Here is a 57,671-nt window from a genome sequence, read left to right on the forward strand (position 1 = left end):
ACCGCGCTGGACGAGGTGTCGTTCGACGTGCGCCCCGGCGAGGTGGTCGCCCTGATCGGGCCCAACGGCGCCGGGAAGACGACGGTGTTCAATGCCGTCTGCGGACTGGTCCGGCGCAGGGGCGACGTGCACATCGACGGGCTGCCGGCACCGCGGCGCACCGCAGGGCTGACGGCGCGCGGCGTCTCGCGCACCCTGCAAGGACTGGGGCTGTTCGCAGGGCTCACGGCGCGCGAGAACGTGCTCCTTCCGGTCGCGGGCCGCCGCGACGCCGATGCCCGGGTCGCTGCGCAGCTCGACGCGCTCGACCTCGAAGCACTGGCGGACCGCCCGGTGACGGCCTTGTCGTACCCCGACCGCAAGCGGGTCGCGCTCGCCCGTGCGCTGGTGACCGACCCGCGCCTGCTGCTGCTCGACGAGCCTGCCGGCGGACTCGGCGCCGACGACATCGCCGCGCTCGGCGGGGTGATCGCACGGGTCGCCGCGTCCGGCTGCGCGGTGCTGCTCGTCGAGCATCACGTCGACTTCGTCATGGGCGTCGCCGACCGCATCGTGGTGCTCGACTTCGGCCGCGTCATCGCCCGCGGCACGCCCGACCAGGTGCGCACCGATCCCCGTGTCGAAGAGGCCTACCTCGGCGTGAAGGCCAGCGCATGAGCGCCGCCGCACAGCCGCACGCCGAGCCGTCGGCACAGGCCCCTTCCCCCGACCCGGCGCAGGCTCCCGCCCCCGACCCGGCGCAGGACCACACCCCGGAGCAGGACCACGCCTCGGCCCCGTCGCCGCGCACCGAATCCTCCGCGCACCGCGGCGCGCTCGAGATCCGCGACCTCACCGTCGGCTACGGCGGCGCCCCCGTGCTCCACGGCGTCGGGTTCGCGCTCGCCCCGGGCGAGGTCGTCGCGCTCCTCGGTGCGAACGGCGCCGGCAAGACGACGCTCCTGCGCACCCTCGCAGGACTCGTGGGCGCGGCATCCGGAACCCTCCTGCTCGACGGCGATGACCTCGGAGCCCTCCGCACCGAGCAGCGGGCACGGCGCGGCCTCGCGCTCGTGCCCGACGGGCAGAGCGTGGTCGCCGAGCTCACGGTCGATGAGAACCTCCGTCTCGGCGCCCTCTGGCGCCACCGCGGTGCGGCCCGCGACCGCGCGGTCGCCGGCGTCTACGAGCTCTTCGAGCCGCTCGCCCGTCGCCGCACGAGCGCCGGGCACCAGCTCTCGGGAGGCGAGCGCCAGATGCTCGCCGTCGGCCGCGCACTCGTCGCCGACCCGATGCTGCTCGCCCTCGATGAGCCGTCCCTCGGGCTCGCGCCGCTCGTCGTCGCGCAGCTGATGGGGACGCTCCGGGACGCCGCCGCGAGCCGCGGGCTGACCGTGCTGCTGGCCGAGCAGAACGTCACCAGCGCCCTGTCGATCGCCGATCGCGGGGTCGTTCTCGACCTCGGCCGGGTCGTGGCGGATGCCCCGGCCTCGACCCTCGCCGCCGACGAGACCCTCCGACACGCCTACCTGGGATTCTGATGGACCGACTGCTCTTCCTCCTCGCGACCGGCTTCGCGCGCGGCGCGATCTTCGCGCTGTTCGCCCTGTCGCTGGTGCTCATCTGGCGCGCCGCCCGCATCGTGAACTTCGCGCAGGGCGCGTTGGCGCTCGTCGCGACCTATGCGGCGTTCGCGGTGACCGGCCTGACCGGCTCGTACTGGGCGGGACTCGCCGCCGGGCTGATCGCCGGAGCCGCGCTCGGCCTCGGTGTAGAGCGGGGACTCATGCGCTTCGCCCCGCACAGCAGTCCGCTCTCGGGCGTGATCGTGGCGATCGGCTTGGTGATGGTGCTCCAGTCGCTGCTCGGCATCCTCTTCGGCGCCCAGTACCGGCCAATGCGCGCCCCGTTCGACGACAGCCCGATCATGGTCGGCGGCGTGCCGCTGCTGTCGCCGTACGACCTGTTCGTGCTCGCGGTCGCGCTGGCGGTGATGACCCTGCTGGCGCTGCTGTTCACCCGCACGTCGCTCGGACTGCAGCTGCGCGCCTCGGCCTTCGCGCCCGAGGTGTCGCGGGTGCTCGGGGTGAGGGTGGGCCGCATGGTGACGATCGGATGGATGCTGTCCTCCGCGGTCGCCGCGCTCGCCGCCATGCTGCTCGTGCCCACGGAGCTGGGACTCAACCCCCACGCCACCGACATGCTGTTCGTCTACGCCTTCGCGGTGGCCGTCGTCGGCGGCCTGGACTCTCCCGTCGGGGCGCTCGTCGGCGGGCTCGTCGTGGGGGTCGCGATGACCCTCGTGACCGGCTACCTGGGTGCGACCGTCGCGCCCATCGGCGTGCTCGTGCTGCTCGTCGGGGTGCTGCTCGTGCGACCCGGGGGCATCTTCTCCCTGCGGGAGGCGAGGAGCGCATGACCCGCCTGCTTCCCTCGTTGCGCGGCATCCCGCGCGTCGTCGTCTTCGGAGCCGTCCTCACCGTGCTGGCGATCGGCGGCACCTTCCTGCTCGATCCCTACCGCAACTTCCAGCTCGCCACGGTGGCGGCCTACTTCTGCGCGACCGCGGGCCTCACCCTCCTCATCGGGCAGAGCGGGCAGCTCTCGCTCGGCCAGGCGGCCCTCATGGCAGCGGGCGGCTACGGCTACGCGCTCACGGCGAATGCGATGACGGATGCCGGGGTCACCGGCATCCCGCGATTCCTGGCCGGCATGCTCACCGCCGTGGTGGTCTCCGCCGCACTCGGGTGGCTGCTGGGGCTGGCCGCCGCGCGCCTGCGCGGACCGTATCTCGCGGGCGTGACGCTGACACTCGTCATCGCGGTGCCTGCCATCGCCGCCGTCTTCTCGGGTGTGCTCCGCGGTGATCAGGGCCTGCAGATCGCCTACGACGGCGTGCCGCGGATGCTCGAGCGGCTCATCGCCGTCGAGCAGTGGCAGGCGTGGGTGGCGATCCTCGTCGCGGGCGTCGTCGTCACCGGGCTCGCCGCACTGACCGGCGGACGCCTCGGCCTGCGCATGCGCGCCGTCCGCGACGACGAGACCGCCGCGCGGCTGAACGGCGTGCGGACGGGCCGGGTCAAGGTCACCGCGTTCACCCTGAGCTCGGTCGCCGCCGGTGCCGGCGGCGCCGTGCTCTGCTTCGCCACCCAGTCGGTGAGTCCCGGCGCGTACACGCTCGCGTTCTCGCTGCTGCTCGTCGTGGCCGTCGTGCTCGGCGGTCTGGGCAGCATCGGCGGCGCGGCGGTGGGCTCCGCCCTCATCGTGCTGCTCCCGTGGGCGCTGGGGGCGGCGACCGCCGCCCTCCCGCTCCCCGTCGAGGTCGCGCAGCGACTGTCGGGCAACCTCTCGATCCTCGTCTTCGGGTTGCTCCTCATCGTCGTGATGCTGGTGTGGCCGGGCGGGCTCGCGAGCCTTCGCCGGCGCCGCCGCGCGTCCGCTCCGACCTCGGGCTCCGCGACGCGCGACGGGGGAGATCCCCGCACGCACGGCGTCCCGGAAGCCACCCTGTCGCGGGACGTCGCAGCGGACGCCTCCGCGGCCCGAGCCGACGATGCCGCGGACCCGGCCGACGAGCACGCACCCCCGACCGACGATGCCGCGGACCCGGCCGACGGCGCCGCGCCAGGGCATCCGGAACCCGTTCTTTCCTCTGCACCACCCACACCACACAGAAAGAGGTGACCATGTCACAGCACTCCACCGCGCGCCGCGTCGCGGCCCTGGTCGGCGCATCCGCCCTCCTCGTCGCGCTCGCCGGCTGCAGCACGCCCGCCGCCACCGGCGGCCCCGACGAAGACATCCCGGGCATCAGCGACGACACCGTGACGATCGGCACGCACACGCCCCTGACCGGGCCCGCCGCGGCGGGATACTCGTCGATCTCGGCCGCCGCCACGGCCTACTTCGCCTACCTCAACGAGAACGGCGGTGTGCACGGCCGCGAGATCGAGTACATCGTCAAGGACGACGGCTACAACCCGGCGAACACGCAGACGGTCGTGCGCGAACTCGTGCAGGAGGACGAGGTGTTCGCAATCCTGAACGGCCTCGGCACGCCGACCCACACCGCGGTGCTCGACTACCTGAACCAGAACGAGGTGCCCGACCTGTTCGTCGCATCGGGCTCGACGAGCTGGAACCAGCCCGAGAAGTACCCCTGGACGTTCGGGTTCAACGCCGACTACGTCGTCGAGGGCGCCGCGCTCGCGCAGTATGCCGCCGACGAGTATCCCGACAAGGTCGTGTGCCTGCTCGGGCAGGACGACGACTTCGGCGACGAGATGATCGAGGGCGCCGAACTCGCCCTCGGCGCCGACGGACTGGCGCAGGTCGAGCGGTACTCGGTCTCGAACCAGGACGTCGCGGCGCAGATCGGCGCGCTCAAGGCGGCCGGATGCGAGATCAACATCCTGGCGACCATCAACGGCTTCACGGCGCTCGCGCTCGGCACCGCCGCGCAGCTGGGGTGGTTCCCGATGTGGTTCTCGTCGTCATCGGGCGCGAGCTACGAGACGCTCGTCGAATACCTCGGCGCCGACGTTGGGCCCAAGCTGCTGCAGGGCCTCGTGGGCACGAACTACCTGCCGGCCGCGGGCGGCGGCTCGGAGTGGGTGTCGCTCTTCCGGCAGATCAACGACGAGTACAACGACGGCGCGCCGTTCGACGGCAACACCGTCTACGGCATGAGCGTCGCGTACCTGTTCGCCGAGGCGCTCGAGGCGGCGGGCGAGAACCCGACGCGCCAGTCGCTGATCGACGCCGTCAGCTCCGGCGACCTCGCGGGCAACGGCATCCTTCCGCTGTCGTTCGGCGAGGACAGCCACGCCGCCTACCTCGGCGCCGGCATCACCACCGTCGACCAGGGCGTGCAGGACTACATCGGCACGACCTACGCCGTCGACGGCGGGACCGTGACCACGGTCGAGCCGTCGCCCGTGGCGCTGTCGGGCGAGGGCGTGCCCGGCTCCTGAGTCCCCCCGCTCAGGCATCAGGCCCGGACCCTGCGGGGTCCGGGCCTTCGGTGTGCGCGGGCGTTTCGTCTCGCTCCGCTCGCTCAACGACCGGAATGGATCGGTCGTTGAGCGAGCGAGGAACGCGGTCGTTGAGCGAGCTTGCGAGTCGAAACGCAGAGACGAAACGCGCCTGACTGCGTCGGAGGGTTTGAGCGCGTTTCGTCTCGGTCGCTGGCGCTCCCTCGCTCAACGACCTGGGTGCATCGGTTGAGCGAGCGAGCGATGAGCGGGGCGTGGCTCAGGGCACGGGGGAGAACTGGGCGACCAGCTCGCGCTTCAGCACCTTGCCGCTGGAGCCCAGCGGCAGCGCGGGCACGACGTGGACGACGCGGGGGTACTTGTACGCGGCGATGCGGTCGCGCACGAACGCCACGACCTCGGCCGGGTCCAGGTCGACGCCGTCGTGCGGCACCACGGCGGCGTGCACCTCCTGCCCGCGCACGTCGTCGGCGACGCCGAACACCGCCGCCAGGGCGATCCCCGGATGCCGCGCCAGCACCGCCTCGACCTCGGTCGGGTAGACGTTGTAGCCCGACCGCACGATCATGTCCTTCTTGCGGTCCACGATCGTGAGGATGCCGTCGGTGTACATGCCCAGGTCGCCGGTGCGGAACCAGCCGTCGACGACGGCGGCGGCCGAGGCATCCTCTCGTCCGAGGTAGCCCTTGAACAGGTTGTGGCCGCGCACGACGATCTCGCCGAGCGCCTCCGGCTCGTCGAGCAGCACGACGGCGTCGTCGGTCTCGGGGTCGGCGACGGCGACGTCGACGCCCCACAGGGCGCGGCCGACGGTTCCGGGCCGGATCGGCTGGTGCAGCGGATTCGACGACACCGTCGGGGCGGTCTCGGTGAGCCCGTACCCCTCGTGCACGTCGGCGCCGAACGCGTCGCGGAAGCCCTCGAGCACCGCCACCGGCAGCGCCGCGCCGCCCGAGACGGCGTAGCGCAGCGGCGGTCGGGCGGGCGAGCGCCGGGCGGCCTCGAGCATCCCGACGTACATCGTGGGCACGGCGGTGAACGCCGTCGCACCGAGCGCGGTGGTGAGGGCGAGCGCTTCATCGGCGTCGAACCGGGGGAGGAGGATGACGGATGCCCCCACCCGCAGCGCGATGTTCATCACGGCGGTCTGCCCGAAGGTGTGGAAGAGCGGCAGCCCGCCGAACACGACGTCGTCGGGGCCGAGGTCGAAGGCGTCGATGAGCGTGGTGTGCACCTGCTCGACGATGGACAGGTGCGAGCCGACGGCGCCCTTGGGAGTGCCGGTGGTGCCGCTCGTGTACAGGATGGTGGCGGCATCCAGCGGCGAGACCGCCTCGTGGTGGACGATCGGCGCGGCCGTCGCGGCCTCGGCTTCGAGGCGCGGCAGGTCGACACCCGCGTCGGCGGGCAGCAGCACGGTCAGCAGGGGCACCCCGGTGGCCGTGGCCGCGGGAACGGCCTCGCCCAGCAGCGGCGCGGCGGCGACCAGCACGTCGGCCCCGGAGTCGCGCAGCACGAAGGCGATCTCGTCGGCCTTGAAGAGCAGATGCACCGGCACCACGATCGCGCCGAGCGACAGGGCTGCGTAGTAGACGCGGGCGAAATCAGGCACGTTGGGCACGAGCATCGCGACGCGGTCGCCCCGGCCGATGCCGCGCGCACGCAGCGCGCCGGCGTACGCGCGGGTCTGATCCCAGAGCTCCCGGTAGGTCGTCGTCGTGCCGGCGAAGTGGAACGCGGTGCGATCCGCGTGACGGACGGCGGACTCGGCGAGGATGCTCGCGACCGACAGCGTCGCGAAGCCGGGCCCGTCGATGGCGGGGTCGGGGCGGTGTGTGGTCATGATCGTCTCCTTCGACGCTCGAGCCGTGTGGTCGGGGGGTGGTCAGCCGCGCAGCTGCGCGCGACCGAGGCCGGCGAGGTGCACCTCGTCAGGACCGTCGGCGATGCGCAGCGACCGCACGCCGGCGTAGAGCTCGGCGAGCGGGGTGTCGGACGAGACGCCGGCGCCGCCGTGCAGCTGGATGGCGCGGTCGATGATCTGCTGCACCGCGCGGGGCACCGCGATCTTGATCGCCTGGATCTCGGTCATCGCGTGCTTGTTGCCCACGGTGTCCATGAGCCACGCGGTCTTGAGGACGAGCAGCCGCAGCGCCTCGAGCTGGATGCGGGCCTCGGCGATCCACTCGCGCACGACGCCCTGCTCGGAGAGCGAGCGCCCGAACGCGTGCCGGGACGACGCGCGCTCGATCATGAGCGCGAGCGCCCGCTCGCCCATGCCGAGGGCGCGCATGCAGTGGTGGATGCGTCCGGGGCCGAGCCGGGCCTGGGCGATCGCGAACCCGTCGCCCTCGCCGGCGATGAGATTCTCGGCCGGAACACGCACCTCCTCGAAGGCGATCTCGGCGTGACCGCCGTGGTCGCGGTCGTCGTAGCCGAACACGCTCAGCGGGCGCACGATGCGCACTCCCGCGGTGTCACGGGGAACCAGGATCATGGACTGCTGACGGTGGCGTGCGGCATCCGGATCCGTCTTTCCCATGACGATGAAGATCGCCGCATCGGGGTTCATCGCGCCGGTCGACCACCACTTGCGGCCGGTGACGACGTAGTGGTCGCCGTCGCGGCGGATCCGGGTGCCGATGTTCGTCGCGTCGGACGACGCCACCTCCGGCTCGGTCATGCAGAACGCCGAGCGGATGCGGGCGTCGAGGAGCGGCTCCAGCCAGCGCTCCTTCTGCGCCGGCGTGCCGAAGTCGTTGAGCACCTCCATGTTGCCGGTGTCGGGGGCGGCGCAGTTGAACGCGGCCGGTGCGAGGCGCGGGCTCCACCCGGTGACCTCGGCGACGGGGGCGTACTGGAGGTTGGTCAGCCCCGCCCCGCCGTTCGCGCCGCCGTGTTCGCCGCCGTGCTCGCCGCCGTGTCCGCCGGGGAGGAAGAGGTTCCACAGCCCCTGCGCGCGGGCCGTGGTCTGCAGCTCGCGCAACACCGGACGCACGGTCCAGTCGTCGGGGGTGGCGGCCAGCTGCTCGTCGAGCACCGGTTCGGCAGGCAGCACGTGCTCGTCGAGGAACGCGCGGGCGCGCTCCGTGAGTTCGAGCGTTCGTTCGTCGGGCGCGAAGTCCATCAGCGCACCTCCAGTCCCTTCTGTGCGAGCGGCTCGACGAGCGCGCCCATCCGGTCGAAGCCTTCGCCGACGGTGTCGCCGGCCTGATAGCGGTAGTGGATGCCCTCGAGGATGACGGCGAGCTTGTACGCCGCGAAGGCGCGATACCAGTGCAGATCCGGGATGCCGATCCCCGCGCGCTGCGCGTAGACCTCGACGAGCTCGTCGAACGTCGGGTAGCCGGCGGCGAGGTCGACCGCGCTGGGAACCGCTCCGGCGGAGCCTCCCGGAAGGTCGGCGATGTCCCAGTAGAGCGCGAAGATGCCGAGGTCGACGAACGGGTCGCCGAGCGTCGCCATCTCCCAGTCGAGGATCGCCGAGATGCGTGGCGCGTCGGCGTCCCCGACGACGAGCGCATTGTCGAGGCGGAAGTCGCCGTGGACGATCCCGGTGCGCGAGGAATGCGGCATCCCTTCGGCCAGGGATTCCTGGAGGGCGTCGAGCGCGGGGGTGTCGCGCGAACGGGACGCATCGAACTGACGGCGCCAGGTCGACAGCTGCCGCGCCAGGTAGCCGTCGGGGCGGCCGAAGTCGGCGAGCCCCACGTCGGCGGGGTCCACGGCGTGCAGGTCGGCGAGGCATCGCACCAGGTCGATGCTGAGGCTGCGCAGCCCTGCCGCGTTGTAGGCCGAGTTCTGGGACGGGCGGGCGAGCACGATCCCGGGGGAACGCTCCATCACGAAGAACACGGTGCCGGTGACACGGCCGGCCTCGGTGTCGTCGACGACGTCGACGGTGCGGGGCACCGGCACCGCGGTGCCGGTGAGGGCGGAGATCACCCGGTGCTCGCGCCGCATGTCGTGCGCGCTCGAGAGGACGTGCCCGAGCGGCGGGCGGCGGACGATGAGAGGCGTGCGGGTTCCGTCGACGGCGTACGTGAGGTTGCTCCGGCCGCCGGCGATGACGGATGCCTCCACCGGCCCGTCGACGAGCTCGGGGTGCGCCTCGGTCAGCCACGCGGTGAGCCCCGCGACATCGAGCCCGGGAACCTCGGTCATCGTCGACCCTCTCTCTGCCCCTTCGGGGCGCTGACGACAGCATACCGGATGGTCGGTTTGTCGACGCAACCGGCCCGAGGAGACCATACGCACCCGGCGTGCCGACGGGGCTCGAGGCGTTTCGTCTCGGTCGCTGGCGCTCCCTCGCTCAACGACCGGGGCTGTGGGTGGCCGTTCCAGGGTCCGGTCGTTGAGCGAGCGAGACGAAACGCGTCGCACCTGGCGTCTCAGCGGGGGTTCGGGGCGTTTCGTCTCGGTCGCTGGCGCTCCCTCGCTCAACGACCGGGGCTGTGGGTGGCGGTTCCAGGGTCCGGTCGTTGAGCGAGCGAGGAACGAGCGAGACGAAACGCGCCGCACCCGGCGTCTCAGCGGGGGTTCGGGGCGTTTCGTCTCGGTCGCTGGCGCTCCCTCGCTCAACGACCGGGGCTGTGGGTGGCGGTTCCAGGGTCCGGTCGTTGAGCGAGCGAGGAACGAGCGAGACGAAACGCGTCGCACCCGGCGTCTCAGCGGGGGTTCGAGGCGTTTCGTCTCGGTCGCTGGCGCTCCCTCGCTCAACGACCGGGGCTGTGGGTGGCGGTTCCAGGGTCCGGTCGTTGAGCGAGCGAGGAACGAGCGAGACGAAACGCGTCGCACCCGGCGTCTCAGCGGGCGTTCAGGGCGTTTCGTCTCGGTCGCTGGCGCTCCCTCGCTCAACGACCGGGGTGGGGCTGGTGCTCGCAAGGCCGGTGCTCCAATGACCGGTGGTGAGCAGGCGGCCTTCGATCGCCTCGCGGATGGATGCCGGCACCGGCGTCGGGCGGCGGGTCGCGGCATCCACGAAGACATGCACGAAGCGCCCGGTCGCGATCGGCTGGTCTTCGCCGGCTCGCAGGATGCCGAGCGCCCAGGTGACGCTCGTCGTACCGAGGCGTTCGACGCCGATGCCGACCTCGAGCGGCTCGGGGAAGCCCGCCGCGGCGTGGAACTCGCACGATGACGCCGCGCACAGCGCGATCGCCTCGCCGCCGACGGGCTCGAGGCCGCCCTCGCGGATCATGAAGGCGTTCACCGCGGTGTCCATCGCGGCGTAGTAGACGGTGTTGTTGAGGTGCCCGTACTGGTCGTTGTCGTTCCAGCGTGTCGCGAACGGCTCGCGCACCGGGTAGGCCGGCGCGCTCACTCGTCCACCCGCAGGGTCAGGCGGAACGCGACCCGTGCGCGGTCGGCACTCGGGGTGTCGCCCGAGATGAGGTCGGCGTAGGTGAACGATTCGGAGAGGCGCACCAGGATGTACGCGAGATCCGCGGGCGCGATGGCGCCGCCGAGCGGCGCGTCGCCGAGATCACGGCGCACGAGCCAGTCCGCCGTCGCGACGTAGCGGCGCTGGATCGGGCTCTCCTTCGTGGTGAGGAGCCGCAGCGCGCGGGCGGGCTCGCGGCGCAGGAACGACCGGAAGTACTCGGCGGTGATGAGGTCGTCCACGAAATGCGTGAGGATGCCGGCGATCCGGTCGCCGCCGGTGCGCGCGGCGTTGGCGTGCTCGGCCTGCACCAGTGTCGGTATCGCGAGCGACCAGAGCACCTCGCTCAGCAGCGCGTCGCGGTTTCCGACCCAGCGGAAGAGCGAGGTGCGGTCGACCCCGAGGCCTGCAGCGAGAGCCGTCATGTCGATGCGGCGTCCGGCGATGAGCGTGTCGCGCGCCGCCTCGAACGCCCGTCGCGCGTCGGGGTGCGCACCGCTCGCCAGGCGTTCCGACAACCAGGAGGGCGCGGCATCCGTCCCCACCGTCGCAATCGTGACAGGCGCAACCGTGGCGGGGGCGATCGTGATGGGCGCGGTGCCTGCCGGCGAGTTCGTCGGGGCGGTCGGGGTCATGCTCGAACTCTACCCGTCTGAGGGCCACATGCTGCAACGTTTCTGAGAGTGTTGTGCAACGTTCTAAAATATGATGCATACTCGAGCCGTACCGACGAAGGAGAGACGATGACGTTCACCTTGACCGAGCCGCAGGCCAGCCAGTCCGCCGAGGGAGCCCTCGCCGACGTGCTCGACGCCGATTTCTACGGGTTCCAGACGCTGCTCACGGATGTCGAGCAGCAGGCGCTGCGCGAGATCCGCGTGTTCCTCGAGACCGAGGTGCGGCCCTACGCCGACGACCACTGGGACCGCGCCGAGAGCCCTCGCCACCTCGTGCCCCGGATCGCGGAGCTCGGACTGTACGGCAACGCCTTCGCCGAGACGCGCGCGTTCGAGAACAGCAACGTGTTCCGGGGCTGGGTCGCGATGGAGATCTCCCGCGCCGATCCGTCGACCGCGACCTTCATCGGCGTGCACAGCGGGCTGGCGATGACCTCGATCGCCGTCGGCGGCTCCGACGAGCAGCGCGCGGAGTGGCTGCCGGTGCTCGCCCGCGGTGAGCAGATCGCGTGCTTCGGGCTCACCGAGCCCGGGCACGGATCCGACACCGCGAAGGGGCTCGAGACGACGGCCGAGCGCCGCGTCGGCCCGGACGGCACCGACGAGTGGGTGCTCAACGGCGCGAAGCGGTGGATCGGCAACGCCGCGTTCGCCGATGTCGTCGTGATCTGGGCACGGGACGTCGCCGACGACCAGGTCAAGGGGTTCCTGGTGCGCACGCCCTCGGTGGGCTTCGAGGCGACAAAGATCGAGCGAAAGCAGTCGCTGCGGACCGTCGAGAACGCCGACATCGTGCTGACCGACGTCGTCGTGCCCGAGCGCGACCGGCTGCAGCGCATCGACGGCTTCCGCGATCTCGCGGTCGTGCTGCGGCTCACCCGCGCCCAGGTGGCGTGGCAGGCGCTCGGCGTCGCCGTCGGCGCGTACGAGTGTGCGGTGGCCTACGCGAAGGCGCGCGTGCAGTTCGGCAAGCCGATCGCCTCGTTCCAGCTCGTGCAGCAGAAGCTCGCCGATGCGCTCGCGAACATCACCGCCTGCATCGGCATGTGCGTGCGGGTGTCGCAGCTGCAGGACGACGGCGAGCAGAAGGACCACCACTCCGCCATGGCCAAGGCGTTCGTCAGCGCGCGCGTCCGCGAGACGGTCGCCCTGTGCCGCGAGATCTGCGGCGGCAACGGCGTGCAGCTGGGCGGCCAGGAGCAGCTGGGCATCCCCGCGGGCTACGGCATCGCGCGGTACTTCGCCGACGCCGAGGCGGTCTACACCTTCGAGGGCACGTACGACATGAACTCCCTCATCGTGGGCCGCGCCATCACCGGCATCGCCGCGTTCGTCTGACCCGCGGCATCCGTACCCCGCATCGCCCTCGCCCCGCTGCGGCGCGGCACCTCGCCTGAAGGAGAAACATGACCGAGGCCTACATCGTGGCCACCGCACGCTCGCCGATCGGGCGTGCGCGCAAGGGATCGCTCGTCGACGTGCGACCCGACGACCTCGCGGCACGCATGGTCGGCGCGGCGCTCGAGAAGGTGCCCGGGCTCGATCCGGCGCGCATCGACGACCTGCTGCTGGGCTGCGGGCAGCCGGCCGGCGAGCAGGGCTTCAACCTCGCGCGCATCGTGGCGGTGCTGCTCGGATGGGATGCCGTATCCGGCGCGACCGTCAACCGCTACTGCTCGTCGTCCCTGCAGACGACGCGCATGGCGTTCCACGCGATCAGAGCCGGCGAGGGCGACGTGTTCGTATCGGCCGGTGTCGAGTCGGTGTCGCGGTACGGCGCGGGAGCTTCGGATCTTCCGGATGCTGTCAACCCGGCGTTCGCCCCGTCCCTCGAGCGCACCGCCACGAGGTCGGCGGCCGGTGCGGCGCCGTGGCGCGACCCGCGTGCCGACGGCGCGCTGCCCGACCCGTACATCGCGATGGGGCAGACGGCCGAGAACGTCGCACAGGTGCGGGGCGTGACCCGCGAGGAGCAGGACGAGTTCGCCGCCCGTTCGCAGCAGCGTGCGGAGGCCGCGATCGCCTCGGGCTTCTGGGCGCGCGACATCACGCCGGTGACCCTCGCCGACGGCACGGTCGTCGCCGCGGACGACGGCCCGCGAGCGGGAGTCACGGTCGAGGCGCTGGCTGGGCTCGATCCCGTCTTCCGGCCCGACGGCACCGTGACCGCGGGCAACTGCTGTCCGCTCAACGACGGCGCGGCGGCGGTCGTGGTCGTGTCGGACCGCGTCGTGTCGGAGTTGGGCCTCGAGCCCCTCGCGCGGATCGTGTCGACCGGCGTCTCGGGTCTCTCGCCCGAGGTGATGGGACTCGGCCCGGTGGAGGCATCCCGACGCGCCCTCGCGCTGGCCGGCCTCTCCATCGACGACATGGACCTTATCGAGATCAACGAGGCGTTCGCCGCGCAGGTGATCCCGTCGGCGCGCGAACTGGGCGTCGATCCCGAGCGCCTCAACGTGCACGGCGGCGCGATCGCCGTCGGCCATCCTTTCGGCATGACGGGCGCCCGCATCACCTCGACCCTGATCAACGGTCTCGCGGCGACCGGCGGCCGCTACGGCCTCGAGACGATGTGCGTCGGCGGCGGCCAGGGGATGGCAATGGTGCTCGAGCGCGTCTGACCTCCTCAGCGGCTGCCTGCGCCGCTGATCATTTCGCTCCCGGGCGGCGCCGGGCCATGACGATCGCGACGCCGATGAGCCCCAGGCCGACCAGCAGCACGATAGGCCCGATCGTCGCCCACAGGGTCGAGCCGCTCATCACGGACCCGCCCAGCACACCGAAGCCCTGCAGGGTCCAGATCGCCCCCACCGCGGTCAGCAGCACGCCGGGCACGAGATACGGCCAGATCCGCTTCACGCGACCACCCTAGTTCGCGCGGGCAGCCGTCGACAGAGAGCCCGTGTCGCCATCGATGATGCAGGTCCGGGATGCCGGTGGCGCGGGTCCATGCCGTGTCGGAGGCGATGCCTAGGGTAGGTGCGTGGCCACTCTCGACGATCTCCGCCGCACCGCGAACGGGCTTCCGGGCAGTGAGGAGCGCGCGACGACCGGCGGCGCCGCCTGGTTCGTGCGCGGCAAGCTCTACGCGTGGGAGTGCCATCCGTGGCCGAGCATCCCGGCCGACATGCGTGCGATCATCGCGGCCGAGCTCGTGGTCGGCGTGAAGATCGCCGACCCGATCGACGCCCTCGCCCTCCGAGAGATGGCGCCCGACGTGTTCCTGGGCGCCACGACGCCCTGGAGTGAGCCGAAGGTCGCGTTCCGCATGTCGGGAATCGATGACGCCCACCTCGCCGAGCTGGTGACCGAGGCGTGGCGCGTGCAGGCGCCGCGCTACCTGCTCCGCGAATGGGATGCCGCCGGCCCGACGTAGCCGCCGTGCCGTGACGCCCGGGGGTGCAGCTTCGAATCGATCCGTGATGGACTCGACATCACGCGCTCGCGTTCCCGCGTCTGCCTCAGCCGGTTGGAGATCCGACGATGACCATCCCCCTCACGCCCGAGGCACTTGACGCAGCGATCGAGGCCGAGTCGTTCAGCGGCGTGCTCACCATCGATGTCGGAGACCGCCGCACGCTGGAGCGCTGCGAGGGATTCGCGAACCGCGCCCTCCGGGTTCCGAATACCCCGAGCACGCGCATCTCGGCCGCCAGCGGCAACAAGGGCTTGACCGCGCTCGCGATCATGCGACTCGTCGAGGGCGGCCTGCTGGGCCTGCAGGACCCCGTGCGACCCATTCTGGGGGACGACCTGCCCCTGATCGACGACGCGGTGACGATCGAGCACCTGCTCACCCACACCTCGGGGATCGGCGACTACCTCGACGAGGAAGGCGACGGGGAGATCGACGACTACATCTTCTCGCTGCCGTTGCATGCGCTCGCCGAGACCGAGGCCTTCCTGCCCGCCCTCGACGGCTTCCCGCAGAAGTTCCCGCCCGGCGAGCGATTCTCGTACTGCAACGGCGGGTATGTGGTGCTCGCGCTCGTCGCCGAGCGTGTCAGCGGCCGCGGTTTCCATGAACTGGTCCAGACCGAAGTCTGCGAGCGGGCGGAACTCGCCGGCTCCGCATTCCTCCGCTCCGACGACCTCCCCGGGGATGCCGCCCTCGGCTACCTGGATGAGGAGGGCAACCGCACCAACGTGCTGCACCTCCCGGTGCGGGGCAACGGCGACGGCGGGATGTACTTCACCGCGGACGACCTGCACCGGTTCTGGAACGCCTTGCTGGATGGCCGCATCGTGTCGCCTGACACACTCGCCGAGATGATCCGTCCCCGCTTCGACGTGGCGGCCGAGCACAAGCGGTATGGGATGGGCTTCTGGCTGGGCCGCCGCAACTCGTCCCTGATGCTGGAGGGCTACGACGCCGGCGCATCGTTCCGGTCCACGCACATTCCGGAGACGCGCACCACGGTGACCGTACTGGGGAACAGCTCGGAGGGTGCCTGGCCGGTGATCTACGCCCTCGCGGATGCCATGGACGGAACCGTCCGGGGCAGGTTCCCGGACGAGAGCTAGGGGCGCAGTCGCGCGGTCCCGTCATTGAGCAGCTGCGGGGCCGCCGCATGGCACCCCGATTCGCTGCGCTTCGCGGATTCGCATACGCGGACGCAACATCCGGTGCCGTTCACTGGGATCACCCTCCTCGTCGAGAAGGGTCCCTCGACGGGCTTCCAGCCCCGATCAGATCCGGAGACCGGACGCCATGACGACCACCGCACTGCCGCCCGAGCGGGAGGCCGCTTCCGCAGACGCCGCCCCCTTCCGCCTGATCGCGGCGTTCGGGATGTACATGCTCCTGCTCGTGTGGATCGTGCTCTGGAAGCTCGAGCTTCCGTGGGTCGGCGGGGTGGATCGGGTGATCAAGCTCGTGCCGTTCGTCGCGACCGCCGAACAGGGCGCCAGCCGTCCGTCCGAGGTCATCGTCAACCTGCTGCTGTTCGTGCCGTTCGGCCTGTTTCTCGGCCTTCTCGCGCCGTGGTGGAGCTGGCGCCGCCTCGCCGGCGTCACTGCTGTGGTCAGCCTGGCGCTCGAGGCGACCCAGTTCGTGCTGGCCATCGGAAGCACCGACGTCACCGATGTGCTGGTGAACACCGCCGGCGCTCTGATCGGCTTCGGCCTCGTCGCCCTTGCACGACGCCGGCTCCCGGCCGGTGGCCGCGGCATCCTGATCCGGATCTGCGTCATCGGAACGCTCGCGGCGCTGCTCGCCGTGGCGCTCTTCGTCGCCTCACCCATCCACTTCCGCCCGCCACCCGGCTCGGGCATGGGCCACGAGCCGGGGAGCGCGCTGAGCCCGGGCGAGAGGCCCTGACTTTTCCCAGGAGCCTCCTTCAGGCCTCAGGGACGAACAGCGCGACCGTGTCGGCCACGAGCGCCGGGCGCTCCGAGCCCTCGAGCTCGACGGTCGTGCGCAGGCTCACCCGGTAGCCCTGGGGCGACGGATCGGCCGAGGCGACCTCGGTCACGGCCCGCACGCGGGAGTCGACGGTCACCGGCTGCAGGAACCGCACCCTGTCGAGCCCGTAGTTCACCACCATCGAGGTGCCGTCGACCGACAGCAGCCCCGCGGTCAGCCGCGGCAGCAGCGACAGCGTGAGGTACCCATGCGCGATGGTCGCGCCGAAGGGACCGGATGCCGCGCGGTCGGCGTCGAGGTGGATCCACTGCCAGTCCTCGGTCGCGTCGGCGAACGCCTGGATCCGCTGCTGGTCGATGGCGAACCAGTCGCCGGTGGCGGTGCTGCCGACGGCGTCGGCGAGCGCGGCGGGGGAGTCGACGACGATGCTCATGCGCGCGGACCTCCGGCGACGTACAGCACCTGGCCCGACACGAATCCGGCCTCTTCCGAGCAGAAGAACGACGCGGCCGCGGCGATGTCGTCGGGATAGCCGGCGCGCTGCACGGGGATCTCCTTCGCGTTGTGCGCGATGAAGTCCTCGAATCCGACGCCCAGCCGGTCGGCCGTGGATCGCGTCATGTCGGTGACGATGAACCCCGGTGCGATCGCGTTGGCGGTGACGCCGTACCGGCCGAGCTCGATGGCGAGGGTCTTGGTGAAGCCCTGCATGCCGGCCTTGGCGGCCGCGTAGTTCGCCTGCCCGCGGTTGCCCAGTGCCGATGTCGACGAGAGGTTCACGATGCGGCCCCAGTTCGCCTTCACCTGGTGCTCCTGCACCGCGCGGGACATCAGGAAGGCCCCGCGCAGGTGCACCGCCAGCACGGCGTCCCAGTCGTCCTCGGTCATCTTGAACAGCAGATTGTCGCGGATGATCCCGGCGTTGTTCACGAGGATGGTGGGCGCGCCGAGCTCCTCGGCGATGTGCGCGACCGCGCGCTCCACCGACGCCGCGTCGGCCACGTTGGCGCCGACGGCGAGCGCGCGGCCCCCGGCATCCGTGATCGCGCCGACGGTCTGGGCGCACTGCGCCTCGTCGAGGTCGAGCACGGCGACGGCGTGGCCGTCGGCGGCGAGGCGCTGGGCGGTGGCGGCGCCGATGCCGCGTGCGGCGCCGGTGACGATGGCGGTTCTGGTCATGCGTGATTCCCTTCGGAGGTTCTCTGCTGGTCGAACTGGATCAACTGGCGCAGCTCGCCTCCCGCGGCGAGCCGGTCCATCGCGGCGTCGAGGTCGTCGAGGCCGATGCGGGACGAGACGAGTCGCTCGAGCGGCAGGCGTCCCGCACGCCACAGCTCGACATAAAGGGGGATGTCGCGGCTGGGCACCGCGGATCCGAGGTAGCTGCCGACGATCGTGCGCGCCTCGGCCGTGAGCACGAGCGGCGACACGCTCGCGCGCGCGTCGGGTGCCGGCAGCCCCACCGTGACGGTGGTGCCGCCGGGTGCGGTGAGCGCGAGGGCCGTCTCGAAGGCGCGCGCGGCGCCCGCCGCCTCGATGACGACGGGAGCACGGATGCCGCGGTCCACAGCCTCCGCCGGAGTCAATGCCTCCACGGCTCCGCACGCGAGCGCGTGCGCGAGCTTGCCGGGCACGTTGTCGACGCCGATCACCTCGTGCCCGAGGGCGACGGCGACCAGGAGCGCCGCCATGCCGACCCCGCCGAGCCCGACCACGGCGACGCGGTCGCCCGGCGCCGGGCGGCCCGCGTTGACCACCGCGCCGCCGCCGGTCAGCACCGCACAGCCGAGCAGCGCCGCGATCTCGGCCGGCACGTCGGCGTCCACCGGCACGACCGACGCGCGGTTCACCACCGCGTGCGTCGCGAAGGCCGAGACCCCGAGATGATGGCGGACGTCCTGCGTCCGGCCGCCGTCCTCCTCGCCGTCCCCGTCGTCGCCCCCACCGCGGAGGCGGTGCAGGCGGATGCCGCCGCCGAGCAGGGTTCCGGCATTGTTCGCCGCCGTGCCGGGGGCGCACGGCAGCCGCCCGTCGGTGCGGCATCCGTCGCAGTCGCCGCATCGCGGCAGGAACGTCATGACGACCCGATCGCCGGGCGCGATGTCGTCGACGGCCTCACCGGCCCGCTCGACGATGCCGGCGGCCTCGTGTCCGAGCAGCATCGGCACGGGCCGCACGCGGTTGCCGTCGACGACGCTGAGGTCGGAATGGCAGACCCCCGCGGCCTCGATGCGCACGAGCAGTTCGCCCGGGGCCGGCTCGTCGAGCTCGAGCTCCCCGACCGTGAAGGGTCGGCTCTGTGCGAACGGCGGCTGCGCGCCCGACACCTCGAGCACCGCTCCGGTGATCTTCATCCCGACCTCCTCGTCGTGACGCCGCGCGCAATCGGCGTCGGCACACCAGCCTCTCGCGAATCCCTCGACGCGGGTGCGTGACAAGCATACCGACCGCGCGGTATGCTCGCGTCCACCCGGCAGCGACGCCGCCGGAGCCGAGGGTCGAAGGAGACCACGATGTCGAACAGCGCTGCTCTCGCCGTGACGGTGGACGGGGACGCCGACGCCCGCTTTGCCGGGCTCGCCGACGCCTTCCGCACGAATCTGGCCAGCGGGGAGGAGCTGGGCGGCTCGCTCTGCGTGCTCGTCGACGGACGGCCGCTGGTCGACGTCTGGGGCGGATGGAGCGATCCCGAGCGCACCCGGGCGTGGGAGCCCGACACGATCACGAACGTCTGGTCGATCTCCAAGACCGTCTCTTCGCTCGCCGCACTGCTGCTGATCGACCGCGGCCTCCTCGACCCCGATGCTCCTGTCGCCGCGTACTGGCCCGAGTTCGGCGCCGCCGGCAAGGAGGGCGTGCTGGTCCGCCACGTGCTGACGCACTCCTCCGGCGTCTCGGGCTGGGATCAGCCCGTCTCCGCCGAAGACATCATCGATGTGGATGCCGCGACCGACCGCCTCGCGGCTCAGGCTCCGTGGTGGCCCGCGGGCGCCGCATCGGGCTACCACCTTCTCGACTACGGGCATCTGATCCACGGCCTGGTCCGTGCCGTGACCGGCGACGGGCTCGGCGCGTTCGTCGCCGCCGAGCTGGCCGGCCCCCTCGGCGCCGACTTCTGGCTCGGTCTCCCCGCCGACCAGGACCACCGGGTCTCGCCGGTCGTCCCGCCGCCGCCCTCGCAGCTGGACCTGTCGGCGCTTCCCCCTGACTCGCCCGCCGCACGGACCTTCACGGGGCCCGCGCTCGGGGCCGAGGTCACCTGGACCCGCGCATGGCGTGCCGCGGGCATCGGCGCGGCCGGCGGGCACGGCAACGCGCGCTCCGCCGCACGGCTGAACGCGCTCGTCGCCGGTCGCGGCGAGGTCGACGGACGACGGATGCTGTCACCCGAGGCCGTCGACCTGATCTTCGGTGCGCCGGTCGACGGCGTCGACCTGGTGCTCGGCCTGCCGCTGCGGTGGGGACTCGGCTGGGGGCTGCGGCATCCGCTCTCCACCTCGTACATCCCCGAAGGGCGCGTGGCGTTCTGGGGCGGCTGGGGCGGATCGCTGGTGACGGCCGACATTGATCGGGGCGTGACCTTCGCCTACGTCATGAACCGCATGTCGGACGGCATCCTGGCCTCCGAACGCGCCCGCACGTACCTGCGCGCCGTGTACGACGCGCTCTGAATCTGAGCCGAACGCCGGAACGCGCGCCACCCGATGTCGGGCGGCGCGCGTTCGGCTTGCGGCAGGTCAGGCGACGGCGGCCGCGCGGCGGGCGAGGCGGGCGCGACGGATCCACTTCTCGATCTCGATGAGCACCGGCACGAGCAGCGCCAGGCCGAGCGCCGTCAGCCACTGGTCGCCCGTCAGGCTCGTCGTGCCGATGAGGCGCTGCATGAAGCCGACCTCGACGGCCACGACGGTCAGCGCCAGCGGGATCGACAGCCACTTCACGGCGGCGACGATGGGAGCGGACAGCCCCGACTCGGGGTCGCGCCGCATGACGAGCCCGCCGAAGATCGAGCCGAGCGCGCAGACCACGAAGGCCATCGTCACCGGCACGTTGGGCTCGGTCGAGCTGAGCTCATCGGGGTAGATCAGCAGCGGCACGAGCGTCGTCAGGAAGATGAGGCTGCCGTAGACGAACCACAGTGTCACGGCGCCGCGGTTCGCGATCGTCTTCTTCGGGTCGCGCGGCGGCTTCAGCATGATGCCCTCGGGCACCGGGTCGAGGAGGATCACGACCACCGGGAAGATGGCGACGAAGAAGTTCAGGAACAGCACCATGATCGGGGTGAGCGGCACGCCGTTGTTGATCCCGAAGATGCTCGCGACGAGGAAGAGCAGGACGAGCGAGAACAGCTGCGACATCTGGAACCGGACGTAGCTGACGATCTTCTCGTAGATCCCGCGGCCGAGCTTGACGGCGGTGACGAGCGTGCCGAAGTTGTCGTCGACGAGGATCATCTTCCCCGCCTGCTTCGTCACATCGCTGCCGGAGCCCATGGCGACGCCGATGTCCGCCTGCTTCAGCGCGGCGGCGTCGTTCACCGCATCGCCTGTCATCGCGACGACGGCGCCGTCCTCCTGCATGAGGCGTGCGAGCCGCAGCTTGTCTTCCGGAGTGACGCGACCGAACATGTGCAGACGCGGCAGCGCCGCCTTCAGCTCGTCGTCGCTCATCGCCTGGATCTCGGCGCCGCTCGCGGATCCCTCGCCGAGTCCCAGCTTCGCGCCGATCGCGGCGGCCGTGATGGCGTGGTCGCCCGTGATCATGCGCACTTCGATGCCGGCTTCGCGCGCGATCCGCACGGCCTCCTTGGAGGAGGGGCGCAGCGGATCGATGATGCCGACCAGGCCGACGAAGGTGAGATCGGCGACGGCGGCCATCGGGTCATCCGCCACCGGCGCGTCGGGCGCGAAACGGCGGAACGCGAAGGCGAGCACCCGCAGTCCCTGCTCCGAGAGCTTGCGGTTGGCCTCGACGATCTCATCGCGGTGCTCGGCGATCGGCACCACGCCCTCCATCGTGGCCACCGAGCCGCAGCGCTCGAGGACGACGTCCGGACCGCCCTTGACGTAGCCCACGAGCAGCTCTTTGCCGTCGACCGGGATCCGGTGGAAGGTGCCCATGAACTTGTACGCCGAGTCGAACGGCACCTCGGCGACCCGCGGGAACGTGCTGCGGGTCAGCTCGGCGTCGGCCCCGAGCTTCGCCGCGAGCACGACGAGTGCGGCCTCGGTCGGGTCGCCGATCACGGCGCCGTCGTCCGACACCGTCGCGTCGCTGCACAGCGTCAGCCCGAGCGCGAGCTGCGTGAACTGCGGCACCGGCAGGCCGGCGGTGTGGAGCACCTCGCCGGCCTTCTCGTAGCCGCTCCCGGCGACGGTGAACCACTCGCCGCGGTAGTACAGCGTCTCGACCGTCATCTCGTTCATGGTGAGAGTGCCGGTCTTGTCGGAGTTGATCGCGCTGGTCGCACCCAGCGTCTCGACATCCGTCAGGTTCTTGACGACCGCCTTGTGCTCGGCGAGCTGCCGTGAGCCGTACGAGAGCATCGCCTGGACGAACGAGGGCATGCCCGTCGGGATCGCCGAGATCGCCATCGAGATGCCGAGCAGGATGACCGACGCGATCTCCTGTCCGCGCAGCAGGCCCGTGATGATGATGACGGCGACGGCGCCCCACGCGATCCAGCCCAGCACCCCCGTGAGGGAGTCGAGCTCGCGCTGCAGCGGCGACTTGCCGGGCTTGACGGACGAGAGCATCGTCGCGATCTGGCCCATCTGCGTCTGCATGCCGGTGCCCGTGATCACCACCGTCGCGGTGCCGCGTGTGACCTGGGTGTTCTGGAAGACCATGTCGGTGCGGTCGCCGAGCGCGGTGTCGGGATCGGCGAGGGTTGCGGCATCCTTCGGGATCGGCGCGCTCTCTCCGGTGAGCGCCGCCTCCTGCGTCTCGAGCGTCGCCGACCGGATGATGCGGCCGTCGGCGGGCACGAGGTCGCCCGCCTCGAGGGTCACGATGTCACCCGGCACGAGTGTGGTCGCAGCGACCTGCAGCAGGGTGCCGTCGCGGACGACCTTCGCCTGGGGGATCTGCATCTTCGCGAGGGCGTCGACGGATGCCTTCGCCTTGAGCTCCTGCCGGGTGCCGAGCACGATGTTGAGCACCACGAGCGCGCCGACGAGGATGCCGACGCTCACCTGATTGATGAACAGGCTGATGATCGCGACGGCGACCAGCATGACGTTCATGGGGTCGGCGAGCTGCTTCAGCGCCACCTGCCACGTCGACGGCGGCTTCTCGGCGGTGATCGAGTTGGGGCCGTGCTCGGCGAGCCGCTGGGCCGCGTCGGCGGCTGTCAGCCCGCGGTCGCGGTCGGTGCGGAATGCGGCGATGACGGCATCTGGGTCTTGGCTGTACCACGCGGTCTCGGCGGGCGATCCGGCGGTGGTCTCCACGGCGCTCATGGCCCGAACCTACCGCCGTGTCGTGCTCGGACGACAGAGGGATTCTGCGGCGCGCCGGGAATCAGTCGTCGAGCTGTGCCCGCAGCCGCCGTGCGAGTTCTGCGGTCGGCATCGCGCGGGGGAAGACGGCGACGACGACCTGGTCGGCGGCGGGATCGGCTTCGCCTTCGGGCAGCACGCCGAAGCGCCGGCGTGCGTCGTCGAGGGCCGTGCGCAGCACCGCCACCGGCACCTTCTTCGGGCCGCGGATGAGGCGGCGGAGCACGTGGTTGTGGATCGCCGTGACCAGCGCGGAGAAGCCCACCGCGTCGAGCGGATCCAGACCCGGCAGCGACGCGCGCAGATACTCGTCGAACAGGCGCTCGTAGCGGAACACCGTGACGATCTCGCGGTCGCGCAGCGCCGGAACCCCGCGCACCACCGCGTAGCGGCGTCGGGCGAGCTCGGGGTCGGCGGCGAAATGCGCGTAGACGAAGAGGGATGCCTCGCAGACGGCGGCCCACGGATCGCGGTGCGGCTGCGCCAGGAACTCCCGCAGCCGGTCGAGCAGCGCCTCGTGATCGGTGAAGACCACGTCGTCCTTGCCGCCGAACTGCCGGAAGAAGGTCGAGCGCGATACACCGGCGGCCTGCGCGATCTGCTCCACCGACGTCTGATCGAACCCCTGCTCGGCGAACAGCTCCAGCGCGGCGGCGACCACGGCCGCGCGCGCAGCGCCCTGGCCCGTCAGCAGGTTCTGGGCGGCGGAGGCGGCGGCGGTGTCGGACATCTCGGGGGAGAGCCTAGTGCGCGGCGCGTGCGTCCCGTACGGCATCCGTCACACACGCCGTCTCACGCCGCGCTGCTCCCACCCGCCTGCTTCCCACCCCGCCGGGTGCGTGTCAACCCGGTGGAGCAACCAGGGGCGCGCGCGTTCACTGTGAGGATGACGCCGATCTGGAAGCTCGACCCCGTCCGCGTGACCGGCACGCCGTTCGAGCCCGGACGGCGCCACGAGGTCGTCGTCGTCGGCGCCGGGCTGACGGGCCTCGCGACCGCCCTCCTGCTCGCACGGCAGGGCCGCGACGTGGCCGTGCTCGAGGCCGGCGAGATCGGAGAGCTGGCGTCGGGGGCCAACACCGGCAAGCTGACGCTGCTGCAGGGCTCGGTGCTGTCGACGATGCGCCGTCATCATCCTGCCCGGCTGGTGCAGGCCTACGTCGAGGCCAACGCCGACGGCGCGCAGTGGCTGACCTCCCTGGCCGACGAGCTCGGGGTGCCGTACTCGCGGCGCACCGCCTACTCCTACGCGCAGACCCCCGACGGCATCGAGACCGTGGCGGCAGAACTCGAGGCGGCGACGGAGGCCGGTCTTCCGGTGCGCCGCGTGGAGCCCGACCTGCTCGCGCAGTCGCCGTTCCCCATCGTGGACGCGGTCGCGCTCGATCGCCAGGTCGCGATCGACCCGCAGCAGCTGCTCATGGCGATGGCGCGGGCATACCTCGAGGCCGGAGGCGCCCTGCACACGGGTGTGCGCGTGACCCACGCGCACATCGTGCCTCATGCGGGCGTCGAGACGTCGGCGGGGTTCGCGGCCGCCGACCAGGTGGTGCTCGCGACGGCGACGCCGATCATCGACCGTGGGCTGTACTTCGCGAAGACGCGGGGACTGCGCTCGACGTGCGTCGCGTTCGCCATCGACGCGCCACTGCCCGAGGGGCTGTACCTGTCGGTCGACGGCGCGACGAAGTCGATCCGCTCGATCACTCCCTCCGACGGGCCGGCCGGTGCGGCCCAGCTCATCGTCGGCGGCAACGGCTTCCCGGTCGGGCGCTCCCCGTCGCCCCGCGCGTGCCGCGACGACCTCATCGCCTGGACGCAGGAGCACTTTCCGGGAGCCGAGCCCGTCGCCTCCTGGTCGGCGCAGGACTATCAGTCGCACGACCTCGTCCCGTTCGTCGGCGCGATGCCGCGGGGACTCGGCCGCGTGCGCTTCGCCACCGGCTACGCGAAGTGGGGGCTCTCGAACGCCCCCGCCGCGGCTCTTCGCATCGTGGCCGAGATCGGCCGCGTGCCGCGGCGCGAACGACCCGACTGGATGAACGTGATCTCGACCCGTTTCACCGTGCCGGCCGACCTCGCGCGCGGCGGCGTCGAGAATCTGCGCGTCGGCTGGCAGGCGGCATCCGGATGGGCGGGCGCCCAGGCGACGCCTGCCCCCGTCCGCCGCCCCGAAGAGGGCGAAGGCGTCGTGGCCAGCCGCGCGGGGCACCCCGTCGGCATCTCGACCGTCGACGGCGTGACGCGCGCGGTCAGCGCCGTCTGCCCGCACCTCGGCGGAGTGCTGCGCTGGAACGACGCCGAGCGCTCGTGGGACTGCCCGCTGCACGCGTCGCGGTTCACCGCGAACGGGCAGCGCATCGAGGGTCCCGCGCTGTGCGATCTCACCCGCCTGCCCCGCGTTCCCGGCGAGGAGATCGAGGACGACGGGTCGACGGCATCCGCTCCGCAGCCCGCCGCCGCCCGCTGATCGGACAGCGCCGACCGATCGTCGGCGGCCCGCCCGAACGGCGCGAGGCGCCCTCGCGCTCGGCCTGTGCGGAACGGCGGGCGCGTCGCTGCGGTCAGAACCGGACGATGACCGGTAGTAGGCTGGGGCACTGGTCGATATCTCGACGTCGAGACGCTTTTCGCGTCATCCCACCCCATTCGCCACCTGCGAAGGAATGCACTGTGGATCTGTACGAGTACCAGGCACGTGACCTTTTCGAGAAGTACGAGGTGCCGGTGCTCGCCGGCATCGTCGCGGACACGCCGGAGGAGGTGCGAGCCGCAGCCGAGAAGATCGGCGGAGTCGTCGTCGTCAAGGCCCAGGTCAAGACCGGCGGTCGAGGCAAGGCCGGTGGCGTGAAGGTCGCCAAGACCCCCGACGAGGCGTACGAGGCGGCCAAGGCCATCCTCGGCCTCGACATCAAGGGCCACGTCGTCAAGCGCGTGATGGTCGCCCAGGGCGCGCGCATCGACAAGGAGTACTACTTCTCGGTGCTGCTGGACCGCGCGAACCGCTCGTACCTGTCGCTGTGCAGCGTCGAGGGCGGAATGGAGATCGAGGAGCTCGCCGTCGAGCGTCCCGAGGCGCTCGCGCGCATCGCGGTCGACCCGCTGCAGGGCATCGACAAGCAGAAGGCCGTCGAGATCGCGGAGGCCGCCGGCTTCTCGGCTGACCTGGTCGATAAGGTGAGCGACGTCTTCGTCAAGCTCTTCAACGTCTACACCGGCGAGGACGCGACGCTCGTCGAGGTCAACCCGCTCGTGCTCACCGAAGAGGGCGACGTCATCGCCCTCGACGGCAAGGTCTCGCTCGATGAGAACGCCGACTTCCGTCACGCCGGGCACGCGCTGCTCGAAGACAAGGATGCGGCCGACCCGCTCGAGGCCAAGGCCAAGGCCAACGACCTCAACTACGTCAAGCTCGACGGCGAGGTCGGCGTCATCGGCAACGGCGCGGGTCTCGTGATGTCGACGCTCGACGTCGTCGCCTACGCCGGCGAGAGCCACGGCGGCGTGAAGCCCGCCAACTTCCTCGACATCGGCGGCGGCGCCTCGGCCGAGGTCATGGCCGCGGGCCTGGACGTCATCCTGGGCGACCCGCAGGTCAAGAGCGTGTTCGTCAACGTGTTCGGCGGCATCACCGCGTGCGACGCGGTCGCGAAGGGCATCGTGGGCGCGCTGGCCGAGCTGGGCTCGAGCGCCTCCAAGCCGCTCGTCGTCCGCCTCGACGGCAACAAGGTCGAGGAGGGCCGCGCGATCCTCCGCGACGCGAACCACCCCCTCGTGACCCTCGCCGAGACCATGGACGAGGGCGCCGACAAGGCCGCCGAGCTCGCCAACGCCTGAGCCCCGACATCCGGAACTAGGAAAAGAACAGACATGTCGATCTTCCTCAACAAGGACTCCAAGGTCATCGTCCAGGGCATCACCGGCGGCGAGGGCACCAAGCACACCGCCCTCATGCTCAAGGCTGGCACCCAGGTCGTCGGCGGCGTCAACGCACGCAAGGCCGGCACCACCGTGCTCCACACCGACGCCGACGGCAACCCCGTCGAGCTGCCCGTCTTCGCGTCCGTCGCCGAGGCCATCGCGGCCACCGGCGCCGACGTGTCGATCGCGTTCGTGCCGCCCGCGTTCACGAAGAGCGCGATGATCGAGGCCATCGACGCCGAGATCCCGCTGCTCGTCGTCATCACCGAGGGCGTGCCCGTCGGCGACACCGCCGAGGCGTGGGCGTACGCGCAGTCCAAGGGCGACACCACCCGCATCATCGGCCCGAACTGCCCCGGCATCATCACGCCCGGCGAGTCGCTGGTCGGCATCACCCCTGCCAACATCACCGGCAAGGGCCCGATCGGCCTCGTGTCGAAGTCGGGCACCCTGACGTACCAGATGATGTACGAGCTGCGCGAGATCGGCTTCTCGACGGCCATCGGCATCGGCGGCGACCCGATCATCGGCACCACGCACATCGATGCGCTCGCCGCGTTCGAGGCCGACCCCGAGACCAAGGCGATCGTCATGATCGGCGAGATCGGCGGCGACGCCGAGGAGCGCGCGGCCGACTTCATCAAGGCGAACGTGACCAAGCCGGTCGTCGGCTACGTCGCCGGCTTCACCGCTCCCGAGGGCAAGACCATGGGCCACGCCGGCGCCATCGTGTCGGGTTCGGCGGGCACCGCACAGGCGAAGAAGGAGGCCCTCGAGGCCGCCGGCGTCAAGGTCGGGAAGACCCCGTCCGAGACCGCCGACCTGATGCGCGAGATCATCCAGGGGCTCTGAGCTCCACACACGAGAACGGATGCCGCGACCTCGGTCGCGGCATCCGTTCGTCGTTTCAGCCCGGTGACCCCGGGCCACCGAAGCGCGAGACGACGGCCGAGCGGCCGGGGTCCTCGCTGGCGAGCACGCCGCCGTTCGCGACGAAGTCGGCGGCGACCTCCTCGAACATGATGCGCACGTCCTGCCGCCGGGCGCCGAGCGCCTCGACGGCGGCGCGGGTGACCTCTTCGGCGAAGCGGCGGCGCTGGTCGACGGTGCGTCCGGGCAGGAGCTCGACTCTGATGTTGGGCATTCCCCGTCTTTCCGCCGCGCCGTCGGACCGGCGCGGTCGGCGCCAGCCTAGCGACGACCGTCCGGATGATCGCGGATTCGATGTATTCCAGAAGGGGAATCCGACTCACCTCTTGTGAAGGGCGTCCTGCCGGGGCTACATTCCCCCCGTAGTGCGAACGGCGCGAGCCGGGCGCATTGGGGGTGGGGATCTCGTAGGACGAATGGGCAGAAGGGGCCCCATGAGTCGGAGACCCCCCGTGTTCGGGGATAGGTGGGGGCGCAACGGCGGAGCCGTGCGGCCGACGGCGGGTGCGCATCGACGCAGCGCCGTGGTCGGCGTGCTTGCGGCGGCGCTCGTGCTCGGTCAGCTGAGCTGGGCCGGCCCTGCGGTGGCCGCGCCCATCGAGGTCGTGCCCGCGGATCCGGCGACGCCGCTCGTCGAGTGGACCGAGCCCGCGGTCGTCGACGGTCCCCTCGAAGAGGCGCTCGACGAGCTGTTCGAGACGGTGGTGCCCGAGCCGGCGCCCCCCGCCGAGGTCACGCCCGACGCGCCCGTCCGGCAGGCTCCCCAGACCCGCACGACCCTGCGGATCGCGGTCGCTCCGCCGGCCCCGCCGGTGGTGCCCGAGCCGCCCGCGTCGCCGTTCGGCCCGAACTGCCGGCAGGTCACCACGGGGGCGACCCCGGGTGCGTCCGGCGGCTCGAACTCCTCCACGACGAGCACCAGCAGCACGAGCCTCGTCTGCGGTCCGGGCACGGTGAATCCCGGCACGATCGGGACGAACCCGTCGCCGGCGCCGACGCCGACGATCCCGGGTCTTCCCACGCCGACGCCCACGCCGACGCCGCCCACGCCGCCGCAGCCGACCGTGCCGCCCGCGCCGACCCCGTCACCTTCGCCCACGCCCGCACCCACTCCCGCGCCGGAGCCTTCGCCCGCGCCGCAGCCGACCGGAACGCCGGAGGCGTCCGGACGATGGGTCGGCGCCACCGCCGCGCTCGCGGTGCGTCCCTTCGAAGCGGCGGGGCAGACGGCGGATGCCGCGACGGACGCGCCCGTCCCGGAACCCGCTCCCCAGCACGCGGTCCCGGCAGCCGAGCCGCCCGCACCCGCCGCTCCCGCCCCGGCGGCCGAACCCGCTCCGGCGAACCCGTCACCGGCGGAGCCCCCGGCGGGCGAGACTCCCGCGACCGCTCCGGCCGCGACCGACCCGGCAACGACCGACCCGGCGACGACCGACCCGTCGACGACGGATAGCGCCCCGACTGACGGCGCCACGACCGGCTCGACTGCGCCGGAAGGCACCGAGACGACCGACGGCGCCACCGACCCGGCCGCACCCGCAACCGAGCCCGCCGCGACGCCCGAGGCGCCGGCGGCATGGTCGGTCACCGCGACGGGCGACGTCACCGTGACCACCGCGGGCGACGACATCGTCATCACGGCCGACGGCGTGCAGACGCGCCGGGCCGCGGCATCCGTCTCGGCCATCGACATCACCGCCGGCGGCCGCGTCACGCTTCCCGCAGCGCTGGGCCTCGCCGTCTCTGTGCACGGGGCCGCCGCGCTCGCCGTCAGCGGCAGCGGACTGACGTGGTCGAGCGACGGCGCCGGTGCGGGCCAGGTCTCGGGCGTCTCGTTCTCGGGCGTCGGCGAACTCGTCGCCGCCGGGGGAGGGCATCGCCTCACCGGGCCGGCCGCCGACACCACGTGGACGGTGACGGGCGACGGCGCCGGCACCGTGGCGAGCCAGCGCTTCACGGGCTTCGCGTCGCTCCTCGGTGCGGCGGGCAACCGCGACGACTTCGTGATCGCGGGCGGCCACATCGGCTTCGTCCACGGCGGCGGGGGCGGATACGACGTCCTCCGGTTCACGGGCTCGCACGGCGCGATGATCTCGCGCCCGACCGGACCGCAGTCGGGGACGATCCGGCTGCAGGGTCGCGAGATCGCCTACGACGGCCTCGAGCCGGTCGGTCCGGCCGACGTCGCCGACTTCGACCTCGCCGACGCGACCGACGGCGACACCATCGAGATCGCGCCGGATGCCGGCAACGCCGGCTACCTGCTGGTGCGCAGCCTGGCCAACGCCTTCGAGTCGCACTCGGTGCGTCCGCTCGCCTCGTTCAAGGTCACCTCGACGGGCAAGGGCGCGGTGATCCGCATCGTCGGATCCCTCACCTTCCTCGGGGTGACGTTCCTCTTCGAGGCCACCCGGGTCGTGATGGACGCCGGCTCGACCCTCGATGCGGGCACCGGCGACGTCACCTTCACCGCGACCGATGCGTCGACGGACGACACCCCGGCACTCGCGGAGGTCGTGCTGACCGACGCCACGGTGCGCGGCGGAGACATCACCGCGACGGCCACGGCGACGAGCACCGTCGACACGGGTGCGACGGTGGGTCTCGCCCTGGGCGAGAGCACGTCGTCGGCGGCGGTCCGCCTGCAGGGTGCGACGCGCGTCGAGGCGACCGGATCGGTCGTGCTGCAGAGCACGTCGACCGCCACGCTGACCACGACGTCCACCGGAACGGGAGCGGATGCCGCGGTGGATGCCGCCGTCGCCCACGCGACGATCGACAACGCAGCCACGACCGAGATCACCGACACGGCATCGGTGCAGGCGGGCGGCGCGGTGACGCTGTCGGCCAAGACCGTGACGACCGCGACCACGTCGGCCGACGCGACCGCCGCGACGGCCGGAGCGGGCATCGCCACCACGGATGCCACGACCCGCACCGCTGCGACGATCGACACCGCGTCGGCGCAGGGCGTCGTCGCCGGCGGCCTGCTGACCCTGCTCGCCGATTCGATCCACGCTCTGTCGACGACGGCGAAGGCGAGCCCGGGCGGATCGACCGCGAACGGCACGAGCCCGAGCGCCACCACCGCCACCGCCGGCCAGCCCGGCGGTCTGGCCTCCGCCCCCGGTGGCACGATCGGCGTCGCGGGAGCGCTCGCCTTCTCGCAGCTCGACCAGCAGACGATCGCGACCCTCGGGTCGGCGACGCCGGCGGTGCCGTTCCAGAGCGGCACCGGCATCGGCGTCTCGGCCGTGTCGTCCGGCTCGGCCACGACCGACGCCGACGCCTCGGCGGTCGGCGGCTCCGCGGCCGGCGTCGGCGTCGCCGTCTCGGCGAACGTCGCGGACCTCGTCACTGAGGCCCGGATCCGCTCGGCGGCGCTGGGCGCACCGCAGGTCGAGGCATCCGCCGTCGCCGCCCCGCGCACGGCCGGCGAGACGAACGAGTACTCCGCCGAGGCGATCTCCGGAGCCGGCGGGGCGTCGAGCGTCGGCGCGGCGGGCTCGCTCGCCGTGAACGCCGCGACCCTGCTCACGCGCGCGGCGATCGACACGGGCGCGACCGTCACCGCGCCGACCGCCGACATCTCGCTCACCGCGCGCGCCGACAACGACACGATCGCGCGAGCGATTCCGGGAGCGCAGGCGGGAGCGACCACCGGCGTCGGCGCGAGCGTCGCCCTCGACATCGTGAACGACGTGACGCGTGCAGAGGTCGCCGACGGCGTGACGCTGACCGGAGCGAAGGACCTGTCGCTGACGGCGGACACGACGGCACCGGCCACGACCGAGGCCCGGGGCGGCGTCGCCTCGGACGCCGCGATCGCGACGGTGCTCGCCCTGACGATCTCGAACGTCTCGACGATCGCCCGACTGGGCACCGGTGCCCCGCTGAGCCTCGCCGGCACCTACACGTCGACCGCGACGCAGCGCGCACCACTCAGCACGACGGCCACCGGCAACGTCGACGCCGAGGACGGGGCGGCGGTCTCGGCCGTGCTCGCCCTGACCTTCGCCGACCACGCGGTGCGGTCGGAACTGGCGCGGGACATCGCCGCGGCGCTCGCGGTCATCCTGCGCGCGACGGCGCTGGCGTCGAGCGCCACGACGGCGACGTCTTCGGCGACGGGCGCGCCGGGTGAGGACGACCCGACGTCGCAAACGCCCGCCGCGCAGTCGGGCGATGCGCGCGCGTGGGCCGACGCACTCGCTCCGGCCGCCGGCGCCGCCGGCGACGGCACGGGCGGCAGCGGGTCGGTGCCGCTGCCGACGCCGAGCACGCCCCAGGGAGAGGTCACCGTCACCGCCGCCCTCGCGCTGAACGTCCACCACCTGACCGCCGACGTGTCGGTCTCGGGCATCTCGATCGAGGCACCCACCGTGACTCTCGAGGCGCTCGCGAACCTGTCGGCGGCTTCGACGGCGACGGGGTCCCCGTCGACGCGCGCACCTCCGGCCGGCACCTCGATCGCTGCGGCCGTTGCGATCAACCTCGCGGACGTCGACGTCCGCGCGGAGGTCGGCCCCTCCACCACCGTCACCGCCGACACGCTGCGGCTCTCCGCAGGCGTCGCCCCGCAGAACGCGGCGGGCGCGGCGGACGGCACCCACCGCTTCACCACCACCGCGACCGGCGGGCAGGGCGCGGGCGGCGATCTCGGAATCGCCGGCTCGGTCGCCCTCTCGGTCATCGTCCTCCGCAGCGCCGCAGGACTCACCGCCGGACCGGATGCTCCCGTCGTCACCTTCGCGGGAGCGACCCGTTCTCTCGTCGTCGAGGCGTCGTCCTCCGCCGAGACCGTCTCGCGGGCACTTCTGTCCGACACCGGGGCCGGCACGCCGACCACCGGCATCGGGGCGGCGTTCGCGCTCACGAGCGTCGACCACATCACCGTGGCGGCAGTCGGAGCGGACGCGGTGCTCACCGGCACCGACGACCTCACCTTGACCGCGAACGCCGCCGACGTCGCCCGCAGCGAGGCCCAGGGGTCGGCGCGAGGCGCGGACGCTGCGATCGCTCCGTTCTCGGCCGTGACGCTCTCGACCGTCACCACCCGCGCCGAGCTGGCCGCCGGCGCCGTCACCGCACTCACCGGCGCTCTCGCCGTCTCGGCCGCGCAGCGTGCGACCGCTTCCAGCACGGCGACGTCGGCGACCGGAACCACGGCGGGAACGGCCGTCGGCGCCGCGCTCGCCGTCACCGTGGCGAACCACGGCGTGCAGGCGACCCTGGGCCGCGCCCTCGACGTCGTGGGAACGGTGACACTCACCGCGACGTCGGTGTCGGCATCCGTCGCCACCGCCACCGCCTCGGCGGCCGGAGCGCCCGAGAACGCCGGCGACTCGGGCGACCCCGCGAACCCCGGCGGAGCAGCGGGCGACGGCGTCGACCAGGCGGTGACCGGCGCGCGCGATCACGCCGACACCGTGGCCACGGCGGCCGGCGGCAGCGGATCCGGCACGGCGGCCACGCCGAGCGCGGCGTCGTCGCAGGGCCAGGTCAACGCCGCCGCCGCGATCGCCGTGGTCGTCGCGACCGTCTCGGTCCAGGCATCCGTCGCCGCCGCGCTCACCGCGGACGGAGCCGTGACGATCATCGCGGGCGAGAATAGCGACGCTGCCTCGAGCGCCGACGGCTCGGCGTCGCAGGGCACCGACGCGACGATCGGGGCCGCCGTCGCGCTGACCTTCGCGACGGTGGTCAACCGCGCACTCATCGCGACGGGCGGGGCCGTCACGGCCCCGAGCCTCACCGTCCTCGCGCGCACCCACGTCGACGGCGCCGACACCACCTCGACGTTCGGCGCCGCGTCGGTCGCGGGAGCCGGCGGCGGCAAGCTCTCGGTCGCCGGCAGCCTCGCGATCGCCATCGTCGACCACGACACGCTCGCGTCGATCGACGGCTCGGCCGGCGGCGGCGCCGTCACGGTCACCGCCACGGGCGTCGTCGCGAGCAACGTCACGGCCCTTCCTGCGGGCGCGGGAGTGACGGATGCCGCAGACCTCGGTCTCGGCGCCGCGGTCGCGCTGTCGCTGTTCACGGTGGACGCCGTCGCGGGGCTCGGCGACGGCGGCACGCTCACCGCGCCGACGTCGCTCACCGTCACGGCCGAGTCGACGACGACCGCCACCGCCGAGGCGCGCATGGGCGCCTCGGGCGGCGGCGTGGCGATCACGCCGGCCGTCGCCATCACGCTGTCGACGGTCACCGCCCGTGCGCGGATCGGCACCGGCCCCCTCGCCACGGTGAGTGGCCCGGTGACGGTGAGCGCGCGCCAGACCGCCACCGCCGGAACGGTCGCCGGGGCGATCGTCGTCGGAGCAGGCGACGCCGGCGTCGGCGTGGCCCTGGCACTCACGGTCGCCAACCACGCCGTCGCCACCGAGCTCGCGCGCAGCCTCACCGCGAACGCCGTCACGCTCACCGCCGTGGGGGTGACGGATGCCGCGTCCACCTCGACCGCGTCGAGCGCCGGCGCCCCCGAGAACGCCGCGGACTCCGGCGATCCGTCCAGCCCGGGCGGTGCGGCCGGCACGGGTGTCGACGACACCGTCGCCGCCGAGCGCGCGCACGCCGATGCCACGTCGGCCGCACACGGCGGACCCGGGACGGGCGCCGCGACGACCCCGAGCGCCTCGTCGTCGCAGGGCGGCGTCAACGCGGCCGCCGCGATCGCGATCACCCTCGCCACGGCGCGCAGCGCGGTCGACCTGGCCGCGGGCATCGCGGTCACCGCGACGGGCGCGGTCGCGCTGACGAGCCGGGCGAACATCGACGCCGCCTCGAACGCCGACGGCTCCGCGTCGCAGGGCGCCGACGCCACGATCGGCGCAGCCGTCGCCGTCACGCGTGCCGAGGTCGACACCGACGCCGTCGTGCCCGCCGGCGTCTCGATCACCGCGGGCGCGCTCACGCTCACGGCCGGCACGACGCCCGACACCGGCGACGAGACCTCGACCTTCGGCGCGCGGTCGGTGGCCGGCGCCGGCGGAGGCAAGGTGTCGGTCGCGGGGTCGTTCGCGCTCGCGATCGTGAACCACCGCACGCGCGCGGCGATGGCGGGAACCGCGACGGTCTCCGGAGCCATCGTGACCGTCGCCGCATCCTCCGCGCGTGCGACGGACGTCAAGGCCCTGCCGGCAGGGGCGGGGGTGACCGGTGCGACCGACCTGGGGATCGGTGCGGCGGTCGCCCTCGCTGTCGTGACAGCGGCCACCCTCGCCGAGATCGCCGACGGCGGCACGGTCACGGGCGCGGGGTCGGTCGATGTCACCGCAGCGTCGACCGCGACCGACGCCGTCGAGGCGCGCATGGGGGCGTCGGGCGGCGGAGTCGCGGTCTCGCCCGCGGTCGCCGTCGCTCTCGCCACGCTGGGCACGACCGCGCGGATCGGTACCGGTCCGGCGCTCGTGGCGACCGGCGCGGTCATGGTCTCGGCCATCCAGAAGGCCACGACGTCGGCGACGGCCGGCGCCATCGTCGTCGCCGCGGGCGACGCGGGCATCGGTGCCGCGCTGGCGCTCGCCATCGCGAACCCGACCGTGCAGGCGCAGTGGGCGCGCGCGATCACGGCGGCCGCGGCGACCCTGCGCGCGTCCAGCGTCTCGGCGACCACCACAGTCGCCACCGCCTCGTCGGCCGGCGCTCCCGAGAACGACGCCGACTCGGGCGATGCCGCGAACCCCGGCGGCGCGGCCGGCACCGGTGTCGACGGCGCGGTGGCGGCGGAGCGCACCCACGCCGATTCGACGGCGACGGCGAACGGCGGCGCCACGTCCGGTGCGACGGCCACGCCGAGCGCGTCGTCGTCGCAGGGCGGCGTGAACGCCGCGGCCGCGATCGCAATCACTCTCGTGAGCGCCACCAGCCGCACCCTCATCGATCCGGGTGTCGTCGTCACGACCAGCGGCGCCGTGACCCTCGAGAGCCTCGCCAACACCGACGCGTCGTCGTCGGCCGACGGATCGGCGTCGCAGGGCGCCGACGCGACGATCGGGGCCGCTGTCGCGATCACCCTCGCCGACGTCGTCAACGCCGCCGTGCTTCCGGCAGGCGCCACGCTGCTGGCCGGCTCTCTCGTCGTCACCGCCGGGGTCGCCGTCGACGGCGCGGACCAGACCGCGACGTTCGGCGCGCGGGCCGTGTCGGGTGCCGGCGGCGGCAAGGTCTCGGTGGCCGGGTCGTTCGCCCTCGCGATCGTCGACCACGACACGCGTGCCTCCCTGGCCGGAGCGGCGACGCTGACCGGCGGAGCTGCCGCGGTCACCGCCGCCAGCCGCACCGCGACGACGGTCTCGGCGCTTCCCGCCGGCATCGGCGTCACGGATGCCGGCGATCTCGGGGTCGGGGCATCCGTCGCTCTCGCCCTCGTCACCGACCGCACCACGGCTGAGCTGGCCGACGGCGGCACGCTCACCGGCGCCTCATCGCTCACCATCTCGGCGACGTCCGAGACCACCGTCACCGTCGAGGCGCGGATGGGCGCGCAGGGCGGAGACGTGGCCCTGTCGCCCGCCGTGGCCGTCGGCCTCTCGACCGTGTCGACCAGCGCGCGCGTCGGGACGGGCGCACCCCTCTCGGTGACCGGCGCGCTCGACCTCGCCGCGACGCAGACCTCGACCGCCTCCGTGACCTCGTCGTCGCAGGTGCTCGCCGCCGGCGATGCCGGCATCGGCCTCGCCCTCGCGCTTCTGATCGCCCAGCACGGCGTGCTCGCCGCGCTCGCGCGCAGCGCCACGGGCGGTTCGGCGTCGCTCCGGGCGACCAGCCGCTCGACCTCGGCCGCGAACGCCTCGGCGTCGGCCGGCGGCGCCCCCGGCAGCTCCGGTGGCGGAGGCGGGTCGGGGACCGGCGTCGACGACGCCGTCGCCGCCGAACGCGCGCACGCCGACACGACGTCGACCGCACACGGCGGATCTGGAACGGGCGCTGCAGCAACGCCGAGCGTGTCGTCGTCGCAGGGCGGCGTCAATGCCGCCGCGGCGGTCGCGGTGACGCTCGCCACGGTCGATGCCGCCGCCTCCCTCGGCTCCGGTGCGACGCTGACGGTGGCCGGCGCCGCAGAGCTCGCGAGCGCCGCGAACACGGACGCGGCCTCGTCGGCCGACGGCTCGGCGTCGCAGGGCGCGGACGCCACGATCGGCGCCGCCGTCGCCCTCACGCTGGCCACGGTGACCAACCGGGCGGTCGTGCCCACGGGTGCAGCGGTGGTCGCGGGCTCGCTCGTCGTCTCGGCGGGCGTCGCGCCGAACGGCGCCGACACGACCTCGACCATCGGTGCGCAGTCCGTCGCCGGCGCCGGCGGCGGCGACGTATCGGTCGCCGGCTCGTTCGCCCTGGCGGTCGTGAACCAGACCACCCGCGCGGGCATCGACGGCTCGGTGACGCTGACCGGCGGCGACGTGACGGTCTCGGCGACGAGCGCCGTGGCGACGACCGTGAAGGCGCTTCCGGCGGGAGCGGGTGTGACGGATGCCGGCGACCTGGGCTTCGGCGCATCCGTCGCGCTGGCGCTGATCACCGACAAGACGGCGGCCGAGCTCGGCGACGGGTCGTCGGTCTCGGGCGCCCGCGATCTGACGCTCGCCGCGACCGCGACCGACTCCGCGATCGTCGAGGCGCGGATGGGTGCCGCGGGCGGCGGCGTGGCGCTGTCTCCGGCGGTGGCGGTCGCGCTGTCGAATGTCACGACGTGGACGCGCCTGGGGACCGGTGTGCTCACGCTGACCGGGTCGCTGACCGCGACGGCGACGCAGACCGCGACGGCCGGCACGACGGCGTCGGCGGCGGTGCTCGGCGCGGGTGACGCGGGCGTCGGCGTCGGGCTGGCGCTGAACATCGCGAACCACACGGTGACGTCGTCGCTGCTGCGGAGCGTCTCCGTCGGCGGCGCGGTGACGCTGAGGGCGTCGAGCGCGTCGACGTCGACGTCGAGTGCGTCGGCCTCGGCGGCGGGGGCGCCCGAGAACTCCAGCGGCGGCGGAGCCGGCGGCGGGGTGGACGGCGCGGTGGCCGCGGAGCGCGCGCACGCCGACAGCGCATCGACGGCGAACGGCGGCGACGGTGCAGGGTCTGCGACGGCGCCGAGTGCGTCGTCGTCGCAGGGCGGCGTGAACGTCGCTGCGGCGATCGCGATCACCCTCTCGACCGTCCGCGCCGAGACGCTGATCGCGGGCGGTGTCGGCGTCACCGCAGCGGGGACGGTGACCCTGGCGACTTCGGCGAACACGGATGCCGCATCCTCCGCCGACGGTTCGGCGTCGCAGGGCGCCGATGCGACCATCGGGGCCGCGGTCGCGATCACGCTGGCGGACGTCGTCAACCATGCCGTCGTGCCGGCCGGCGTGACCATCACCGCCGGCGACCTCGTCGTCTCCGCGATGATGACGGCGAACGGCGCCGACACGATCGCGACGATCGACGCGCAGTCGATCGCAGGCGCGGGCGGCGGCAGCGTGTCGGTCGCCGGATCGTTCGCCCTCGCGGTCGTCAACCACATCACGCGTGCCGCCATCGACGGCATGGTGAACCTCACGAGCAGCGACGTCACGGTGACCGCATCGAGCGCCGTGTCGACGACGGTGAAGGCGCTTCCCGCGGGAGCCGGGGTGACGGATGCCGGAGACTTCGGCTTCGGCGCCTCCGTGGCGCTGGCGCTGATCACCGACAAGACGACGGCCGAGCTCGGGGACGGGGCGCAGATCACCGGCGCAGAGGACATCGTCCTCACCGCGAGCGCGACCGACACCGCGACGACCGAGGCGCGGATGGGCGCAGCGGGCGGCGACGTCGCGCTGTCGCCCGCGGTCGCCGTGACCCTGTCGAACGTGACCACGACGAGCCGGCTCGGCGCGGGCGGCGTGCTCGCACTCTCGGGTTCGCTCACCGCGACGGCGACGCAGAACGCGACGGCGAGCACAACCGCGTCCGCGGCCGTGCTGGGAGCCGGTGACGCGGGCGTCGGTGTCGGCCTGGCGCTCACGATCGCGAACCACACGGTCGTCTCCGCTCTCGCACGCGGGGTCACGGCCGCCGCTGTGACGCTGGGCGCGTCGAGTGTGTCGTCCTCGTCGTCGAGCGCCTCGGCGTCGGCGGCGGGGGCGCCGGAGAACTCCAGCGGCGGCGGAGCGGGAACCGGCGTCGACAGTGCGGTGGCCGCGGAGCGCGCGCACGTCGACAGCGCATCGACGGCGAACGGCGGCGACGGCGCGGGTTCCGCGACCGCGCCGAGCGCGTCGTCGTCGCAGGGCGGCGTGAACGTCGCGGCGGCGATCGCGATCACCCTCTCGACTGTCCGCGCCGAGACGCAGCTGTCGCCGGGGATCACGGTGAACACCCAGGGCACCGTCACGCTTTCCAGCTCGGCGAACACGGATGCCGCGTCCGCCGCGGACGGCTCTGCGTCGCAGGGCGCCGATGCGACCATCGGGGCCGCGGTCGCGATCACGCTGGTCGATGTGACCAACCGCGCGACCGTTCCGGCGGGCGTCACGATCACGGCGCAGTCGCTCGTCGCGACGGCGGGCGTCACGGCGAACGGCGCCGATACGACCGCCACGATCGGCGCGCAGTCGATCGCAGGCGCCGGCGGAGGCAGCGTGTCGGTCGCCGGATCCTTCGCCCTCGCCGTGGTGAACCACCTCACCCGCGCCGACATCGACGGCACCGTCAGCCTCACCGGCGGCGACGCCACGCTCACGTCCACCAGCAGCGTCGCGACGACGGTGAAGGCCCTTCCGGCGGGGGCCGGGGTGACGGATGCCGGCGACTTCGGCTTCGGCGCATCCGTGGCGCTGGCGCTCATCACCGACAAGACGTCGGCCGAGCTCGGCGACGGCGGCACGCTCACCGGCGCGCGTCACCTGACCCTCACGGCGACGGCGACCGACGCGGCGACGACCGAGGCGCGGATGGGGGCGGCAGGCGGCGATGTCGCCCTGTCGCCCGCCGTCGCGGTCACCCTGTCGAACATCACGACCACGACCCGCCTCGGGACGGGGGCGCTCTCGCTCACCGGCTCGTTGACCGCGACGGCGACGCAGACCGCGACGGCAACCACGACCGCCTCCGCCGCGGTGCTGGGGGCCGCAGACGCGGGTGTCGGTGTCGGCCTGGCGCTCACGATCGCGAACCACACCGTGACGAGCGATCTCGCTCGAAGCGTCGCGGCCGGCGGCGACGTCACCCTCCGCGCGTCGAGTGTGTCGTCCTCGTCGTCGAGCGCCTCGGCGTCGGCGGCGGGTGCGCCCGAGAACTCCAGCGGCGGCGGAGCCGGCACCGGCGTCGACAGCGCGGTGGCCGCGGAGCGGGCGCACGTCGACAGCGCATCGACGGCGAACGGCGGCGACGGCGCGGGTTCCGCGACCGCGCCGAGTGCGTCGTCGTCGCAGGGCGGCGTGAACGTCGCTGCGGCGATCGCGATCACCCTCTCGACCGTCCGCGCCGAGACCCTCATCGCGAGCGGTCTGGCGGTCACGGCCGGAGGCACGGCCACCCTGGTCACGTCGGCCAACACGGATGCCGCATCCTCCGCCGACGGTTCGGCGTCGCAAGGTGCGGACGCGCCCATCGGGGCCGCGGTCGCCATCACGCTGGCGGACGTCGTCAATCAGGCCGTCGTGCCGGCCGGCGTCACGGTCACGGCGCAGTCGCTCGTCGCGACGGCGGGCGTCACCCCGAACGGCGCCGATACGACCGCCACGATCGGCGCGCAGTCGATCGCAGGCGCCGGCGGAGGCAGCGTGTCGGTCGCCGGATCCTTCGCCCTCGCCGTGGTGAACCACCTCACGCGCGCCGCGATCGACGGCACCGTCGCCCTCACCGGCGGCGACGCCACGCTGGGCGCGACGAGCATCGTCGTCACCACCGTCAAGGCGCTGCCGGCCGGCGCGGGCGTCACCGCGGCCGGCGACCTCGGCTTCGGGGCATCCGTCGCCCTCGCCCTCATCACCGACAAGACGACCGCCGAGCTGACGGACGGCAGCACGCTCACGGGCGCCCGCAACCTCACCCTCACGGCCACGGCCACCGACACGGCGACCGCCGAAGCGCGCATGGGTGCCGCCGGCGGCGACGTGGCACTCGCTCCCGCGGTCGCGGTCGCACTCTCGAACGTGACGACCACCACCCGTATCGGCACCGGGGCGCTGACGCTCACCGGCTCCCTCGCCGCGAGCGCGATCCAGACCGCGACGGCGGGTTCGACGGCGTCGACGTCCACCGTCGGCGCCGCTGACGCGGCGATCGGCGTGGCGCTCGCCCTCACGATCGCGAACCACATCGCCCTGACCACCCTCGCCCGCAACGTCACCGCCGGCGCGGACGTCTCGCTGCGCGCCGCCAGTGTCTCGGGCTCGGCATCGACCGCCTCCGCTTCGGCGGCGGGTGCGCCGCAGAGCACCGGCGGCGGTGGCTCATCCGGCTCCGGCGTCACCGATGCCGTCGCGGCCGAGCGCGCGCACGCCGACAGCACCTCGACGGCCAACGGCGGCGACGGCGCCGGCACGGCGACGGCGCCCCGCCCTGAGTCGTCCCAGGGCGAGGTGAATGCCGCAGCGGCGGTCGCCATCACGCTGGCGACGGTCCGGTCCGAGACGATCGTCGCACCCGGCGTCACCACCATCCAGGCCGCCGGGACCGTCACGCTGGCGAGCTCGGCCAACACCGATGCGGCGTCCGCCGCGGACGGCTCAGCCTCTCAGGGCGCCGACGCCACGATCGGGGCCGCGGTCGCGATCACCCTGGCGAACGTCCTGAACCAGGCGATCATCCCCGCCACGCTCACCGTGACCGCGGGCGGACTGGTCGTCTCGGCGACCGTGACCGCTGCGGGCGCCGACACGACCGCGACGTTCGGTGCGCGATCCGTCGCCGGGGCCGGCGGCGGCGACGTCTCGGTCGCGGGATCGTTCGCCCTCGCCATCGTCAACCACACGACCCGCGCCGGCATCGACGGCACCGTCGTGCTCACCGGCGGAGACGTCGCGCTGACGGCCGCCAGCGCGACCGCGACGACGGTCGCGGCGTTGCCCGCCGGCGCAGGGGTGACCGATGCGGGTGACTTCGGGTTCGGGGCATCCGTGGCGCTCTCGCTCCTCACCCACCGCACATCGGCCGACATCGCCGACGGCGTCAGCCTCACGGGCGCCCGCCATCTGTCGCTCACCGCGACCGCGACGGACGCGGCGGTCACCGAGGCGCGCATGGGAGCCGCCGGTGGCGACGTGGCCCTCGCCCCGGCCGTCGCGATCACGCTCTCGAACGTCACGACGTGGACGCGCATCGGCACCGGCTCGCTCACGCTCAGCGGCAGTCTCTCGATGTCGGCGACGCAGAAGGCCACCGCCGGCACCACCGCGTCGGCCGCCGTGCTCGACGCGGCCGATGCCGCGATCGGCGTCTCGCTCGCCCTCACGATCGCGAACCACACCGTGACGACCGCGCTCGGCCGTGACACCACGGCGGGCGTCGACGTCCTGCTGCGAGCGTCGAGCGTCTCGGAGTCCTCGGCGACGGCATCCGCTTCCGCTGCGGGCGCCCCCGAGAACGACGAGGACTCCGGGGATGCCTCGAACCCGGGCGGCGCGGCCGGCACCGGTGTGAACGAGCTCGCGGCGGCGGAGCGCGCGCACGCCGACGACGTCGCGAACGCCCACGGCGGCGAGGCGTCGGGGGATCAGGCAGCGCCCACGGCGCAGTCCAGCGACGGCGCCGTCAATGTGGCGGCGGCGATCGCGATCACGATCGCGACCGTGCGGGCCGAGACCATCGTCGAGCCCGTCGTCTCCGCCCTGACCGCCGGCGGCACGGTCACGCTGGCCTCGTCGGCCAACACGGACGCGGCCACCTCCGCCGACGGCTCCGCGTCGGAGGGCGGCGACGCCGCGATCGGCGCGGCCGTCGCCCTCACGCTCGCGAACGTGTCGAACCGGGCGGTCGTGCCCGCCACGCTCACTGTGACGGCGCGCGACCTCGTCGCCTCCGCCACCGTCACGGCCGACGGTGGCGACGTCACCGCCACGATGGGGGCGCAGGCGGTATCGGGCGCGGGCGGCGGCAAGATCTCGGTCGCGGGCTCGTTCGCCCTGGCGGTGGTGAACCACACCACCCGTGCCGCAGTCGACGGCACGGTCGTCCTGACCGGCGGCGATGTGACGCTCACCGCGGCGAGCGCGGTGGCGAGCACCGTCAAGGCGCTGCCCCACGGCGACGGCGTCGTCGCGACGGGAGATGCCGGGGTCGGGGCATCCATCGCCCTCAACCTCGTGACCGACCGCACGAGCGCCGAGATCTCAGACGGCGTCAGCCTCGCCGGCGCCCGCAACGTGACGCTCACCGCGACGGCCACCGACGCCGCGACCACCGAGGCGCGCATGGGCGCCAAAGGCGGCGACGTCGCCATCTCGCCGGCCGTCGCCATCACGCTCTCGAACGTGACGACGTGGACGCGCATCGGCACCGGCGTGCTGACGATCACCGGCAGCCTTGCCATGTCGGCGAGTCAGAAGGCGTCGGCCGACACCACCGCATCGGCGGCGGCGCTCGATGCCGCGGATGCCGCGATCGGCGTCTCGCTCGCGCTCACCATCGCCAACCACGCGGTCACCTCGGCTCTGGGCCGCAACGTCACCGCCGGCGCGAACGTCGGCCTCGCCGCCTTCGGTGTCTCGGCGTCGAGCGCCCGTGCGTCGGCCTCGGCGGCCGGTGCCCCCGAGAACGAGGACTCCGGCGACCCGGGCAACCCCGGCGGAGGATCCGGCACCGGCGTCGACCAGCTTGCGCAGCGCGAGCGTGAGAACGCCGACGACGTCTCGACCGACAACGGCGGTGCGGACTCCGGCGCGACGCAGAACCCCCGCGCCGAGACGAGCGCGGGTCCGGTGAGCGTCGCAGCGGCCGTCGGCATCGTGGTGTCGACGGTGCGCGCCGAGACCCTCGTCGAACCGCAGGTCACCGCGATCGTGGCGACGGGCGCCGTGACGCTCGCGTCGAGCGTCAACACCGACGCGCGCTCCGCGGGCGACGGGTCTGCGGCCGGCGAAGGCGATGCCACCATCGGCGCCGGCGTCGCGCTCACCTTCTCGACGACGGTCAACCGGGCGACCGTCCCGGCGACGCTGACGGTGACGGCCCACGACGTGACGCTGTCGGCCACGGTGACCGCCGACGGCGCCGATACGACGTCGACCTTCGGCGCGGCGGCGTCGTCGGGTGCCGCGGGCGGCAACGTCTCGGTGGCCGGCTCCGTGGCGATCGCGATCGTCACCACCGACACCGTCGCCGCGGTCTACGGCACGCTCGTCCTCACCGGCGGCGATGTGACGCTCACCGCGCGCAGCGCCGTGGCCGGCACGGTGACCGCCCTGCCGATCGGCGACGGCTCGAGCGGCACCGGCGACGCCGGGATCGGGGCATCCTTCGCGCTGACGCTCGACACCCACCGCACGACGGCCCTCATCGCCGACGGCGTGGCGGTGACGGGCTCCGACGACGTGCGGCTCACCGCCGAGGCGACGGATGCCACCACCACCGAAGCCCGCATGGGCGCGAAGGGCGGCGGGGTCGCCGTCGCGCCCGCGGTCGCGATCGTGCTCTCGAACATCACGACGCTGGCCCGCATCGGCACCGGCACCCTCGCCACGACCGGCGACGTCGTCCTCCGCGCGACGCAGAAGGCCGCCGCCGAGAACTCGGCGACCGCCGCCGCCATCGCCACCGACGATGCGGCGGTCGGCATCAGCCTCGCGCTCACGATCGCCAACCACACGGTGACCGCCGTGCTCGGCCGGGTCACGGTCGCCGGCGGCGATCTCACGCTGCACGCCTTCAGCTGGTCGCGCTCGAGCGCCCTCGCCGTGGCATCCGCCGCCGGTGCGCCCGAGAACGACGAGGACGCCGGCTCGGGCGACCCCGCCAACGAGGGCGGCGCTGCCGGCACCGGAGTCGACGAGCAGGTCGGCGGGCAGCGCGACTACACCGATCAGGTCGCCGGCGAGTACGGCGTCGAAGGCACCGGCGACACCGACACCCCGAACGCCGAGACGAGCGGCGGGCCGGTCAATGTCGCCGCGGCCGTGGGCATCGTCATCGCCACGATCCGGGCGCTCTCGATCGTCGAGCCGCAGGTCGCCGAGATCACGGCGGGCGGCACGGTGACCCTCTCGTCGTCGCAGAACACCGACGCGGCCTCCGGCGGCGACGGCTCGTCGTCGAAGGGCGGCGACGCCGCGATCGGCGTGGGCGTCGCCATCACCTACGTCGACGTCGTCAATCGCTCGGTCGTGCCGGCGACGCTCACGGTGCGCGCCCACGCGCTCGCGGTGCTCGCGACCATCACGATCGACGGCGCCGACGACACCTCGACCATCCGCGCGGTCGCCGCATCGGGCGCCGGTGGCGGCAAGATCTCCGTGGCCGGATCGGTCGCGCTCGGACTGGTCTGGTTCGACACGCTGGCGGCCGTGTCCGGCCGGGTGGTGCTCACCGGCGGCGACGCCACCATCGCCGCAGGCAGCAAGATCGACACCACGGTCAAGGCGCTCGCGGCGGGCGAGGGCGTGGTCGCGACCGGCGACGCCGGGGTCGGCGCATCCTTCGCTCTCGCACTCGTCACGAGCGACACGCACGCGCGCCTCGACGACGGGATCGAGCTCACCGGCGCCGACGACCTCACGATCGCCGCCGCGTCCGAGAGCCGCACGACCACCGAAGCGCGCATGGGCGCGAAGGGCGGCGACGTCACCGTGACGCCGGCCATCGCCATCACCGTGTCGAACGCGCGCACGAGCGCGTCGATCGGCACGCTCGCCGCCGCACCGATCACCGTCACGGGTGCGGTGCTCATCTCGGCGACCCAGCACACGGTCGCACGCACCACGGCGGGTGCCGTGGCGACGGACGCCGGGGATGCCGCGATCGGCGTCGCGATCGCGCTCAACTTCGCGTTCGACGCCGTGACCGCCACGACCCGCCGGAGCATCATCGCGGGGGAGTCGGTCGCCTTCACAGCCGCCGGTTCGTCGCTGAACGGGGCCGAGGCCGCCGCGTCGGCGAGCGGAGCGCCCGGGGAATCGAGCGGCGACGCTCCCGCCGGCGGCGTCGACGGCCAGGTGCAGCAGCAGCGCGACTACGCGAACGCCGAGAGCGTGCAGCAGGGCGGCTCGGGCGTGCAGAACAGCGCCAGCCCGTCGGCGTCGACGAGCGACGGCGGCGTCTCGGTGGCGGGAGCGATCGCGCTGAGCATCGCCGACGTGAGCTACACCGCCTGGCTGCCGGACGCGCTGCAGATCACCGCCGGCGGGCACGTGTGGTTCACCTCGAGCGCCCAGGTCGACGGCATCGTGAAGGCCGACGGCACCGCCCTCGCCCAGGACGACGCCGGGGTCGGGGTCGCCGTCGCGCTCAACCTCGTGTTCCTCACCAACCGCGCCTGGCTCGGCGAGGACGCCGTGGTCTCGGGCAACGGCTTCACCGCGGCGGCGCGCATGACCGCCGTCGGCGCCGACACGACGCACGACTTCTCGGCGATCGCGAACGCCGGCGCCGGGTCGACCGACGTCGGCGTCGCCGGGGCGGTCGCGCTCAACATCGTCACGGACAGCACCGAGGCGTGGATCCCGTCGACCGCCCGCGTCGACTTCGGCACCGGAGGCGTCGAGATCGCCGCCCACAACCACCGCACCGACACCGCGAAGGCCAAGGCCGATGCGACGGGCGGCGGCTCGAGCACGGGGGTCGGGGCATCCGTCGCCATCAACGTGATCGCCGACGACGTGACGCGCGCCGAGATCGAGGACGGCGCCGACGTGACGGGCGGCGACGACGTGACGGTGCGGGCGGCGCACTCCGACACCGTCGTCAACGAGGTCACCGCCGGCTCCGAGGGCGGCACCGCGGTGAGCCCTGCCGTCGGCATCAACATCGTGCTGCCCGTCGTGCTCGCCCGCATCGGCACGCCCGGCCCGCGCGCGTTCGTCGCGGCCGGCGACGTGGTCGTGCATGCCTCGCACACCGGCTCGGTCGGCGTCCGCGGCGACGCGGAGGCCGCAGGGGACACCGCCGTCGGGGCCATCATCGTGATCAACGTCGTCGACGTGAGCGTCCGCGCCGGCGTGGTGCGCAACGTCGCCGCGGGCTCGCTCTGGCTCATCGCCCACGACGAGCTGCACACCAGCGCGATCGGCTCGGCGAGCGCCGGCGGCGCGCCGATGGCCGACGAATCCGACCCGAGCTCGCCGCAGAACTCCGACCAGCAGGCGCAGAGCCAGCTCGACAACACGCCCGTCACCGCCGGCAGGACCTCCGCGCTGCCGTCGGCGAGCAGCAACGTCGACTCGGCCAACTCGTCCGCGAACGGCGAGTCGGGCCAGCAGAGCGACGGCGTCGGCGTCGGGGCGGCCGTCACGGTCAACTGGGTCACCGTCGAGAGCATCGCCGCGCTCGCGCCCGGGCTCGTCGTCGACGTGGACGGCATCTTCGCCGCACTCGCCTCGAACGAGACGGATGCCACGGCCCGCGCCACCGGCTCCTCCGGCAAGATCCAGGGCGGCGACAACATCGGCGCCGCCGTCGCCCTCAACGTCGTGACCGTGGTCAACCGCGGCTCCGTCGGGGCCGGCGCCCGCATCACGGCCAGCTCGGTCGCGGTCACCGGTCTCACGCCGGACGGGGCCCGCAACGACTTCCAGGCGTGGGGCATCGCGGCCGCGGGTGGCTCGAGCGACACCGCGGTGGCCGGCTCGGTCGCGGTGCAGGTGCTGCACCTCGACAACGAGGCCGTCATCGGCGCAGGGTCGACGCTCGAGATCGCCGGCGGCGTCTCGCTCGACGCGAGCAACCCGATGGGGCTGTCCGCCATCGCCGCCTCCGGGGCGCTCACCCTCGACGGCAACGGCGTGGGTGCGGCGATCGTGGTGCAGTACGTCGACACCTCGACGCGAGCGATCATCGAGTCCTCGTTCGCGACGCCCGCAATCGTGACGGCGGGCGGTGCGATCATCGGCCGGGCCACGGCATCCCTCGTCCCCCTCGCCGCTCCCGAGGTCCCGCTGCTGGGCGACCTCGGCGACTTCACCGGCGTCGCGATCGGCGCGGCCGCCGGCAACGGCGACGCCGCCGTCGGCGGGTCGCTCATCGTCAACGTCACGAACCGCACGACGCAGGCGGGCATCGGCGACGGCGCCGTCGTGAACCAGGGCATCGCCTCGGCGGCCGGACAGCACCTGTCGTTCACGGCGAGCGATCAGACGCGGTTCGTCGACGTCGCCGGAGCGCTGGGCCTCAGCACCGGCAGCGCCGGCATCGGCTTCGGTCTCGTGCTCGGCATCCACAACAAGGACGTGCGCGCGTGGGTCGGCCGGGGCACGACCGCCGACCTCGGCGGGTCGGTGTGGCTGATCGCGACGGCGGGCGAGCAGTTCACCGGGGTCGCCGTGTCGGGAGGCGTGGCCGACGACGTGGGCCTCGGGGGAGCCTTCGTCATCCTCATCGTGAACCAGGGCTCGGGTGCCCCGGGGACCCGCGCCTACATCGACAGCAGCGCCGCGACCCCGACGTCCGTCCGGGCGCTCGGTGCCGTGACGATCGGCGCCTCCGACCCGCTCGGGGTCACCGGCTTCGCGGGCGGTGTGGGCGGCGCCGGCACGGCGGGGGTCGGGCTCTCGTCCGTGGTGCTGGTGCGCACCGGCATCGTCGACGCATGGGTCGCCGAGCGGGCCGAGCTGCGGGCGCGTGGCGGAGCGGGCCTCACGCTCACCGCGGCGCAGAGCGAGGACCTGTGGTCCGTCGCGGCCGGCGGCAGCGTCGGCGGCACGGTGGGGGTCACCGGTGCGGCGACCGTCGGCGTGCAGCACAACACCACGCACGCGCATCTCGATCGCGGCGTGACGCTCGACGGGGTCGCCGCCGGCGGGTCGGCCGGGGCGCACCTGGCGGCGACCGACACGACGGTGCTTCGCGGCATCGCCGGGCAGGCGGCCATCGGCGGCACGGCCGGGGTCGGCCTCGGCGGCGACGTGCAGGTCGTCGACAAGTCCACGCAGGCGTGGATCGCCCCCGAGGCGATCGTCGCGATCAGCGGCGACCTCACCGTCGACGCGACCTCGAGCGAGGATGTCACGAGCGTCGCGGCGGGAGCGAGCATCGCCGGCACGGTCGCGGTCTCGGCCAACGCCGCCGTGTCCGTCTACACGATCGTGACCAAGGCGTTCGTCGGCGAGGTGTGCGCGGCAGCGGTCGCCACCGAGGGCGCGTGCGTGGCATCCCGTGCCGTCGTCGTGGCCGGCGGCAGCGCCCGCATCGCCGCCAACGAGGTGCTCACCATGGACATCGTGTCGGGCTCGGTCGCCGCGTCCGGCACCGCCTCCGTCGGCCTCACGGCCGCCGTGCCCGTCATCACCAAGACGACCGCCGCGTTCGTCGGCGACCTCTCGCGCGTGACCGCTCTCGGCGGCGGCGCGGGCCTGACCGCGGCCGGGGCGTTCGGCGTCTCGTACATCGACACGCGCTTCACCCCGCAGACCGCGATCGTCGGCGGCGACCAGCTCGAGCTCGGCTACGCGCACGGCATCGAGCACCGCCAGGCCGTCTCGTACGACGCGGGCGGCGGCCAGCCCATCATCGGCCTGACTCCGGGAGCCACGTACTACGCGCTCGTCGACGCGCTCTTCCCGACCCGGCTGCGCCTGTCCCTCACGCCGGGCGGCGCGGCCATCCCGCTCGCCTCGCCGGCACGTCCCGGTCAGTCGCACCGCATCTTCCCGACCGACGAGGCCACGGTCCCCGGACGCTTCGCGCCGTACCTCACGCCGTCGGCCGACGTCGACGGGCTCACCGACACGGTGACGCTGCCCTACGACATGCCAGGCGGCGACGCCGACGCGTCGGACGGCTCGTACACGGCGACGCCGCTGGTGACCGGCGACGCGGTCGTGTACACGGCCAACGGCGACACGCCGATCGCGGGCCTGGTCGACGGCGGCACGTACTACGTGGTGATGACCGGACCGCACAGCTTCCGCCTCGCCCGCACCAAGTGCGAGGCGCTGCCGACGGCGGACGGCTGCAGCAGCGCCGCGCCGGTGGTCACGATCGACATCGATGAGTCCGGCTCCACCGGACGCGCGCACAGCTTCGTCCGCCAGGGCATGCAGCCTCCGGGAGACCCCGCGCGCATCACGGGCAAGCGCGTCCTGACACAGGCGCCCGGCGCCGTCTACGGCGTCGCGGTGATCGCGAACAACAGCGACGAGATCCTCGCCGTCGGGGCGAGTGCGGCCGTCGCGGCGACCGCGGGCGTCGGCGCGGCGGGCAACGTGAACGTCGTCACCGCCGATACGGATGCCTTCATCGGGCGCGCCGCGCGCATCAACGACGACAACACCGGCGCCGTGCCGTGGCAGAAGGTCACGGTGGCCGCCGCCGGGGCGTTCCGCCAGCTGATGGTCTCGGCCGCGCTCGGCGGCGGCATGGCCGGCATCGCGGTGAACGCGGCGGTCGACATCGTGAACGTCGACATCGACGCGCAGATCCGGGACGGGGCGGTGGTCCGCTCCGCCGGCGACGTCGCGCTGACCGCCCGCGGCTCCGAGGAGATCACGGCGGCGTCGGCGTCGGCCGGCGCGGGTGTCGCGGGCATCGCGGTGGCGGTCGCCACCATCGTCGTGGACAGCCACACGCACGCCCTGACGGGCAGCGGCGTCACGATCGACGCCGGCAACAACGTGCTGGTCCGCGCCGACGACGCGACGTCGCTGACGACCGTCGCCGGCGGCATCGGCGTCGGCTTCGTCGGCGGCGGCGCCGGCGTCGCGGTGGTCGTCTTCACCAAGGACACCCGGGCATCGATCGGACCCTCGAACATCGTCGACGCGCGAGCCCTCCGCGGGTGGTCGATGGGCGCGATCCCGCTCGGCACCGCGACCGACACCTCGTTCCCGACCTCGTCGCAGAGCGGGCTCGCGGTCGTCGCGACCAGCGAGCAGGACGTCTTCGGCATGGCGCTCGCGGCCGGTGGCGGCTTCGTGGGCGTCGCCGGCGCCGTCAACGTCACCCTCATCACCGGCGACACGATCGCCACCATCGAGCCGAACGCCCGGGTCAACACCGACCGCTCGGCGGTCGGCGCCGCACAGGGCGTGTCGGTCTCGGCGGGCGACCGCACCGACGCCTTCACGCTCGGCGGCGGACTCGGCGTCGGCTTCGTCGGCGTGGCGGGCGGCGTCGACATCGGCGTCGTCGACATCGCGGTCGGCGCGGGCATCGGCGACTTCGCGGTCGTGCACGCGAGCGACGACATCCGGGTGCAGGCGATGTCGATCCGCAGCATCCAGACCTTCGCACTGAGCTTCGGCGCCGGTGCCGTCGGCGTCGCCGGATCGGTGTCGGTGTGGAGCGCCGGTGTCGCGCCGTCCGGCTCGTACGACGACGGCGGCGGCGCGAAGGACGGGCTGTCGGGAAGCGGCGGCACCGCCCAGGGCCAGGCCGACGAGTACTCGTCCGGCAGCGGCGAGAACGGGTACGGGTCGATCCTCCACGGCGCGAACGACACGTCGGGCACCGCGACGGCCGACCGCAAGCAGCAGGGCCTCGCGGCCGCCCAGGCGGGCGTCGCCGCGGCGACCCCGGGCGCCGGCGTCGTCACGAGCCGCCTCTCTGTTCCCGCGGTCCGCGGCACGACGAGCCGGATCGGGTTCGGCGCCACCGTGATCGCCGGCGACGACGTCGCCGTCACGGCCGTCGCGCGCGACGCGTTCTTCGGCCTCGTCGGCTCCGGCAGCGGCGGCATCGGCGCGGTGGGACTGTCGCTCCTCGTGGCGAGCCTCCACACGGTCGTGGATGCCGGCATCGAGCCCTTCGCCACCGTCACTGCAGGCGGCGACGTCAGCGTGCGCGCCGAGGCGCGCGAGCGCACCGAGGTCTGGGCCTTCTCCGGCCAGCTGGGAGTCGTCGCCGTCGCCGGTCAGATCGTCGTGCTCGACACCGACTCGCGTCAGCGCGCACATGTGGACGACGGCGCCGCGATCCCCGCCGCCGGCGGCACGGTCACGGTCGCCGCAGCGGCCGACCGTCGCATCGCGCCGACCGCCTTCGGCATCGCGCTGGCGCTGGGTGCGCTGGGTGCCGCGGTCGCCGACGTGGAAGCGACCGGCGACACCGTCGCCCGGGTGGGCGCGGTGACCCTCGGCGCAGTCTCGCCGGTCGGCGGCATCGCGATCTCGGCGACGTCGACCATCGTCGTCCCCGTGCTCGTCTTCTCCGTCTCGCTCGGCGTCGCCGGCACGATCAACGGCGCCGCCGCGAGCGCGGAGATCTCGGGCCGCACGGCCGCGGAGTACGCGGGCACCGCATGGGTGGCGGGCGGCGTCTCGATCGTCGCCGACGCGACCAACACCGTCGAGACCGACACCGCGAACGCGCAGGGCGGCGCGGTCACCGTGGGTGTCACGTTCGCCCGCTCCACGGTCTCGCGCACGACGTCGGCGCTCGCCACACCAGGGTCCTGGTTCGGCGCCGGCGGCGGCATCGCGATGCGCGCCACCTCGCGCAACCACACCGACGCCGACATGCTGGGCGGCGCGATCGCGGCCATCGCCGCGGCGTACATGAACCCTGAAGCACGCGTGACCGGCCCGACCTGGGCGCGGTTCGCCGCGAATGTCGCGGCATCCGGATCCCTCGTCGTCGAAGCACAGGGGCAGAACCGCGCGACCGCCCGCGCCCGTGTCGCGAGCGTCGGCATCCTCGGTGCCGGGCAGGGCGTGGAGGTCGTCGCGAACGTGGCGCCGAGCGCGTCGGTGACGGCGTCGATCGACTCGGGCACCGTGTTCAGCTCGGGTCTGGTCGGCGTCCGCGCGGTGATCCTCACCGACGGCGGCGGCGGCAACGTGGCGTCGGCGATCATCCAGGCGCTCGCGGGCGGCCTGGTGTCGGTCGGCGTCTACACCGCGAGTGCACGGCTCGAGGGAGCGACCCTCGCCGAGCTCTCGAGCACGGTGGGGGCATCCGGTGCCGTCGAGGCGACCGCGAACGCGACGAACACCGTCACGGGGGAGACCTGGACCTTCGGCGCCGGCCTCTTCACGGTGTCGGTCTCGATCGTCGACGCGCAGGTGCTCGAGGCGGCCGGCACCCGCGCCTCGGTCTTCGGGCCGGTGTGGTCCTCGGGGCCCACGAATGTGTCGGCGAGGGCCGTCAACACCGCGACGGCCGAGACGGATGCCGCGAGCATCGGCTTCATCACCGGCAACGTGACCGTGCCCACGGCCCGGATCGCCGCCGCCACCGTGGCCGAGCTGCGTGCGTCGCTCGTCGGCAACGGCCTCTCGGTCGCCGCCGACGGCACGAACACCGCCACCGCCGCCGTGGACTACGTCTCGTTCGGCTTCCTCAGCGGCGGCCTGGGCGGCGCCATCGCCGAGATCGTGGGCACCGCTGCGGTGCGTGCGATCGTCGACGCCGGAATCGCGCCGGTGTACGCCGGCCCCGGCGCCGTCAGCATCTCGGCGCGGTCGGCGAACACCGCCTCCGCCGACATGGTGTCCTCGTCGCTCGCCGCCTTCCAGATCAGCGGCCTGCTCCCGGTCGCGACGGTGGCGGCGCCGACGACCGCCTCGTTCGCCTCCGGCTCGGCGTCGTCGGGATCGTTCTCCGTGTCGGCGTCGTCCCGCAACGCGGCGGACGCGACCGCGAAGCTCAAGGCGCTGTCGATCATCGGGGTGCGGGGCACGATGGCGCAGGCGACGATCACCGAGAGCGCGGCCACCACGGCGACCGTCACGGGCAGCGTCGCGCTCGCCGCGTCGGGTGCCGTGTCGGTCCTCGCCGAGAGCCGCGACGGCACCCACGCGCGCGCCGACATCGACAGCGCCGGCGGCGGTCTCATCGACGCGGGCGTGTTCGCCGCGCTGGCGATGCTCCGCGCCCCCGTGACCGCAGCGTTCGACGGCAGCGTGACCGCGTCGACGGGAGTGTCGGTCCGAGCCGTCGGCCACGCGAAGGCCGATGCCACGATCACCGCCTTCCAGGTCGCCCTGGTCGGCATCAGCGGGTCGGTCGTCGCTTCCGAGGTCGACGGCACGGCCGCGGTGTCGTCGCGCTACGGCACCGGCTTCCTCGTCACCAGCGGAGCGGCGCTCGTCGAGACGCTCCTGACGTCGTCGGCCACGGCGAAGAGCGATCTCGTCTCGGGCGGCCTCGTCGTCGCCGGCGTCTCGGTGCCCACGGCGCGCATCGCCGCCGCCGCCGTGGCGGATGCCGCCGGCCGCCAGTTCGGCGGCACCTCGCTCGCCGTCCGGGCCACGGCGACCCGCACGGTCGCAGCCACCTCCGGAAGCCTCGCCCTGGGCCTGATCGCAGTGAGCATCTCCAGCGCCGAGGCGCTCATCAGCCAGTCCGCCGTCACTCGAGCACGCGTCCACAACGGGGCGACGGTCGACGCTCCGGCTGCGGCGATCTCGGTGGATGCCACCGCGACGAACTCCGCGAACGCCGCGGGCGGCGGCGTCAACGGCGGCGCCATCACGGTCGGCGTCGCCAAGCCGAAGGCGTTCGTCGACGGATCGACGCTGGCCCACTTCGCCGCCACGGTCCCCGCCGCCGCGTCGCTCGGCGTGCACGCCACCACGACCGACACCGCGACGGCGCGTCTCGCGAGCACAGCGATCGGCGCGATCACCATCAGCGACGGTGCGGCGTGGGCGCGGGTGCGGCCGACGGCCGAGGCGATCGTCGGCACCGGCACGCCCATCGTGGTCGCGGGCGACATCGACGTGCGGGCGGCGGCGCAGCCGGTGTCGCGGTCGTTCGCCGAGAACTTCTCGGCGGCTGCGCTCGCGGTGAGCTCGAACCGCGCCCTCGCCGAGACGTTCCCGACGGTGCGGCTGTCGGTGGCGAACGGCACCACGCTGCGTGCCGGCGGCGCCGTGACGCTGACCGCGCATCAGAACTCCGCGACTCCGCCGCCGCTGCCCGTCTACGCGTTCGACGCGGTCACGGGGGTGGACCTGGGCTCGAACACCATCACGCTCTCGGGTGCCCACACCCTCGACGACTCGGCCACCGTGACCTATGACCGCAGCGGCGGCTCCGGCGTCGGCGGGATGACCGACGGTGCGGAGTACGGCGTCATCGTGGTCTCGCCGACGCAGATCCAGCTGGGCGCCGCGTTCGAGGCGGCGCAGGTGGATCCGGTCAACGACGTCATCACGTTCACGCGGCAGCACAACTTCGTCGAGGGCCAGCGGGTGTTCTACACGGCGACGGGGTTCGGCGTCGCCGGACTCGCGAACGGCCACGCCTACCGGGTGCGGGTGCTCGACGATTTCCGCATCCAGCTCATCGACGCCGACACGCCCTCGGCGCCGGTGGAATTCGACGGCGGCGACGTCGACGAGGCGAACGGCCTCATCGTCGCGCCTCACTCGTACTCCGACGGACAGATGGTGCAGTATCTCGCACCCGACGCGCGGGCGTCGTTCTACAGCACCCGCGTGGACATCGTGGTCGATGCAGAGGGCAGTCCCGTCCAGGTGGGCAGCCCGCCGGTGTTCCAGACCGAGGACAACAACGTCATCGCCGTCCGCCAGCACGGGCTGCAGACCGGTGACGCGGTCGTCTACCGCTCGACCGGCGGCGCCCTGGGCGGCCTGGCGCAGAACACGACCTACTGGGTGATCCGCATCGACGGCAACCGGATCCAGCTCGCCGCCAGCCAGTGCGAGGCGCTCGGCACGTGCGACGACGGCGGCGGAGGACTCATCCCGGTGACCGCGCTCGGCCTGGCGCCGGACGTCTCCGAGAGCGGTCGCAGCATCATCCACCAGCTGTTCCAGCCGGGGCAGCAGCCCATCGCCGGTCTCCAGAACGGGCAGGTGTACGAGGTCTGCAACGCCACGCCCGGCTCGTTCGCACTGAAGCTCATCGAGCTCCTCGGCGTCTGCTTCCCGATCCCGCTCGGCGCGAACGGCAGCGTCGGCACCAGCCGATTCGTCCCCGCGGTGGTCGACCTCGGCCCGGCGCTCGGCGGCGGAAAGCTCGTGCTCGACCTCACCGCCGCGGGCACCGGCATCCAGCACCTGCGGGTCTCGACGATGGCACCCTCCCTTCCGGCGGGCACCTACTCCGAGGCGAAGGTCGCCGGCGACGGTCTGGGCTTCATCCAGGTCGGGGAGACCGAGCCCCGCGTCGACGTGAACGCCACGCTCGACCTCACGATCGGCGACGGCGCCCGGATCGCGGCCGGCGGCGACATCGGCGTCCACGCCCTGAACACGGCCGCCGCGGTCGCCGACGGCACGTCCGGCGGCCTTGGATTCATCTCCATCACCCACGCGCGCGCCATCGTCAGCGCGAAGGCCACGACGACCGTCTCGGTGCGGCCCGGCACCGATCTCTCGACCACCGGCGGCAGTGTCACGATCGATCCGCTCACGCTGGCGAGCGGCAACGCGTACGCCTACTCCGACGCGGGCGGCTTCGGCCACGGCACCGAGGCGCAGACGCGCGCCGACCTCGGCACCACCTCCCACGTGAGGCTGGACGGCCGCATCACCGCCTGGAACGACATCTCCGCGTCGTCCTCCACCGCCATGCAGTCCGAGCTCCGCGCCGGCGCGTCCGGCGGATCGTTCGCCGGCAGCTCGACGTCGGGCGACTGCGAGGACGACCCCTGCCACATCGTCGCGAACAACGACACGACGCTCACCGTCGGCGGCAGCGCGCACCTCGAGGCGGACAACGTCACGCTCGAGGCGCAGATGATCTCCACGAGCCTGCTCGACCACAACCGCTCCAACGGCGACGGCGCGTTCGAGGACTCGGACGCGCGCTCCGAGGTCACGCTCTCGTCGAACGCCCATGTGCATCTGGTCGACGGCGCCAAGATCATCGGCTACCAGACGGTCACCATCCGCGCGCAGCACTTCGATCTCCGACTCGTCGCCGACGCGCGTGCGACGTGCGGCTGCTTCGGCGGCGACAGCGACGCCGACGCGATCGTGCGCTACAACGCGACGTCGTCGGTGACCGGTGAGGCCGGCGTCCGCATCCGCACCGCGACCCTCCGCGTCGAGGCCCTCCACCAGCAGGTCGTCGTCGATCCGCGTGCTTCGACCGGCGGCGGCTTCATCGACTTCGGCGGCGACGACGACAGCGCCGACGACAACCGGCATCGCTGGATCGAGTGGAACTCGGATGTCGTGCTGCACGCCGCCGACCCGACGCTCGTCGTCGACGCCACCGGCCGGATCGTCAAGAAGTACGCCGTCACGGTGCGCGACGACCTCGGCACCCTGTACACGCTGGGGCAGGTGATCCCCGAGGGCCGCGAGATCGTGGTCGACCCGATCGAGAACAACGGCGGCGGCTCGGCGACGTACTTCATCAACAACCCGGCCGGCTCGCAGGTCGGCACCCTCACCGGCGACCGGGGCACGCTGCAGGTGCAGAACACCTTCGACTTCGTGCGCCTGCACAACCACTCCAGCCGCCTGCTGCGCGTGAACGGCATCAGCGTGGTGAACCTCGACGACGTCGGCGCCACCGTGAACGTGCAGGCCGAGGTCTCGTCGGCGTTCCGATTCCACATCGGCCGGCCGATCTTCCTCCCGACCTTCGTCGACATCGCCAACTGGACGGGCCCGGGCACTCCCGACATCGTCCTCGACGGGTACATCGACAACCCGATCGGCACGACCCGCGTGATCAACGACCACGGCGACATCTGGGCAGAGGGCGACGGCCGCATCCGCACCAACGTCGCGCAGCTGCATGCCGACCAGGGCACCATCGGCGCGAGCTTCAGCCTGTTCGGGTTCGACATCCGCCTCCCCATCCCCGTCGTCCTGGTGCAGAGCGACTACCTCGTCGACGATGTCGATCCGACGCGGCTCGTGCAGCTCGTCGCGGACGCCCGCGACGACGTGG

27 protein-coding genes (2 of these 27 cut by a window edge) are annotated in these 57,671 nt (G+C 73.1%); 15 read left to right on the plus strand and 12 right to left on the minus strand.

Translation table 11 applies throughout. The features are described 5' to 3' along the window. The 5 genes in view from ABG085_RS04655 to ABG085_RS04675 are tightly spaced (at most 2 nt apart) and all read left to right on the plus strand, a layout consistent with a single transcriptional unit that may run on beyond the window. Nucleotides 1–657, plus strand: partial view of an ABC transporter ATP-binding protein gene (locus ABG085_RS04655; protein ID WP_347978261.1) — the 3' portion only. Its footprint begins 81 nt before the window's first position; only the last 657 of its 738 coding nucleotides appear in the window; the start codon falls outside the window, past its left edge; it ends in the stop codon at nt 655–657. Beyond that, nucleotides 654–1,520: an ABC transporter ATP-binding protein gene (locus ABG085_RS04660; RefSeq protein WP_347978262.1), complete on the plus strand. Its 867-nt coding sequence runs from the start codon at nt 654–656 to the stop codon at nt 1,518–1,520. The genes ABG085_RS04655 and ABG085_RS04660 overlap by 4 nt, the downstream gene beginning before the upstream one ends. Next, the gene (locus tag ABG085_RS04665; protein WP_347978263.1) at nt 1,520–2,398 is read left to right on the plus strand and encodes a branched-chain amino acid ABC transporter permease; all 879 of its coding nucleotides are present in this window, start codon (nt 1,520–1,522) and stop codon (nt 2,396–2,398) included. The genes ABG085_RS04660 and ABG085_RS04665 overlap by 1 nt, the downstream gene beginning before the upstream one ends. Then, nucleotides 2,395–3,663, plus strand: a complete 1,269-nt coding sequence (locus ABG085_RS04670) for a branched-chain amino acid ABC transporter permease (protein ID WP_347978264.1) — start codon at nt 2,395–2,397, stop codon at nt 3,661–3,663. Before ABG085_RS04665 ends, ABG085_RS04670 begins: the two co-directional genes overlap by 4 nt. 2 nt (nt 3,664–3,665) lie before the next feature. Next, nucleotides 3,666–4,952 carry an ABC transporter substrate-binding protein gene (locus tag ABG085_RS04675; RefSeq protein ID WP_347978265.1) on the plus strand — a complete coding sequence of 429 codons (1,287 nt, stop codon included), beginning with the start codon at nt 3,666–3,668 and terminating at the stop codon, nt 4,950–4,952. A gap of 280 nt (nt 4,953–5,232) precedes the next feature. Here the strand turns inward: ABG085_RS04675 and ABG085_RS04680 are convergent, their stop codons facing one another. The 5 genes from ABG085_RS04680 to ABG085_RS04700 all read right to left on the minus strand — a co-directional run bounded on the left by ABG085_RS04680 (nt 5,233) and on the right by ABG085_RS04700 (nt 10,991). Beyond that, on the minus strand, nt 5,233–6,816 hold the full coding sequence (locus tag ABG085_RS04680; RefSeq protein WP_347978266.1) for an AMP-binding protein: 1,584 nt from the start codon (nt 6,814–6,816) through the stop codon (nt 5,233–5,235). A gap of 42 nt (nt 6,817–6,858) precedes the next feature. After that, nucleotides 6,859–8,100, minus strand: coding sequence for an acyl-CoA dehydrogenase family protein (locus tag ABG085_RS04685; RefSeq protein ID WP_347978267.1), 1,242 nt, complete (start codon nt 8,098–8,100; stop codon nt 6,859–6,861). Further along, nucleotides 8,100–9,137, minus strand: coding sequence for a phosphotransferase family protein (locus ABG085_RS04690; RefSeq protein ID WP_347978268.1), 1,038 nt, complete (start codon nt 9,135–9,137; stop codon nt 8,100–8,102). The genes ABG085_RS04685 and ABG085_RS04690 overlap by 1 nt, the downstream gene beginning before the upstream one ends. 652 nt (nt 9,138–9,789) lie before the next feature. Beyond that, complete coding sequence (locus ABG085_RS04695) at nt 9,790–10,296, minus strand: thioesterase family protein (RefSeq protein WP_347978269.1); 507 nt, start codon at nt 10,294–10,296, stop codon at nt 9,790–9,792. Then, a complete protein-coding gene (locus ABG085_RS04700) occupies nt 10,293–10,991 on the minus strand; it encodes a QsdR family transcriptional regulator (RefSeq protein WP_347978270.1) in 699 nt (232 codons plus the stop codon). The genes ABG085_RS04695 and ABG085_RS04700 overlap by 4 nt, the downstream gene beginning before the upstream one ends. A 108-nt stretch (nt 10,992–11,099) precedes the next feature. Between ABG085_RS04700 and ABG085_RS04705 the strand changes: the two genes are divergently transcribed. Both ABG085_RS04705 and ABG085_RS04710 read left to right on the plus strand, forming a co-directional pair. After that, nucleotides 11,100–12,371, plus strand: a complete 1,272-nt coding sequence (locus ABG085_RS04705) for an acyl-CoA dehydrogenase family protein (RefSeq protein WP_347978271.1) — start codon at nt 11,100–11,102, stop codon at nt 12,369–12,371. A 68-nt stretch (nt 12,372–12,439) separates the two neighbouring features. After that, the gene (locus ABG085_RS04710) at nt 12,440–13,654 is read left to right on the plus strand and encodes an acetyl-CoA C-acetyltransferase (RefSeq protein ID WP_347978272.1); all 1,215 of its coding nucleotides are present in this window, start codon (nt 12,440–12,442) and stop codon (nt 13,652–13,654) included. Between the two features lie 28 nt (nt 13,655–13,682). Here the strand turns inward: ABG085_RS04710 and ABG085_RS04715 are convergent, their stop codons facing one another. After that, nucleotides 13,683–13,892, minus strand: a complete 210-nt coding sequence (locus ABG085_RS04715; RefSeq protein ID WP_347978273.1) for a hypothetical protein — start codon at nt 13,890–13,892, stop codon at nt 13,683–13,685. A 124-nt stretch (nt 13,893–14,016) separates the two neighbouring features. Here ABG085_RS04715 and ABG085_RS04720 point away from each other — a divergent pair, with 124 nt between their 5' ends. The 3 genes from ABG085_RS04720 to ABG085_RS04730 all read left to right on the plus strand — a co-directional run bounded on the left by ABG085_RS04720 (nt 14,017) and on the right by ABG085_RS04730 (nt 16,353). Further along, nucleotides 14,017–14,409 carry an MmcQ/YjbR family DNA-binding protein gene (locus ABG085_RS04720; RefSeq protein WP_347978274.1) on the plus strand — a complete coding sequence of 131 codons (393 nt, stop codon included), beginning with the start codon at nt 14,017–14,019 and terminating at the stop codon, nt 14,407–14,409. Between the two features lie 107 nt (nt 14,410–14,516). After that, on the plus strand, nt 14,517–15,557 hold the full coding sequence (locus ABG085_RS04725) for a serine hydrolase domain-containing protein (RefSeq protein ID WP_347978275.1): 1,041 nt from the start codon (nt 14,517–14,519) through the stop codon (nt 15,555–15,557). A 187-nt stretch (nt 15,558–15,744) separates the two neighbouring features. Beyond that, the gene (locus ABG085_RS04730) at nt 15,745–16,353 is read left to right on the plus strand and encodes a VanZ family protein (RefSeq protein WP_347978276.1); all 609 of its coding nucleotides are present in this window, start codon (nt 15,745–15,747) and stop codon (nt 16,351–16,353) included. 19 nt (nt 16,354–16,372) lie between these two features. On the opposite strand, the gene ABG085_RS04735 is transcribed toward ABG085_RS04730, so the two are convergent. From ABG085_RS04735 to ABG085_RS04745, 3 genes are read right to left on the minus strand one after another with little or no spacing between them, the layout of a single operon-like run. Further along, the gene (locus ABG085_RS04735; protein WP_347978277.1) at nt 16,373–16,831 is read right to left on the minus strand and encodes a MaoC family dehydratase; all 459 of its coding nucleotides are present in this window, start codon (nt 16,829–16,831) and stop codon (nt 16,373–16,375) included. Further along, the gene (locus ABG085_RS04740) at nt 16,828–17,577 is read right to left on the minus strand and encodes an SDR family oxidoreductase (protein WP_347978278.1); all 750 of its coding nucleotides are present in this window, start codon (nt 17,575–17,577) and stop codon (nt 16,828–16,830) included. Before ABG085_RS04740 ends, ABG085_RS04735 begins: the two co-directional genes overlap by 4 nt. Next, nucleotides 17,574–18,752 carry an alcohol dehydrogenase catalytic domain-containing protein gene (locus tag ABG085_RS04745; protein WP_347978279.1) on the minus strand — a complete coding sequence of 393 codons (1,179 nt, stop codon included), beginning with the start codon at nt 18,750–18,752 and terminating at the stop codon, nt 17,574–17,576. The genes ABG085_RS04740 and ABG085_RS04745 overlap by 4 nt, the downstream gene beginning before the upstream one ends. A 159-nt stretch (nt 18,753–18,911) precedes the next feature. Here ABG085_RS04745 and ABG085_RS04750 point away from each other — a divergent pair, with 159 nt between their 5' ends. After that, nucleotides 18,912–20,069: a serine hydrolase domain-containing protein gene (locus ABG085_RS04750; RefSeq protein ID WP_347978280.1), complete on the plus strand. Its 1,158-nt coding sequence runs from the start codon at nt 18,912–18,914 to the stop codon at nt 20,067–20,069. A 66-nt stretch (nt 20,070–20,135) separates the two neighbouring features. Here the strand turns inward: ABG085_RS04750 and ABG085_RS04755 are convergent, their stop codons facing one another. Continuing rightward, nucleotides 20,136–22,859 carry a cation-translocating P-type ATPase gene (locus ABG085_RS04755; protein WP_347978281.1) on the minus strand — a complete coding sequence of 908 codons (2,724 nt, stop codon included), beginning with the start codon at nt 22,857–22,859 and terminating at the stop codon, nt 20,136–20,138. Nucleotides 22,860–22,920: 61 nt separating this feature from the next. Then, a complete protein-coding gene (locus ABG085_RS04760) occupies nt 22,921–23,628 on the minus strand; it encodes a TetR family transcriptional regulator (RefSeq protein WP_347978282.1) in 708 nt (235 codons plus the stop codon). Nucleotides 23,629–23,784: 156 nt separating this feature from the next. Here ABG085_RS04760 and ABG085_RS04765 point away from each other — a divergent pair, with 156 nt between their 5' ends. From ABG085_RS04765 to sucD, 3 genes are all read left to right on the plus strand, one after another. Further along, on the plus strand, nt 23,785–25,368 hold the full coding sequence (locus ABG085_RS04765; RefSeq protein ID WP_347978283.1) for an FAD-dependent oxidoreductase: 1,584 nt from the start codon (nt 23,785–23,787) through the stop codon (nt 25,366–25,368). Nucleotides 25,369–25,571: 203 nt separating this feature from the next. Further along, nucleotides 25,572–26,735 (plus strand): ADP-forming succinate--CoA ligase subunit beta, encoded by a 1,164-nt coding sequence (gene sucC, locus ABG085_RS04770; protein ID WP_347978284.1) that lies wholly within the window; start codon nt 25,572–25,574, stop codon nt 26,733–26,735. Nucleotides 26,736–26,768: 33 nt separating this feature from the next. Next, nucleotides 26,769–27,671 carry a succinate--CoA ligase subunit alpha gene (sucD, locus tag ABG085_RS04775; protein ID WP_347978285.1) on the plus strand — a complete coding sequence of 301 codons (903 nt, stop codon included), beginning with the start codon at nt 26,769–26,771 and terminating at the stop codon, nt 27,669–27,671. A 55-nt stretch (nt 27,672–27,726) separates the two neighbouring features. Here the strand turns inward: sucD and ABG085_RS04780 are convergent, their stop codons facing one another. Then, nucleotides 27,727–27,963 (minus strand): tautomerase family protein, encoded by a 237-nt coding sequence (locus ABG085_RS04780; protein ID WP_347978286.1) that lies wholly within the window; start codon nt 27,961–27,963, stop codon nt 27,727–27,729. A gap of 220 nt (nt 27,964–28,183) precedes the next feature. Here ABG085_RS04780 and ABG085_RS04785 point away from each other — a divergent pair, with 220 nt between their 5' ends. After that, nucleotides 28,184–57,671 carry the 5' portion of a hypothetical protein gene (locus tag ABG085_RS04785; protein WP_347978287.1) on the plus strand. It continues 3,188 nt past the right edge of the window, so only the first 29,488 of its 32,676 coding nucleotides appear in the window; it begins with the start codon at nt 28,184–28,186; its stop codon lies beyond the right edge, outside the window.

Origin of the sequence: Microbacterium sp. ProA8 (assembly GCF_039905635.1) — a bacterium.
In the GTDB taxonomy this organism is placed as follows: domain Bacteria; phylum Actinomycetota; class Actinomycetes; order Actinomycetales; family Microbacteriaceae; genus Microbacterium; species Microbacterium chionoecetis.

Bases quoted from the DNA above. Each gene is read 5' to 3' on its own strand.
- ABG085_RS04660 (WP_347978262.1), top strand. From the start codon at position 654: ATGAGCGCCGCCGCACAGCCGCACGCCGAGCCGTCGGCACAGGCCCCT.
- ABG085_RS04665 (WP_347978263.1), top strand. From the start codon at position 1,520: ATGGACCGACTGCTCTTCCTCCTCGCGACCGGCTTCGCGCGCGGCGCG.
- ABG085_RS04670 (WP_347978264.1), top strand. From the start codon at position 2,395: ATGACCCGCCTGCTTCCCTCGTTGCGCGGCATCCCGCGCGTCGTCGTC.
- ABG085_RS04675 (WP_347978265.1), top strand. From the start codon at position 3,666: ATGTCACAGCACTCCACCGCGCGCCGCGTCGCGGCCCTGGTCGGCGCA.
- ABG085_RS04680 (WP_347978266.1), bottom strand. From the start codon at position 6,816: ATGACCACACACCGCCCCGACCCCGCCATCGACGGGCCCGGCTTCGCG.
- ABG085_RS04685 (WP_347978267.1), bottom strand. From the start codon at position 8,100: ATGGACTTCGCGCCCGACGAACGAACGCTCGAACTCACGGAGCGCGCC.
- ABG085_RS04690 (WP_347978268.1), bottom strand. From the start codon at position 9,137: ATGACCGAGGTTCCCGGGCTCGATGTCGCGGGGCTCACCGCGTGGCTG.
- ABG085_RS04700 (WP_347978270.1), bottom strand. From the start codon at position 10,991: ATGACCCCGACCGCCCCGACGAACTCGCCGGCAGGCACCGCGCCCATC.
- ABG085_RS04705 (WP_347978271.1), top strand. From the start codon at position 11,100: ATGACGTTCACCTTGACCGAGCCGCAGGCCAGCCAGTCCGCCGAGGGA.
- ABG085_RS04710 (WP_347978272.1), top strand. From the start codon at position 12,440: ATGACCGAGGCCTACATCGTGGCCACCGCACGCTCGCCGATCGGGCGT.
- ABG085_RS04725 (WP_347978275.1), top strand. From the start codon at position 14,517: ATGACCATCCCCCTCACGCCCGAGGCACTTGACGCAGCGATCGAGGCC.
- ABG085_RS04730 (WP_347978276.1), top strand. From the start codon at position 15,745: ATGACGACCACCGCACTGCCGCCCGAGCGGGAGGCCGCTTCCGCAGAC.
- ABG085_RS04735 (WP_347978277.1), bottom strand. From the start codon at position 16,831: ATGAGCATCGTCGTCGACTCCCCCGCCGCGCTCGCCGACGCCGTCGGC.
- ABG085_RS04740 (WP_347978278.1), bottom strand. From the start codon at position 17,577: ATGACCAGAACCGCCATCGTCACCGGCGCCGCACGCGGCATCGGCGCC.
- ABG085_RS04745 (WP_347978279.1), bottom strand. From the start codon at position 18,752: ATGAAGATCACCGGAGCGGTGCTCGAGGTGTCGGGCGCGCAGCCGCCG.
- ABG085_RS04750 (WP_347978280.1), top strand. From the start codon at position 18,912: ATGTCGAACAGCGCTGCTCTCGCCGTGACGGTGGACGGGGACGCCGAC.
- ABG085_RS04755 (WP_347978281.1), bottom strand. From the start codon at position 22,859: ATGAGCGCCGTGGAGACCACCGCCGGATCGCCCGCCGAGACCGCGTGG.
- ABG085_RS04760 (WP_347978282.1), bottom strand. From the start codon at position 23,628: ATGTCCGACACCGCCGCCGCCTCCGCCGCCCAGAACCTGCTGACGGGC.
- ABG085_RS04765 (WP_347978283.1), top strand. From the start codon at position 23,785: ATGACGCCGATCTGGAAGCTCGACCCCGTCCGCGTGACCGGCACGCCG.
- sucD (WP_347978285.1), top strand. From the start codon at position 26,769: ATGTCGATCTTCCTCAACAAGGACTCCAAGGTCATCGTCCAGGGCATC.
- ABG085_RS04780 (WP_347978286.1), bottom strand. From the start codon at position 27,963: ATGCCCAACATCAGAGTCGAGCTCCTGCCCGGACGCACCGTCGACCAG.